This is a genomic window from Klebsiella sp. HN106 (assembly GCF_051209435.1).
Lineage (GTDB): Bacteria > Pseudomonadota > Gammaproteobacteria > Enterobacterales > Enterobacteriaceae > Klebsiella > Klebsiella oxytoca.
In genome coordinates, this window is the sequence record NZ_JBLURD010000012.1 from 1 (window position 1) to 56160 (window position 56160).

Genomic DNA, 56160 nt, shown 5'->3' on the forward strand with positions numbered 1-56160 from the left:
AACATGTCCACATGGCGTCCGTGCGACCAGGTGGAATCCGCCATCGCGTGGAAATACGGCGTAGAGCGTCAGGACGGTCCGACCGCGCTGATCCTCTCCCGTCAGAACCTGGCGCAGCAGGAGCGCACCGAAGAGCAGCTGGCGAACGTCGCCCGCGGCGGCTACGTGCTGAAAGACTGCGCGGGCCAGCCGGAGCTGATCTTCATTGCCACCGGCTCTGAAGTGGAACTGGCGGGAAAAACTGACTGCCGAAGGCGTGAAGGCGCGCGTGGTTTCCATGCCGTCCACCGACGCGTTCGACAAGCAGGATGCGGCTTACCGTGAAACGGTGCTGCCGAAAGCGGTCTCTGCGCGCGTGGCCATCGAAGCGGGTATCGCTGACTACTGGTTCAAATACGTGGGCCTGAACGGCGCGATCGTTGGCATGACCACCTTCGGTGAGTCAGCGCCGGCGGAGCAGCTGTTTGAAGAGTTTGGCTTCACCGTGGACAACGTTGTCGCGAAAGCGAAAGCGCTGCTGTAGTCCTTTCCCCCTTCCCGGGGGGCGGCGCGGTAAAGCCGCGCCTTGCCCGGGCTACGGGGCCAGCGCGGTCGGGTAGTCCGGACCGGTGCGCGGCACCGCCAGCGGGAAAAGAATCTGGCTTCACCGTAGACAACGCGGTTGCCAGAGTAAAAGCACTGTTGTTATTTTCGACCGTTAAAATCCGGCCCCTCATCGCTGTCTGGTGGGAGGGCCGTTATAATGTTGATTGTCTATTTCACATATATGTAACGTTGTGATTAACAAAACAGTATCAGACAGACATTTGTGGCATGTTTCTTAACTCGGACAACAGAGAAGGAATAACACCATGGCCACTGAGTATGTTGACTACCTGATCCTCGGCGACGAGCATCACGGCGAAATCCATCGGGATATTAAAAGCCACTCTCTGCGGGTCCGTTCGAAATACGCCGCCGGTTCCGGCAGGGGAGACGCTTCTGCTGCGCAGCCGAAAATGGCGAACTACAAAGTACATGAATATCCGGCGCAGGATGGACGATTTTATCTGGTGGCGACCAACTATTCGCTGGCCGATTTTGACGTTGAGGAAGCGCTAATAAAGTCGAGAATACATCCGCTGAGAAGCTAGCGGCGGTCCTCCCGAAGAGGCCGGGTAATGCTACCCGGCCTGTGAGATGATTAACGACCCGCTTTTAGCTTCTGATAATACTCTTCATAAAGCGTGCTGGCGCTGCCGACATCGTTCTGCCATTCGCCTTTCTGAATCGTCGCGGCGTCCGGATAGAGTGATTTATCATTGGCGACCTCCGGGCTCAGCATTTTACGCGCGGCCAGGTTTGGCGTCGGGTAACCGATAGTTTCTGCAACCTGTTTGGCCACTTCCGGGCGCAGCAGGAAGTTGATCAGCTTCAGCGCGCCGTCGACGTTTTTGGCATTGGCCGGAATCGACAGGCTATCCATCCAGAAGATGCCGCCTTCTTTTGGCCACACGACTTCCAGCGGCGTACCGGCCTGACGCGCAACCCACGCGGAGCCATTCCACACCATGCCGAGATTTACCTCGCCTTCCATATACGGGTTCGCCGGGTTATCGGAGTTGAACGCCGCGACGTTCGGCATTAGTTTTTTCAGCTCGTTATAGGCCGCTTCAATCTCTTTCGGATCGGTAGTATTGCCGGAGTAGCCCAGTTTACGCAGCGCGACCTGGAACACTTCGCGCGCGTCGTCGGTCAGCAGCAGGCTGCTCTTATACTCTGGCTTCCATAGATCCGCCCAGCTGGTAACGGTTTTCGGATCGATCTCATCGCTATTGATTCCGATGGCCGTCGCGCCCCAGATGTACGGAATAGAGTAATCGTTATTCGGGTCGAACGGTTTATTGAGCATTTCAGGATCGAGATTGCCGAAGTTGCTCAGCTTGCTCTTATCGATCTTCTGCAGCATGCCCTCTTTACGCATTTTGTCGACGAAGTAGGTGGAAGGTACCACCAGGTCATAAGCGCCGTCTTTATAGGTTTTGAGCTTGGCATACATGGTTTCGTTCGACTCGTAGGTCGAATAGATCACCTTGATGCCGGTCTCTTTGGTGAATTGCTCCAGCAGCCCCGGCGGGACATATTCGGTCCAGTTGTAGAAATAGAGCGTTTTGCTATCGTCCGCGTGCGCGGCGCTCATCCCGATTGCCAGAGCGCCCGCAGCGAGCAGGTGGCGTGACCATTTTTTCATTTTAACGTCCCCTGAGTTTTATCACGTGCAATTATCTGGCTGGCAATGACCATCACCAGCGACAGAACCAACAGAATCGTCGCCAGCGCATTGACCTCTGGCGATACCCCAACTTTGACCATCGAATAGATCTTCAGCGGCAGGATCTCATAGCCCGGCCCGGTTACAAACGAAGAGACCACCACATCATCCATCGACAGGGTGAAGCTCAGCAGCCACCCTGCAGCCACGGCGGGCAGCGCCAGCGGCAAAATGATCTTTCGCAGAATCGTCATTTCGCTGGCGCCGAGATCTTTCGCTGCTTCCAGCATCCGCACGTCAAAACCTTTCAGGCGCGAAAACACCGTGACCACCACGAAGGGCAGGCAAAAGGTGATGTGGGAAAACAGCAGCGACCAGAATCCCAGCTGAATACCGATCAGCATAAACAGCACCAGCAGCGAAATCGCCATCACGATATCCGGGGACATCATCACTACAAACAGCATCCCGCTGACGAACGGCTTGCCGCGAAAGCGATAGCGGTACAGCGCGACGGCGGTCAGCGATCCGATAAGCGTAGCGAAAGTCGCCGACAGCACCGCCATGGTCAGTGAGTGCTGTGCTGCCTGCAGCAGACTGTCGTTATTCATCAGCAGGCTATACCAGTTGGTGGTAAAACCCTGCCAGTTAATGCCGAAGCGCGAACTGTTAAACGAGTTAACGATCAGGATAATAATGGGAATGTAGAGATACGCGTAAATAGCGGTCATAAAGCCGCCGCGCAGCAGTCGACCGATCATTCCAGCTCCACCTTTTTATTCAGTAAACGCGCTGCGCGCCAGTAAATCAGCAGCATCAGGCCCATCACCAGCGTTAGCGTAATGCTGGTCGCCGCACCGAACGGCCAGTCGCGGATGTTGAGGAACTGGCTCTTAATGACGTTACCAATCAGTAGGTTTTTCGCGCCGCCCATCAGGTCAGACACGTAGAACAGCCCCATTGCCGGAAGCATCACCAGCAGGCAGCCGGCAATAATGCCCGGCATGGTCAGCGGAATGATGATGCGGATAAAGGTTTGTAGTTTATTGGCGCCGAGATCTTTCGCCGCTTCCAGCAGCGGACGATCGAGCTTTTCGATGCTGGAGTAGAGCGGCATCACCATAAACGGCAGCAGAATATAGACCAGGCCGATAATGACCGCCGATGGCGTATACATGATGCGCAGCGGCGTATCGATGACGCCCAGCCATAATAAAAATTCGTTCAGATAGCCCTTAGTGCTGAGGAAAATTTTCAGTCCGTAGATACGAATCAGCGAATTGGTCCAGAACGGCACAATCAGCAGAAACAGCATCAGCGGGCGTACCTTCTCCGGCAGCCTTGCCAGAAACCAGGCGAAAGGGTAGCCGAGCGCCAGACAGGCCAGGGTTGCCATGAACGCCATATTCAACGAATGCAGCAGCACGTCGTAGTAGAGCGGATCGAGCAGGCGCGCGTAGTTATCCAGCGTAAAGACCAGCTTGACGAAGTTGGTATCGTCGCGGGTCAGAAAGCTGGTGGCGATAATCATCAGGTTGGGCAGAAAGACAAACAGCACAAGCCAACCCACGATGGTGGCAATCACCACATTCTGGAATTTACTGGTGTTCTTCATCGGCCAGCACAACCTCCCAGCTTTCTACCCAGTTAATGGCCATTTTCTGGTCGAGAGAGTGGTCAAAATCAGGGTCGTCTTCATTGAAGAATTCGCTGACCATGACCATTTTGCCGTTTTCCAGTTCGACCACCGATTCCAGCGTCATTCCTTTATAGTTGCGTTCGCGGATATAGCCTATCAGGCCATCGGCTTCATTACTGTGGTGGATCTCATCAACGCGCAGGTCTTCCGGGCGCAGCAGCACGTTGAGCCGCTGGCCTTTTTCAACGGCGAAGTTGACGTAGATATTGCATTCGCGGCCTTCTACGCTGGCACGCACCCGCTGCTCGTCAATCCGCTCAATGACCGTGGCGTTGAAGATGTTGATTTCGCCAATAAAGCTGGCGACAAACAGGTTTTTCGGCTCTTCATAGATTTCGCGTGGCGTGCCGTCCTGCTCGATTTTGCCATCGCGCATCACCACGATACGGTCGGACATGGTCAGCGCCTCTTCCTGATCGTGGGTGACGAAGACGAAGGTGATGCCGAGTTTACGCTGCAGCGCCTTCAGCTCGTTCTGCATCTGTTTACGCAGTTTATAATCGAGCGCTGAGAGGGATTCATCCAGCAGCAGCAGGCGCGGTTTGTTAACCACCGCGCGGGCAATGGCCACGCGCTGCTGCTGTCCGCCGGAAAGCTGATGCGGTTTGCGCTGGGCGAACTCTTCAAGCTGTACCATTCGCAGGGCGTCGTGGACGCGGGGAGCGATTTCCGCCGCCGGGGTTTTCTGCATCCGCAGGCCGAAGGCGACGTTCTCAAACACCGTCATGTGCGGAAAGAGCGCATAGCTTTGAAAGACGGTGTTCACGTGGCGGTTTTCCGCCGGAATATGGGTGATATCTTGATCTTCGAGATGGATTCGGCCGTTATCGACGGTTTCCAGTCCGGCGATAAGACGAAGAACGGTTGTTTTACCGCAGCCAGAGGGGCCAAGCAGGGTGAGAAACTCACCGTTGTTGATGGTCAGATTGAGGCCGGAGATTACCGTTTTACCATCAAAGCTTTTGCGAATTTCCGTCAGCTGAACCAGCGGAGAACGCGAACGCGGTTGTATATTCAATTTTTGACTCTGTCCCATGTAGACGCAGCGGAAAGCTTACCGATGCGGGGTTTGTGGTTAACCACCTTTGGGTTTGCACATAAAATAATAAGGCCGAGCATTCTACGGCAAACGCCTGTAATCGCCAATGATTGATGCGCCATGATGAGCTACCTTTACAACATTATCGTTCGAAATGTATTAAATTCTCATTTGCCGGGCTAAAAATGACCTGACGCAATATTTGTCTTTTCCGGCTTATCAATAATGTTGTCACAAAAGAAGAGGGTGGCTACATGGATAAATTGCTTGAGCGTTTTTTGCAGTACGTTTCTTTGGACACGCAGTCGAAGCCTGGCGTGCGGCAGGTACCGAGCACGGAAGGACAGTGGAAGCTGTTACGGCTGCTTCAGGCGCAGCTTGAAGAAATGGGACTCGTGAACGTGACGCTGAGTGAAAAAGGGACGGTCATGGGCACCCTGCCAGCTAACGTTGCGGGCGATATTCCGGCGATTGGCTTTATTTCCCACGTCGACACGTCGCCTGACTTCAGCGGCAAGAACGTCAATCCGCAGATCGTAGAAAACTATCGCGGCGGTGATATCGCACTCGGTATTGGCGATGAGGTGCTTTCGCCGGTGATGTTCCCGGTACTGCACCAGCTGCTGGGGCAGACGCTGATTACCACCGATGGTAAAACGCTGCTCGGCGCCGATGATAAAGCCGGTATCGCGGAGATCATGACCGCGCTGGCGACGTTGAAGGCGAAGGAGATTCCCCACGGCGATATCCGCGTGGCCTTTACGCCAGACGAAGAGGTGGGCAAAGGGGCGAAGCATTTTGATGTCGCCGCGTTTGATGCCCGCTGGGCCTATACCGTCGACGGGGGCGGTGTGGGCGAACTGGAGTTTGAGAACTTTAACGCCGCGTCGGTTACGATTAAGATCGTGGGCAATAATGTGCATCCTGGCACCGCGAAAGGGGTGATGGTCAATGCCCTGTCGCTGGCGGCGCGTATCCATGCCGAGGTGCCTGCTGACGAAGCGCCGGAAACCACCGAAGGCTATGAGGGCTTCTATCATCTGGCCAGTATCAAAGGCACGGTGGATCGCGCCGACATGCACTACATCATCCGCGACTTTGACCGTAAGCAGTTTGAAGCCCGCAAGCGCAAAATGATGGAGATCGCCAAAAAGGTCGGCAAAGGGCTGCATCCGGATTGTTATATTGAGCTGGTCATCGAAGACAGCTATTACAATATGCATGAGAAGGTGATGGCGCATCCGCACGTGGTGGAGATTGCCCGTCAGGCGATGGTGGATTGCCAAATCGATCCGCAGATGAAGCCGATTCGCGGCGGTACCGACGGCGCCCAGCTCTCCTTTATGGGGCTGCCGTGCCCGAACCTGTTTACCGGCGGCTATAACTACCACGGCAAGCATGAGTTTGTGACGCTCGAAGGCATGGAGAAGGCGGTGCAGGTGATTGTGCGCATCGCCGAGCTAACGGCAAAACGAGGCGCGTAACGTACAGGCCCGGTAAGGCGTTAGCCGCTACCGGGCGAACCGAAGACTTAGTCCTCAAAGAACCAGTAGCCGCTGTTGACCAGCGCGGCCAGCAGGGCCAGGAAGGAGGGATCTTCCAGCGCATCGCCAAGATGCTCTGCATTGAGCGTCAGGTGGGTTGCCAGCGCGTCCAGCGCCGGGCGGTGCGGAGAGTTAATTTTCTCGCCATTGACGAACACCTCACCATCAATTCGCAGCACGCGCAGGCCGCCGAGACGTGTCAGCTTATCCCCCTGCTGCAGGGCATCGTAAATCTCATCCGGCTGGTACGGCGGCTCCGGCGGCGCCACGTCCAGCTCGTGGCGGGACTGAGTAATAAATTCGCCAAACCACTGCTTAAAGTGCTCTGGCTGATTAATTAATCCCAGCATCATATCGCGCAGGCGGTCCAGCTCGACGGGCAGAATATCCGCAGGATGCTCGCGCGACGGCACGTCCGGGTCGGCGTAGCGCTGGCTGCCGAGTTCACGCTGCAGAATATAATCGGCAAAGCCGCTGAACAGCTCGCGGGCGTTAGGCGCGCGATAGCCGACCGAATAGTTGAGCGAGTTTTCCAGCGAGTAGCCTTCGTGCGGGAACCCCGGCGGGATATACAGAATATCGCCGGGCTCCATCTCTTCATCGATAATGGCTTCAAACGGGTCGACCTGCAGCAGGTCCGGGTGCGGACAATGTTGCTTCATCGGCACCTTTTCGCCCACGCGCCAGCGGCGGCGACCGGTACCCTGAATGATAAACACGTCGTATTGGTCGAGATGCGGGCCGACGCCGCCTCCCGGAACGGAAAACGAGATCATCAGATCGTCAATGCGCCAGTCGGGAAGGGCGCGGAACGGGTGCATCAGCGCCGCCGTCGGCTGGTGCCAGTTATTGACCGCCTGTACCAGCAGCGACCAGTTATTTTCGCTCAGATGGTCGTAGCTCTCAAACGGACCGTGGCTGACCTGCCATTTACCGTCCTGATGACTGACCAGGCGACTGTCGACTTCGCTCTCCATCGCCAGTCCGGCCAGCTCGTCCGGGCTTAACGGATCGACGAAATTAGCAAAGCCCCGTTTCAGCACTACCGGGCGTTTTTGCCAGTAGCGTTCGATAAAGTCGGGCCAGTTAAGCGTTAATTGATAATCCATATTTATATTCCACAGCAGGTGTCTGTCAGGGATTATAACGGATGCGGCACCAGCATGATGCAGGCGCCGTTAAAAAACCGACTGTTTTAGCTCTCTTTATCTTCCAGGGCCTGGCGGCCAAAAATAACTTCCATGCAGGCGCCGCCGAGCAGGCTCTCTTCGGCGAGAATTCGACCATCGTACTGGGCAACGATATCTCGCGCGACGGAGAGCCCCACGCCCTGGCCGGGACGCAGCGTGTCGGCGCGCTGGCCGCGATCGAATACCGCGCTGCGCATCGTGTGGGGGATCCCGGGGCCATCATCCTCTACGAGGATGTGTAAATGGTTGTCGTTGGTCTGACGGACGGAGACTTCGACAAACTCCAGACAGTATTTGCAGGCGTTATCAAGCACGTTGCCCATCACTTCCATAAAATCATTCTTTTCGCCGACAAAACTGATTTCCGGCGAAATATCCAGGCTAATATTCACGCCTTTGCGCTGGTAAACTTTATTCAGCGCCGAGGTCAGGCTATCGAGCAGCGGAGCGATGGGATGCAGCTCGCGACTCAGCAGCGACCCGCCGCTGCGCATGCTGGCACGGTGCAGGTAGTAGCCGATCTGCTGCGAGATACGGCTAATCTGCTCCAGCATTACCGGCTCTGCTTCGTTGACGCTGAGCTTCTCGCCGCGCATGGAGCGTAAGGTGCTCTGCATCACTGCGAGAGGCGTTTTCAGGCTATGGGTCAGGTCGGTCAGGGTAGTGCGGTATTTGTCATAACGCTCGCGTTCGCTTTTCAGCAAGCGGTTGAGGTTGCTGACCAGCCGCGTAAGCTCCCGGGTGGTGTTGGGATTGAGCAGTTCACGGTGATGCTCCTCGAGTTCGCGCACCTCTTTGGCCAGCGATTCAATAGGGCGCAAACTCCACCATGCCGCCACCCACAAAAGCGGGATCACCAGCAGCAGGTTGGCCGCCAGTACGTAGATAAACCAGCTCCATACCATATACGAGCGCTTGAGCTCCACCGGTATGGTGTCGACAACCACGATGCTGAGCTGCGGCATGGTGCTGGTGGCCGGATAGATATTGATCGCCACCGAGTGGGTCATTTCGGAGCTGTCGTCCTCTTCCCGAATGGCATTCAGTTGCTGTTGGATCTCATGATTGTTGTGCTGCAGCATGCTGCTGCTGTCCACGTCGGCCTCAATTTCATGAAAGCCGTTGTTTTTGAGCCATTCCGGTTGGATACGCTTCACCAGCCAGGGAACATCGCGCTGCGCCCATAATAACCGACCGTGAGCGTCGTAAATCAGCGTCACCGTCGGACTTTGCATATTGAGGTTGTCGGGAATATCAACGTCGATGGCGTTGTTTTCCCACTTCGCCAGCATATAGAACAGGTTGCTCTCGCCGCGCAGCAGGCGGAAGGTGGTTTTATCAAAGCTCACGCTATAGCCGACCAGCGCGACCATGCCATAAGACAGCGACAGGATCAGCACCACGGCGGCCGTCGCCAGCAGAAAGCGGACGCGTAACGATAGCGGTAAAATATGCCGCAACAGCCCTTTCATCCGCGCAGTTCGAACAGATAGCCCTGGCCGCGCACGGTGGTAATCACATCCTGCGGATACTCAGCCTGGATTTTTTTACGCAATCGTCCCATCAGCACATCGATAGTATGGCTTTCGCGCAGCTCGGCGTCGGGATAGAGCTGCAGCATCAATGAATCTTTGCTGACTACTTTGCCCCGGTTACGGATCAGGGTTTCCATAATGGTGTATTCAAACGCCGTAAGCTTGATGGGCTGGTCATTAACCGACAGCTCGCGACGCGATAAATCTACCTGGAATGGCGGTATTGAGATCACCTGCGATGCGAGGCCGCTGTTGCGCCGCAGAAGCGCCTGCATACGCGCGGCGACCTCTTCGATGTGAAACGGCTTGGTGACGTAGTCATCCGCTCCGGCGCTCAGCACCTCGACTTTATCTTGCCAGCCTTCGCGCGCGGTGAGGACCAGAACCGGTACCGATACGTCGTGGCTGCGCCAGCGGCGAATCAGCGAGAGGCCGTCTTCATCCGGCAGGCCAAGATCGACAATGGCGATGTCCGGAACGTGTTCACCCAGATAGTAATCCGCTTCCTTTGCGTCTTCCGCCGCATCTACCTGATGGCCAAGCTCCTGTAGCTGAACTTTCAGGTGATGGCGCAGCAGAGCGTTATCCTCAACCACGAGTACGCGCATGCCCGTTCTCCATTTTATTTATGATTTGAATAGCTTAGCGCTAATTATACACCTTTAATATAAACAGCTGTTAAATAAAGAATTTTATTTAATTTTTTGTACCTTAGCCTCATGAAAATTCAACGGTAATCCGTCCTCGGCCATCGGCGTCATCACGGGAACCGGGCGCTGCGTACGTTTATCGATCAGTACCGAGTGGCGTTCGCCATCGGCAAAGAGATGCTGCTCTCCCCACTGGCGTAGCGCAACGACGACAGGGAACAAGCGCTGGCCTTTTTCCGTCAGTACGTATTCCTGATAGGCCGTGCCGTCTGAGGCGGATTGGGTAGTGAGAATACCCGAGTTTAGCAATTTGTGCAGACGGTCGGAGAGAATATTACGCGCTATACCAAGGCTTCGCTGGAAATCGCTGAAGCGACTGGTGCCATCAAAGGCATCGCGCACAATCAACAGCGACCAGCGGTCGCCGATAATATCCACACTTCGGGCGACGGGGCAGGTTGTGTTTTCCCTGTTTTCTGATGAGGACACAGGCGCTCCTGAGGAGATGGCAAACTAGTTGCATTTTAAAACTTCATGCTCCAGACTGCAATGAGTTTTGTTTTGAAACCAGAATGCTCCAGGGGGGAAGGATGAAAGCGACATTATTATCGCCATCGCCAGAGGGGCCGCCAACGGTCATGCCGCGTAGTCTGGTGCTGCTGTTTGCTATCGCCAGCGGCCTGAGCGTGGCAAATGTTTATTACGCACAACCGCTCCTTGATGCCCTGGCGCGCGATTTTGCGATCGGCCACGCCGCGATCGGTGGCGCGATCGCGGCAACTCAGCTTGGCTGCGCGCTGGCTTTGTTATTGCTGGTACCGCTGGGAGACAGGCTGAATCGCCGCCGCCTGATGGCGACGCAGGTGATATTACTGATCGCTGCGCTATTTGCCGTCAGTCTGGCAACATCGACAGTAATGCTGTTAGCCAGCATGCTTGCCGTTGGTCTGCTGGGTACCGCCATGACGCAGGGGTTGATTGCTTATGCCGCAAGCGCGGCCGCCCCCTCTGAACAGGGCAGGGTAGTGGGCGCAGCGCAAAGCGGGGTCTTTATTGGATTGCTGCTGGCGCGGGTATTTTCGGGAAGCATCAGCGATCTGTTCGGCTGGCGTGGGGTATATATCTTTGCCGCTTTGCTAATGTTGGGCATCGCGCTTCCCCTGTGGCGTCGTCTGCCGGTACTGGCGGTTGCATCGCGCCCACTGAGCTATCCCCAGCTTCTGATATCCATGCTGGCGCTGCTGCGTCAGGAGAAAAACCTGCAGGTGCGAGGCATGCTGGCATTACTGATGTTTGCCGCGTTCAATATCTTCTGGAGCGCGTTAGTTTTGCCGTTAAGCGCGCCACCCTTTAGCTTTTCTCATACCGAGATTGGCGCCCTCGGCCTGGTGGGCGCGATCGGCGCACTGGCGGCAGGTCGCGCTGGTCAATGGGCCGACCGCGGATATGCCCAGCGCACCAGCGCCGCGGCCCTGGTGATATTGCTGATGGCGTGGTGGCCTTTATCACTGATGGCATGGTCGCCAGCGGCACTGCTGATTGGCATTGTCATGCTGGATCTCGGCGGCCAGGCGCTGCACGTCACTAATCAGAGCATGATTTTCCGTCGCCGTCCTGAGGCGCACAGCAGACTGGTCGGTTTGTATATGCTGTTTTATGCCCTCGGCAGCGCGCTGGGAGCGATAAGTACGACTGCGGTATATGCCAGCGCAGGATGGCAAGGCGTCTGCCTGCTGGGAGCATCAGTTAGCCTGCTGGCGCTGCTATTCTGGTTAATAACCCGGGGGATGACGACGAGCAGATGAGAGGGAGGAAAAATAACCCTCTTTCCCGGCGGAAAGAGGGTCGAAAGGCTTACTTCAGTTCGTCAACCATCGTGGTCGCGCGGCCGATGTAGTTAGCCGGGGTCATGGCTTTGAGGCGAACTTTTTCATCTTCCGGCAGCGCCAGGCTGTCAATAAACTGCTGCATGCCTTCGGCATCGACGCGCTTGCCGCGGGTCAGCTCTTTCAGCTTCTCGTACGGCTTCTCGATGCCGTAGCGACGCATGACGGTCTGGATCGGCTCGGCCAGAACTTCCCAGTTGTGGTCCAGCTCATCCAGCAGACGGTCTTGATTCAGCTCCAGCTTGCTCACGCCTTTCAGGGTTGACTGGTAGGCGATCAGCGCGTAGCCGATGCCCACGCCGAGGTTGCGCAGCACGGTGGAGTCGGTCAGATCACGCTGCCAGCGGGAAACCGGCAGTTTACTTGCCAGATGCTGCATAACCGCGTTGGCCAGACCGAGGTTGCCTTCGGAGTTCTCGAAGTCGATCGGGTTGACTTTATGCGGCATGGTTGAGGAGCCGATTTCGCCAGCAATGGTTTTCTGCTTGAAATGGTTGAGCGCGATGTAGCCCCACACGTCACGGTCGAAATCAATCAGGATGGTATTGAAGCGGGCGACGCAGTCGAACAGCTCGGCGATATAGTCGTGCGGCTCAATCTGGGTGGTGTACGGGTTCCACTGGATGCCCAGAGAAGTCACGAACTCTTCGCTAAACTGATGCCAGTCAACTTCCGGATAGGCAGCGATATGGGCGTTATAGTTACCCACCGCGCCGTTGATTTTGCCAAGGATTTCGATCTGGTTCAGCTGACGATACTGACGCTCCATACGGTAAGCGACGTTGGCCATCTCTTTACCCATGGTGGACGGCGTAGCCGGCTGACCGTGAGTACGGGAAAGCAGTGGGATATCGCGATACTGTACCGCCAGCTCTTTCACCGCGTCGATGAGCTTGCGCCAGTATGGCAGGATCACTTCGTCGCGAGCGGTTTTCAGCATCAGCGCGTGGGACAGATTGTTGATGTCCTCGGAGGTGCAGGCAAAGTGGATAAACTCGGAGACCGCGTGCAGTTCAGCCACGTCGGCGACTTTTTCCTTGAGGAAATACTCAACCGCTTTGACGTCGTGGTTGGTGGTGCGCTCGATAGTTTTGATGCGCTCTGCATCTTCTACGCTAAAATCGGCGACGATTTTATCAAGGTAACCGTTTGCGTGGGCAGCAAAAGCAGGAACTTCCTTGATCGCTGCGTGCGCGGCCAGTTTTTGCAACCAACGCACTTCTACCTGAACGCGGAATTTCAGCAAACCGAATTCGCTGAAGATACCGCGCAGCGCGCTGACTTTGTCGCCGTAGCGGCCGTCGACTGGGGAAACGGCGGTCAGTGAGGATAATTCCATAGATCACAACTCCGGGGTTAAATGAGCAAGAATTTGTTTGGCCTGGTTAACCAGACGATTACGAGAAAACATTAGCTGCAGACGGCCGCCGCCGACCTGGTGCCAGAGCACCGCAGAGCGAATACCCGCCAGCAGGGCAGAGCGAACCTTTGCCTGAACCTGAGGGCTTTGCAGCACGGCTGGAGAGCCGGTGACCTGAATACGCGGGCCCAGCGGGCTAATAACATCCACATAGATGCCCGCCATTGCGCTAAGCAGCGTCTCGGATTGCAGATCGAAATGTTCAAGCTGACGGCGCAGACCGCCGATACGGTTGCCGAGGGTATCCATGGCTCCTTTGCTGGCGGCAAGCTTACGTTCCAGCACCATCAGGCTTAAAGTATAGCGGGTGAGTTCGGCGTTCAGCCCCTGGCGACTGCTGGTATTCAGCACGCCGATGAGGGTTTCCAGCCCGAGGCGAAGATTGGCTTCACTACCACCGAACACCGCCAGCGTAGACTCCGGGTCGAGATCGATGATGCTGTTCAGCGACACATGCAGGGCGTCGCTATCGCAGTGCCCCTGGTGCGCCAGTTCCTGAACCAGACGCGCGGCCTGGCAAACGCCGGCCAGCGCCAGCGTAATGTCATAATAATTCTTCGCCACACATTCTCCTTGTAAACCGCCAAATACCCGGCTGGGGCCTTCAGCGGCTGATATGTCTGTCAGGCCTGCAGCGGCAAGCGCTGTTCGATAATCCCGCCGCCGAGGCATACTTCGCCGTTGTAGAAGACCGCAGACTGGCCCGGCGTGACGGCGGCTACAGGCTCATTAAAGATCACTTCAATGCGGTCATCATCCAGCGCTTTCACGGTGCAGGAGATGTCGGTCTGACGGTAACGGGTTTTTACCGTGCAGCGCAGCGTGCCCGTGAGCGGCTCGCGGTCAACCCAGTGCAGCTGTTGAGCAATCAACCCCACGGACATCAGGCGCGGATGGTCATGGCCCTGAGCGACAATCAAAATATTGTTTTCGACATCTTTGTCGACCACATACCACGGGTCTTCGCCGCCGTCTTTGATACCGCCGATGCCCAGACCTTTACGCTGCCCCAGCGTGTGGTACATCAGACCCTGATGCTCGCCAACTTCGTCGCCGTCAACGCTGATAATTTTACCCGGCTGAGCAGGCAGGTAGCGGCCCAGGAATTCGCGGAATTTGCGTTCGCCGATGAAACAGATACCGGTCGAGTCTTTTTTCTTCGCGGTGATGAGATCCAGCTCTTCGGCGATTTTACGCACCTGCGGCTTTTCCAGCTCCCCCACCGGGAACAGGCTTTGCGCGATCTGTTCGTGGCTCAAGGTATAGAGGAAGTAGCTCTGGTCTTTATTACCGTCGAGGCCGCGCAGCAGCTGGCTCTTGCCGTTGACGTCGGCCCGGCGCACGTAGTGGCCGGTGGCGATGTAATCAGCGCCGAGATCTTCTGCGGCAAATTCGAGGAAGGCTTTAAATTTAATTTCTTTATTGCACAGAATATCCGGGTTGGGCGTGCGTCCGGCTTTATACTCTGCAAGGAACAATTCAAACACGTTGTCCCAGTATTCTGCGGCAAAGTTGACGGTGTGAAGTTCAATCCCGAGCTTATCGCAAACGGCCTGCGCGTCGGCAAGATCCGCCGCTGCGGTGCAGTATTCCTCGCCGTCGTCTTCTTCCCAGTTCTTCATGAACAGGCCTTCCACCTTATACCCTTGCTGGAGCAGCAGGTAGGCGGAAACTGAGGAATCAACCCCGCCGGACATGCCGACGATCACTTTTTTCTGGCTTTCTGACATTGGATTACTCACTACATTGAACTTCGAGGCGGCGTATTCTAGCACGCGTCCTCCGTTGAGGCACCCCCTGTAAACGGCCAGTTAAATTCGCCGATGAGCGCCAGCGGGTAGCGCGGATCCTGCTGATAGCTGCGAATGCTCTCGGCAACCAGCTGCGAACGCAGGTTGCTCGCGCTAAGAATTTCCTCAGCGCTGAGCCACAGGCAGCGGTCGATATCGCTATCGTGGGGCTCGGTGGCGCACGTATCGTTAAGCTCGATGGTAAAGAGGAAACGCAAAAATGGCGTGCGATCCGGGGCTATCCACTGATGCAGGCGGAGAAAGTGCTGCGGCGTCGCGCGAATGCCGGTCTCTTCCCAAAGCTCGCGTTCTGCGGCCTGAACCAGGGTTTCATCGGCTTCGAGATGGCCTGCCGGCTGGTTCCATAACGCTTTACCGTTGATCGTCTCTTCAACAACCAGGAATTTGCCTTTAGCGTGAACCACGCAGGCGACGGTGACGTGCGGCTTAAACATTGTTTTTCCTTAGGCTACTGTTAATCAATTTTACGCCATTCGCCGTTGGCCAGACCATCCAGCGTATAGCCTCCCATCGCATAGCGAATCAGGCGCAGCGTGGGAAAGCCGACGTGGGCGGTCATCCGCCGCACCTGGCGATTGCGCCCTTCATAGAGGGTAATTTTGAGCCAGCTGGTAGGAATGGATTTACGCTCGCGGATCGGGGGATGACGCGGCCAGAGCCACTCTGGCTCCGCTACACGCTCCACTCCCGCTGGCAGAGTGGGGCCGTCATTAAGCGTGACGCCGTCGCGGAGCGCGGTCAGCGCATCCGCCGTGGGTTCACCTTCCACCTGAACGTAATAAACTTTACCGGTGCGCTTACCCGGTTGGGTGAGAGCCGCCTGCAGCGCGCCGTCGTTGGTCAGCACCAGCAGGCCTTCGCTATCGCGGTCCAGTCGACCGGCGGCATAGACGCCGGCAACCGGAATAAAATCTTTTAGCGTGCTGCGCCCGGCTTCATCGGTAAATTGCGGCAATACATCGTATGGTTTATTGAACAAGATCACAGTTTTTGGCTGGCGTTCTTTACGTTGTCTGGTGACTTGTTGCGTGCTGAATCGCTCAACGCGATGTTTTCTAAATGAAGTTTTTTGCATGGTATTTTCAGACTCTATCAATTGCCGCATTATAGCCTAATTACGAATGCCTTTCATGGACGCAAACATTCAGGTAGTATTGACATGCTCATTACAACTTATTAACAAAAAGGTTGCTCAAACCGATTCGCATTACAGGAAGGCGACACGGACGCGAAATCTCCGGTTAGCGGGATATTCCACTGACGGGAGTGGGCGAATAAAGCCAACGCCCGGCTAGCGTGAAGAGGGAAGAGCAGAACCAGAAGCGCTCGAAGGAGAGGTTAATGGAAAGCAAAGTAGTAGTTCCGGCGGAAGGTCAAAAAATCACCCTGCAAAACGGCAAGCTGAACGTCCCTAATAACCCGATTATCCCGTTCATCGAAGGCGATGGTATCGGTGTTGACGTCACTCCGGCGATGCTGAAAGTGGTTGATGCTGCCGTTGAGAAAGCCTATAAGGGCGAGCGTAAAATTTCCTGGATGGAAGTTTACACCGGTGAAAAATCGACCCAGGTTTATGGCCAGGATGTCTGGCTGCCTGCCGAAACTCTTGATCTGATTCGTGAATATCGTGTTGCTATCAAAGGCCCTCTGACTACGCCAGTCGGCGGCGGCATTCGTTCTCTGAACGTTGCCCTGCGTCAGGAACTGGATCTCTACGTTTGCCTGCGTCCGGTTCGATACTACCAGGGGACACCGAGCCCGGTTAAGCATCCTGAACTGACCGATATGGTTATCTTCCGCGAAAACTCCGAAGACATCTACGCCGGTATCGAGTGGAAAGCAGACTCTGCTGAAGCGGATAAAGTCATCAAATTCCTGCGTGATGAAATGGGCGTGAAGAAAATTCGCTTCCCGGAACATTGCGGCATCGGCATCAAGCCGTGCTCTGAAGAAGGCACCAAACGCCTGGTTCGCGCCGCCATCGAATACGCTATCACCAACGATCGCGATTCTCTGACCCTGGTGCACAAAGGCAACATCATGAAATTCACCGAAGGCGCGTTTAAAGACTGGGGCTACCAGCTGGCACGCGAAGAGTTCGGCGGTGAGCTGATTGACGGCGGCCCGTGGATGAAGATCAAAAACCCGAACACCGGGAAAGAGATTGTCGTTAAAGACGTTATCGCCGACGCCTTCCTGCAGCAGATCCTGCTGCGTCCGGCGGAGTACGATGTCATCGCCTGTATGAACCTGAACGGTGACTATATTTCTGACGCCCTGGCGGCGCAGGTTGGCGGTATCGGTATTGCCCCGGGTGCAAACATCGGTGACGAGTGCGCGCTGTTTGAAGCGACTCACGGTACTGCGCCGAAATATGCCGGCCAGGATAAAGTGAACCCAGGTTCCATCATCCTGTCCGCCGAAATGATGCTGCGCCACATGCAGTGGTTCGAAGCCGCAGACCTGATCGTTAAAGGCACCGAAGGCGCAATCGCCGCCAAGACCGTGACCTATGACTTTGAACGTCTGATGGAAGGCGCTAAGCTGCTGAAATGTTCAGAGTTTGGCGACGCGATCATCGCGAACATGTAATCCAGTCTCTGGGTTAAACAAAACGGGAGCCGATGGGTTCCCGTTTTTTTTACTCTGCGGACAACGTCCCGGGTTGGATCGCGTCGCCTACGCAGGGTTAAAAGGAAGGGTATAGCGGTCTTTCATCCAATTTTAAACAGCGGTAAAGCTTCTCTTCGCCGCTGTAGAGATAGCTAAATGCATCTGTTGACACCGAGTGGAAGAGAATATCCCCGTTGGCAAAGGGGATCAGTTCCATATCGCCTGAGCGTTTGTGCCCTGCGCCGGTCTCAAAATTATTCTGCCATTTTTCCTGGGTATGATCGTAAACATGCAAAATGACCTCCACGAGGCCTCTCTGCGGGCAATTGAGCCTTAAAAAGGTTGAAGAGTAATTAAGCGCAAAAGTCTGCAAGGGGATAAAAAGTAGGTAGAACAGCGTAAACCTTAAAAACATGAAAACGACATAGCCTTGTTCAAATCAGGCGATGAATTTTACTCAATGACGGAGTTATGACTTTGCCCTGGATCAAGCGGCTTACTTTTCAAGAGGATAGAAAATCCGGCGCGCCAAAGTTTGCTACGCTGTCCTGATGATTGCACTGGGCAAAAGGAGCGCACGGCTCCTTTTACATAACGGTGCGAATATCGACTCAATCCGCCTTCAACATCCCAAAGCTCACAATTCTTGACCGGCCCAACTCTTTTGCCCGGTAGAGCGCAGCGTCTGCCGCGCGCAGCAGGCTGTCGCTATGCGTATGCTGCGGGTAGCTGGCGATGCCGATGGAGACGTTGATCTGACCAATCTCAGCAAGGCCATAGCGTAAAGTCAGACGCTGAACGCTGTGATAGATCTCGGTCGCGCAGGCCATTGCCGCCTCTTCATGGGTTCCGCCCAGCAGCACCAGGAACTCTTCGCCTCCGTAGCGGAAGGCCATCCCGATATCACGCACCGCACGCTGTATAATTGCGGCGACGTTTTTAATGACCAGATCGCCCGCTTCGTGGCCGTAATTATCGTTAATTGCCTTGAAGTGATCGATATCGATCATCAGGCAGCTCAGCGGCGTACCGTTGCGAACCGCCAGATTCATTTGAGTATGCAGAGCATCATCCAGATGGTGACGGTTGCGCAGGCCGGTTAATGAATCGAACAGCGCCTTTTCCAGCAGCGCGTTGCGTAAACGCTGATTCGCCAGAGCCAGACCCAGCGCTTCGGCCATCAGTTCAAGATAGGCGCGGGAAGGCGCGGTTGCGGCGGTGACGTTGCTGAAGGAGAGCAGGCCAATCGCTTCTCCTTGCGCAATCAGCGGCACGCATAGCGACTGATTGGCCTGTGGTTCCGTCAGGTGGTAACAGGCGATATCCGGCTCGCCGTTAACCGGAGGATGACTCAGCCCGCGCCGAACGGCCCAGCAGTTATCGGGATGAAATACATCCGTTTCCTGCGGCGGAGAAAGCCACTGCGCAACGCAGCGCATCTGCCAGGGATCGGTGTCGAGGATATAGAGTCGGCCGGGGATCTGCGGGGCGATGCTGGGGGCAAAGCGCTCGGCCACCTTGATCACATCCTCGAATGATTCGCAGCCCTGCAGACGCTGGGTCATCCGCGCCAGCAGCTCGCGGACGGCCCAGTCGGCATCGCGCTCTTGTTCCAGCCGCTGCCGCGCCAGCCCGTTCTCGCGAAAGATACGAATCGCCTGGGCCATATCGCCAATTTCATCTATCTGGGTAAACTGCGGCGTCTCGACCGCATAATCCTGCGATGCCAGCCGCTGCACCACATCGCTCAGACGGACGACGGGATAGAGCACCCGCCGCTTAAGGATAAATCCCAGCACAAACAGAAACATCAGGGCGGTGAGGCCAACCATGACTTCAGAGAGCGTACGCCAGATACGTGATTTCTCCGTGGCCTGAGCGATGATTTTATTCACCCGGCCTTCGAGCAGCAGGCGAAAGTGGTCAAGCTGCGTTTGTACCCGCTCAAGCTCCTGTTCGTAGGCCGCGCCGTAAAGCAGGCTTACCGCCGCTTTTTCTTCCCCCCGGGCAACCTGCGCCAGCGCCGCCTGCTGCTCATCCTGGAGTTCATCGGCAATCTGTAAACCCTCCCGCAGCAGCGCCAGTTCTTCAGCGGTTGCGCCATTATCTTTGAGTTTAACCAGCCGGTGTTCAATGGCGGCAATGGTCTGCGCCTGCTGCCGGTATTCGCTTAGCACATCCTGGTTTTTTTGGATGATATAGAGCCGCGCCATATAGGAAAGCGCCCAGGCGCCGCTTTCGACTTCTTCACTGAGCTGGTCGAACACCTGACGTTGTTCGACGGCGCGGCGTTCAGCATTATCCGCACTTGAGGCCATCAGCATTGCCATGCCTGAGGCGAGGGTCAGGGCGACGGTGATCCCGTAGGCCCAATTGGTCATGGTGGCGATTCTCACCGGATATATCCTTGCGTGCAGATGAATTAATTATATTTTTTGTCGCTGCGCTCCGGCTTCACCAGCAGAGAGCCGGCAAATTAAGAGGGCAGCGTGTGAGTAATAATAGCGTGCAGCGCTTCGGCATGCTGATGTAAAACGCGGTAAACGTCTTTATCCAGCGCGCCGTTTGTCACATCACACTCAATCAGCCGTAACGCTTGCTGACGGCTCATTCCGGGGCGATAAGGGCGGTCTTCGGTAAGGGCGGTGAAAATATCCGCGATGGCGATGATACGATCTGCCAGCTGCAGGTAATCGCCACTCAGATGCAGAGGATAACCGCTGCCATCCAGTTTTTCATGATGATTGGCCGCCCAGTTCACGATATCGCCGAGTTCGCTAAATGCGCTAAGAATTTCGCCGGTCATATAGCTGTGTTCCCGAACCTGCAGCAGCTCTTTGTCATTGAGCTCGCCCTGTTTCTCGAGGATGGCCAGCGGTATGTAGACTTTACCGATATCGTGCAAATAGCCGGCAATTTCAATCTTCCGGCACTCCAGCTCCGGCTGATTCATCCAGGCGGCAAGGGCGCGCGAAATTTGTCCAACCTTCAGGCTATGGCTGGCGGTAAAGCTACTGTAGGTATCGACAATGTTGGCGATTAACAGACAGATATCTTTCAGGCCATCAATACCCATATAGACATCGTTAATTGGGCCGATAATTTCCAGCATTCGCTGAATATGTCCTGGATTAAGATGCAGCCAGAAATGCTCTTTTTGTGCGAGCTGGCACAAGGTCTGACACAGCGACGGGTCGATCGCCTGATAGAGCGTACGAAATTGCGTAATAATAATATCGGGTTGATAAGCCGAACCGCCTTTATCACCGGCCAGCAGGCGCTCAAAAACATCGGCAAAATAGACGATATGCTGTTCGAGGCTGCCCCTGTGGTGTGGGCTAAAATGATGATCGCGAATAATCGGCAGGATTGGGGCCAGGGTGGTTAATCCGGCCAGCATTTCTGCTCCCCGATGCTGATGGGGGTCATTGAGATTATCGATAGCGTTCAGCGAGGAGAAAGCCCTTTTGTCACCCAGAACGCCAATATCGTGCAGCAGCGCGGCGCAAAAGACCGTTTGCTGCTGCGGGCGCGAAAGCCCTGATGCCTGCGCCAGCTCCAGTGCGATCAGCGCCGTTCGCTGCATATGCAGCTGCAGTTCAGGATTAATGATTTGTATGACGCGGGTTGTTAGCATCAATGCTGATTTTAAGGCGATACGCATCGTTTTTCTCTCTCGGGTTACCCGCGTCGTTATGGCTTATTTGGTTACTCGCGATGCCATCAAGACAGAACAGATTGCATGAGTTGTTTCTGATTTTGCATTTTATGATGCCCGTTTTTAGCGCATCTGTGCACCAATGTCGCGCTCCTGGCGAAATAAAAATCCTTTTTTGTCCGATAGTTAACCACTTTTGCCCGGCAAAATACATTAAATCCTGGCAAGCCCTTTGCATTATCACCGGGCGAATTTGATTAAAATCTATTTGGGGATAGGTAATTATGAATTTTAGAGCATTACTGACCATTGCGTTACTGTCGATAAGTGCTTTCGCGTTCAGCGACACGCGTCTGCCGCATATTGTGATCCTGGCAACCGGAGGCACCATTGCCGGTTCGGCGGCCAGCAACACCCAGACAACCGGGTATAAAGCCGGCGCGATTGGCGTACAGACGCTGATTAACGCCGTACCTGAAATGAGTAAAGTCGCCCGCGTTGACGGTGAGCAGGTTGCCAATATCGGTAGCGAAAATATGACCAGCGATATTATTCTCAAGCTGGCCAAACGCGTCAATGAACTGCTGGCCCGCGAGGATGTCGACGGCGTAGTCATTACCCACGGTACCGATACCCTCGACGAGACGCCTTATTTCCTCAACCTGACGGTAAAAAGCAATAAGCCGGTGGTCTTCACGGCGGCAATGCGCCCGGCAACGGCCATCAGCGCCGACGGCCCGATGAATCTGCTGGAAGCGGTGACCGTGGCGGCTGACCCGGAAGCGAAAGGCCGTGGGGTGATGGTGGTCCTTAACGATCGCATTGGGGCAGCGCGTTTTGTCACTAAAACCAACGCCACGACGCTGGATACCTTCCGGGCGCCGGAAGAGGGCTACCTCGGCGTGATCGTCAGCGGTAAGCCGCAGTTCGAAACCCGCGTGGACAAAATTCACACCGTGCGTTCGGTTTTCGACGTCCGTAACCTGAATGCGCTGCCGAAAGTGGTCATTATTTATGGCTACCAGGATGACCCTGAATATATGTATGACGCGGCGATCGCTCACCATGCTGACGGGATTATTTACGCAGGTACCGGCGCGGGGTCGGTCTCCGTACGCAGTGCGGCAGGAATTGAAAAAGCGGAAAAAGCCGGCATCGTGGTGGTTCGCGCCTCGCGTACCGGCAGCGGCGTGGTGCCGGTAGATGGCGGCCAGCCGGGACTGGTGGCCGATTCTCTCAATCCGGCAAAAGCGCGCATTTTGCTGATGACCGCGCTGACGCAAACGAAAAATCCGCAGGTGATTCAGCAATATTTCCACACTTACTGATTAACGTCGGGTAGGGCGCAGTACGCCTTACCCGGGTTATTTCACCACGCACATTGGGCGCTGGGACACCGGCTCCGGGTGAATCTCCGCTTCCAGGTGAAAAATCTCCCGCAGCATCTCCGGCGTCAGTACCGTTTCCGCCAGGCCCTGAGCCTGCACCTGTCCCCCTTCAAGCACCACCAGATGGTCGCAGTAGCGGCTGGCCTGATTCAGATCGTGCAGTACGGTGAACACGGTTTTGCCCATCGTCTGTAGCTCGCGCATCAGCTTCATCAGCTCCACCTGATAATTAATATCCAGCCAGGTTGTTGGTTCATCAAGTAGCACCAGCGGGTTATCCTGTGCCAGCAGCGGCCATCCCCAGATAAAAAAAGCGTGCCGGAACGGTTTCATGGCGTGATATCTACCGCCCGGTGATGGACGATTTTAACCATGTCGCTGGCAATACGCTCGGCGGCGTAGATTCCGGCATGGCGACTGCTATCGGCGACGATCGGATCGGGATGCAGCGCGCGGATGGCCTCGAGCGAGGGCTGGGCACGAGTGCCCACCGACTGCCAGGGCTTCAGACGTGCGCGTACGTCCGCCAGAATACGCGACGGATCGTTGTCATCGGCCATGCCTGTTGGGCTAACGTCGACCGCCGCCAGCGCGTCAACAAAGGAGAGTTCAAGCACCACGATGCGCTGCGGCGTTTTATCAAGCGTAAAGCGACCGCGCTCATCCTGTACGGTGGCGGCAAACAGCGGGCTAAAATGCACTGACGAACAAGGCTAAACATGATTTTCCTCCAGCTTGCCGGACAGGGCGCGAATAGCGCTGTCCGGCAACGCTCGATCAATCAGAACTTCATTGATCCTTGCAGGTACAGCGTGCGCGGCTGACCGACGTAAAGCCCTTTGTTGTTATCGTCGTATGAGCGGGTGTAATACGCATGGTCGAAGATGTTTTTCACCCCCAGCGCGAGGTTGAGATTGGCCATTTGTGGGCCAAAGTCATAGGCCACGCGGGCGCCCCACAGCATATAGCCGGGAATACGACCGGTGCTGCCATCGGCGCTTTCGGCAACGGTATTGGCGTTATCGGCAAACTGGCTGGACTGGAAGTCGCCGTTAAGGTTAAACGTCCAGCTGCCGGGGCTGTAATCGACGCCAAGGGTGCCTTTGTGCTTCGGCGAGAAAGGAACCTGGTTACCGTAGGTGTCGCCTTTCTCGCGGATTTCAGCATTAACGTACGCATAGCTGGCGTAGACCGAGAGATTATCAAGCGCGGGTGAGAGTTCGCCGAGGGCGTAACGGGTTTGCGCTTCCAGGCCGCTATGACGCGTTTTACCGCGGGCGGTAACCGTGTCATTGGTCTGGTTGGAATCGTACTGATTGTTGAAGTTAATCAGGAACAGCCCCATTTCGGCGGTCAGCGCGCCGTCGTCGTAGCGGGTGCCGACTTCCCAGGTACGCGCTTTTTCTGGTTCCACATTGCCGCTTTGTACAGCCTTGCCAATCTGGCTGTACTGTACGGTGCCGAATGAGCCTTCTGTGTTGGCATAAAGATTCCAGCTGTCGGTGAGGTGATAAAGAACATTCAGCGCCGGGAGCGGAGCGTTATAGCTGACCCGTTCGCGGGTGCCCAGCAGATTATTGTCCTGATAAGACTCAATGTGCTCAAAGCGCATTCCTGGCGTAATCGTCCAGTTGCCAATATCCATGCGATCGTCGATATACCAGGCGTGGGCTTCGGTACCGGAACGGGTATCGCGATCGTAGGGGCTGGCGGTGCTGGGCAGCTCGCCGCTGGTGGTTGCGGTGTAGTAACGCATCTCGTGGGTCGATTCGTTGACGTAGCGATAGCCGACGCCGACCTCGTGGGCGGATGGGCCGATCATAAAGCTTTGGCTGTAGCGCGGTTCGATGCCGCGGACCCAATATTCGCGCGGGGAGAGGGTAATGCGCTTACCCTGTTCCAGATAGCCGCTGCGCAGGGTATGGGTATAGAACCCCTGAATATTAAATTTATGCTGCGCATCCGGCTGGTACTGGTAGCCGAGGCTGGCGAGCTGGCGGCGCCCCCAAAAACGGTCATAAGGACGCGTGGACTGCCAGCGGTCGGCGTTGTAGTCGGCGCGGGAGAGGCCGCCGGGCATATCGGCTTCTCCGTCATAGTATTGCAGCAGGCTGTTAAAGGTATGGACTTCGTTAGGCGCGTATTTGCTTTTCAGCATCACATCATCAATCCGCGTGGCGCTGTGTTCGCGCCAGTCGCTGCCCCGGGTGCCTGAGTAAAGCAGGGCGGAGCCGAAACCGTTGTCCGCCGTGCCGCCGATCGCGAGGTTATGCGTCTCTTTCGGGTTGTTTTGTGAAGAGGTGGGGCTGAGCTGCCCTTCCATGCCGCCCTGAATGCCAAAATCCTCGGGGATTGCGCGAGTGACGAAGTTCACCACGCCGCCGACGCTCTGCGGCCCGTAGCGCACCGCGCCGCCGCCGCGCACGACATCGATGGCGTCCATATTGCCGACCGAGACCGGCGCCAGCGAAAGCTGCGGCTGGCCGTAGGGGGCAAAGGGAACCGGGATACCGTCCATCAGCACCGTGGAACGGCTGGCAAGCCGCGGGTTGAGGCCACGAATACCGAAGTTCATTGCCAGATCGTGACTGCCGGTACCGGTATTTTCCGGCGCGTTGACGCCGGGGATCCGGTTCAGCACTTCGCGTATCGTGGCGGCTCCGGTTTTGGCGAAATCCTCCCGACGGATAACGTCGCGGGCGCCGGCGTGTTCAAAGACATCATTCTCGCGCGCGTCGCCAAGCCAGTCCCCGACGACGGTGAGGGTGGAGTCTGAACTGTCAGGAGCGGGCTCCAGGGTCCAGGCATTCTTGCCCAGCGGCTTTAGCCGTAATCCGCTGCCGTTCAGCAGCCTGCGTAACCCCTCTTCGGTTTCGAAGCTGCCGTGCAGGCCCGGGCTATGCTTGCCGCGCGTCAGGCTGGCGTCGGCGGAAAGCGTGATACCGCTGCGGGCGGCATATTGGTTCAGGGCGTTGTCTAATCCCCCGGCGGCGATGTCATACTGCGCGGCGGCGTATATCGGCGCGGCAGCCAGCCCTGCTAGCGGCAGCAGCGTTAAACGGATTGCTATTACCAGAGGCATCGGTGTGCGTAAAACGCGTAAAGGCGTCATCTCTTCTCCACGAACGTTTATGGTTATATTCATCTAATAAGTCGAACGAGCCGGGAAAAGGGACAATAGATAATGAGAATTTTTTCGATTTTTCTTCTCAGGCTGGAACGAGCGTCACCCAGTAGCGAGTGACAAACCGTAATGAAATCGGCAGCGTTTGCGCAATAACCTTCAGAATGGCGTCAGGATCCTCCAGCGGAAAGGTGCCGCTCAGGCGTAATTCGGCCACCGCGGGATGGCAGCGCAACACCCCGGAGCGATAGCGGGCGAGGGTTTCGACCACCTCGCTTAGCGGGGCGTCGCGGAAGGTCAGCACGCCTCTGATCCAGCTATCCTCGCCGTCGTTGAACTTAACCAGGGCGAAGAAGCGATTGCGGGTAAACCACAGGCTTTCCCCGGCGTTGACGATTTGGACGCTGCCGGATGGTAAAACCACCTCCACGGCATGCTGCTGTACCGCCAGCCGGGTGCCGCCGGCAAACTGACGGACGGTGAATTCGGTACCGAGCGCGGTGAGCGTGCCTTCCCGCGTTTGCACGCGGAAAGGACGCTGCAGGCTGTCGTGAGCGGTCCTGATGGCGATTTCGCCGTAGCGTAAATGAACCATGCGCTGTCGTCTGTCAAAACGGACGTCGGCGGCACTTTCGCTATTCAGCGTTAGGAGCGAACCGTCGGCAAGCTGCTGCTGGCGAGGTATTTCTTTCGCCGTACGGTAGTCGGCGCCCAGGCCCTCCGCCAGTTCGGAATCCCAGAGCCGCCAGCTGCCTCCGATGACCAGCAAAAGCATCAGACCCTTCAGTACGTGGCGACGCGCCAGTCGGCTATCGTTAAGGGCACGGCTGGCCAGGCCGCCCGGCAGTTGCCCCATCTGCTGTCGCAGGTTTTCTACCTGCTGCCAGGCCCACTGATTTTCTTTGTTTTGCTCATACCACTGCTGCCAGCGGGCCTCCTGCTGCGGACTCACGCATCCATCGCTGAGCACCGCGTACCAGTGCGAGGCGGAGCGCAGCGCCTGACGACGAGATTCGCTCAGCGTCGGTTTCACAGGCCATTCTCCAGACGAAACAGTAGACAGTGCTCGGTGGCTTTCGCGATATATTTCTTAACCGAGCTTACGGAAACCGCCAGGCGGCTGGCGATTTCGGCATAGGTTAGCCCTTCAAGCTGCGAGAGCAAAAACGCTTCCCGGACTTTTGCGTTAAGCCCGTCCAACATGGCATCAATCTGCTGTAACAGTTCGAGCTGGCTCTGCCGTAGCTCCGGTGAGGGAGAGAGCTCTGGGGGAAGCTGCGAAAGCATGTCTAACCATGCACGCTCCAGGGCGTTACGGCGGAACAGGTCGATCATCACCCGTTTAGCAATCGTGCAGAGAAAGGATTTTGGATCGCGAATCGTCAGCAGCGACTCGTTGGCCATAATTCGGACAAAGGTATCCTGCGCTACGTCGTCGGCGTCATAAGCGGATTGCAGCTTACAGGTAAGCCATTTTTTCAGCCAACCATGATGATCGCTATAGAGCGAGGCAAGCGTTAGCGGAGAGGCGATGGCGGAAGAAGAGGGCATAGCCAGGTTCAGGAGAGTTGATCAATACGGCACATGCTAATATGAGAATGGTTATCATTTCAATAAGTCACGCCAGCAATACGGGCCATACAGAACTTTAGTAACGATAAGTAATTGTTAAACATTGAATATATTTTATTCCTCATTGCACCTTTTCTTTAACCTCGTCCTTAATGCAAATAAAATTCATTATCATTATTCCCTCTCTCACTTTAATGTTGTATTTATAATGCATCTTATGAGGTAAGGAGAGTCAGATGAACGCTAGCGAAAAAGCCGGACATACTTTTTTGGCAAGTTTGGGGAAAACCCGCTTACGTCCCGGCGGCATTGAGGCCACTGAGTGGCTATTTAAGCAGGCAGGGTTTAGCGCCGACAATAAAGTCCTGGAGGTGGCCTGTAATATGGGGACAACCTCTATTGAGCTGGCGCAGCGTTTTCACTGTACCGTTTACGCCATCGATATGGATAAAGGCGCGCTGGCGAAAGCCCGGCAAAATATCGTTCGCGAAGGTGTGGATCATCGGGTGATAGTGATGGAGGCGAATGCGGGTCGGCTGCCATTTGCCGACGAGACGTTTGATGTGGTGATAAATGAAGCGATGCTCACCATGTATGCGGATAAAGCCAAAGAAAAACTGGTGGCAGAATATTTTCGCGTTCTCAAGCCCGGTGGCCGTTTGCTGACGCACGATATCATGTATACGCATGATACGCTGGGAGAGGACGCCCGGCGACAGCTGCAGGGGGTCGTGAAATCCAACGTCAGCCCGCTGAGCGCTGCCGCCTGGCGGACCCTTTTCCAACGGAGCGGCTTTGATGCCGTAAGCATTCATCATGGACCGATGTCGCTGATGTCGCCGCGAGGGTTAATGAAAGATGAAGGTTTTATACAGGCGCTAAAAATTGTCTGCAATGGCTTGCTAAAGCGCGAGAATCGTCCGAGATTTTTATCAATGCTGCGCTTTTTTCAACGTCATAAAAAGCATTTAAACTTTATTGCCTGCTGCTCGGTTAAAGCAATTCAGGTAAAAAGTCCGAAATAAGGGTGACGAAATGGATAATTGTCGATAATTATTAATTATTGTCAGGAAAGTAAAATAAGGTGATTCTTATTTCAACTTTGGCTTCGGGAAGCTTTCTTCTATTCTTCTGTTAAATCAAAAAGCGTTAAGAGAGATGAGTGGAGAGCGCAAGCGCTGACGTGGTTAAAAGGATAACGGAAAACCAAAATTATCCCGGTACCATTGCTGCACAGCCCTGTTCTGACGCGGCCTCCGCCGTTGCCTGCAGGGAGCGCAGCGTTCTCCTGCTTCGAGAACAGCCTGCCTTATGATGAATGATTAGCGTGTTAATCATTCTTGTGGTGGATATTTGTAATGATTTATTCATTTTTTGTTTTACATTTTGTTACAGGTGTGCGGGTAATGTGTTTTTTTCTGTTGGCGTAGTTTTTTACTTGCCGCAGTGAATTTAACAGGATTATTATTGTCTGAACTGCTACACGTACCGCCTAATGACAGATGAAGGGACTCGTTTTTTCCTTAAGCGTTACCTCATGTTCTAATGTTTACAGGAAAAAACATGTCTTACGCTTTTAATAAAAGTCTTCTTCACCCTCGTAATTGGGGTACCTGGTTTGGCCTGGGCGTACTCTGGCTGATTGTCCAGCTTCCTTATCCCGTTTTGCATCTTATCGGCACCAGCGCGGGACGCGCCTCCCGGCGCTTCCTTAAACGTCGTGAGCATATCGCCAGACGTAATCTCGAACTCTGCTTCCCCACAATGTCGCCAGCGGCGCGCGAAAAGCTGATCGAGCAAAATTTCATGTCTCTGGGAATGGGGCTGATTGAAACCGGTATGGCATGGTTCTGGAGCGATGAGCGAGTGAAAAAATGGTTTGACGTCGAGGGGATGGTCAACCTCAACAATGCGCTGAGCGAAGGGAAAGGCGTGATGGTTGTCGGCGTCCACTTTATGTCTCTTGAACTGGGTGGCCGCACGATGGGGCTGTGTCGCCCCATGATGGCAACCTACCGTCCGCATAACAGTCCGTTGATGGAGTGGGTGCAGACGCGCGGCCGCCTGCGCTCGAACAAGGCGATGATCGACCGCCGAAATTTATCCGGACTGGTGCATGCGTTAAAGTCGGGCGAAGCGGTGTGGTTCGCGCCGGATCAGGACTACGGCCCGAAGGGGAGCGTATTTGCCCCGTTCTTCTCGGTCCAGCAAGCGGCGACGACTAACGGCACCTACGTGCTTTCTCGTTTGTCGGGCGCAAAAATGCTGACGATCAGCATGGTGCGTAAAGCGGACCGCAAAGGTTATAGCCTGCATATCAGCGATGTGATGCGCGACTATCCTGGAGAAGATAAACAGGATGCGGCGAGCTATATCAACAAGATTATCGAGAAAGAGATCCTGCGCGCCCCTGAACAATATCTGTGGGTTCATCGCCGTTTTAAAACCCGTCCGCTGGGCGAAACTTCGCTCTATTAAGCCCTCCGCACTCGCGGCGCTTTCAAAATGGTCCCGGTTGCGTTAACGTGCGCGGGATCATATTTTTGTTGTAAGCGAAGGAGTGCGTTGTGTTCGCTGAGTTTGGTGTACTGAATTACCTGACCTATCTGGTTGGGGCTATCTTTATCATTCTGGTGCCCGGTCCCAATACCTTTTTTGTCCTCAAGACGGGCGTCGCTCACGGCGTGAAAAAAGGCTATCTGGCGGCAGCGGGCGTGTTTATCGGTGATGCCATTCTGATGTTTCTGGCGTTTGCCGGGGTCGCGACCCTCATCAAGACCACGCCGGTATTATTCAATATCGTCCGCTACCTGGGGGCGATTTATCTACTGTGGATGGGCGGGAAGATGCTCTACGCGGTGTTGACGCAGCGCGATGGGCATTCGTCTTCTGATTCCGAGCCGGGGAGCGCGATTCTTAAGCGTTCGCTGACCCTCAGCCTGACGAATCCGAAAGCGATTCTTTTTTATGTCTCATTCTTCGTGCAGTTTATTGACGTCAATGCCAGAACGCCCGGGCTGGCGTTCTTTATTCTGGCGCTGACCCTGGAGATAATTAGCTTTATTTACATGAGCTTCCTTATCGTCTCCGGCTCTTTCGTCACGCGCTACGTAAAAACGAAAAAGAAACTGGCGAAAATCGGTAATAGCCTGATTGGCCTCGTGTTTGTCGGTTTTGCCGCTCGTCTGGCAACGCTACAGTCGTAATCGTTGGGGCCGGTATATGCCACCGGCCCGCCGCTGACTCTCTGTGCTTTGTAACAAATTCCCTTCAATTTTGATTGCATTGGTGTTACATATACAGCCGATTATCGCTCAGAAAAAAGGGAACCCGGATGATTCTGCAGAAACTCACCAGCAATAAAAACAGCAAGAAGTTCTTTATGTCGATAGCGGCGATATTTGCCATCGCGCTTATCGTGGTAGGACGTGCAACCTTTGGCGGCGTGGTGAGCGAGTACAATATGCCGTACTCAGAGTGGACGACTTCAATGTTTTTCCTGCAAGGGGCGATGGTGACGGTTTATAGCATCGTGTTTACGCTGCTGTTCTCCATTCCGCTGGGATTCCTTTTTTTGGGCTCCGACCGCCGGGACTAATCGTATGCGACAAGGCGAACCGAAGTTCGCCTTGTGATGTTTTGCGCTTTATCGCCAGCCTCTGTCGTCGTGATGATGGTGACGGTGCCCGTGGTGATAGCCTCTGTCGACAATACATCCCGATAATAGCGTGCAAAGCGCGAGCACTAACGGCAACACGATCGATTTTTTCATTTCTCACTTCTCCAGTTAAATCTGTCCGCGAACGGCGACAAGCGCAAACGGCTGATGAAGTGAGTCTATTCTTTTAAGTTATTGAGTAGATAAGAAAATTCCGCAATGTTTGCCAGTCTGAAGGGCGAATATTCCTGGTTTTACCACCAGCCCAGCTGCGTACCCGCCACGGCCACAATTGCGACAATAAGCATAATAATGGTGCTTTTCTTCATTACGCCCCGCCCGGTGCCGCATAGCCGCCGACAAAAAACCAGCCCAGAAAAACAACGGCGACGATAAAAATAGCCACCGGAAATAGAATACCCAGTCTCATTATTGAGCCCCTGTAGGTGCGAATCGTGCTTAATATGATACGGGATTTCACCGTATATTAGTCAATATGAAAAAATGTTCCCTGGCGACGTGACTTTTTATCCTGATACATCGCGTCGTCGGCGCTTCGTAGCGCTTGCTCAACGTCCATTGCCTGTGGGTCGGCTTCAATCACGCCAAAGCTGGCGCCGGGATAGTTAATTCGGTGCGCGCCAAGGAAATAGATCCCCGTTAGCTCTTTACGTAAAGCGGCAATATACTCCTGTTGTTCCTCCGCTTCGGAACATAGGCCAACCAGCAAAAATTCATCGCCGCCCAGGCGGCCAACAATATCGCCGCGGCGGGCGCGGGCCAACAGGCGTTCTCCAACCTGAATCAGAAAGCTGTCACCGCAGGGGTGACCGAATCGGTCGTTGATTGCCTTGAAATCATCGAGATCGATAAAAATGAGCAGTACGCTGCGCTGGCGTTCTCTGGCCTGCGCAAACTGTGCGGCAAGATGCTTGAACAACGAGCGGCGATTCGGCAAACCGGTGAGCTCATCGGTGTACGAGTGCATCTCTAGCGCGACGTTTGCTGCCCGAAGCTGCTGCACCAGGGTCTCTTTCTCAACATAGTGCGAAATGAGGTTGGCAAACAGATTCATCACCTGCTCACCCTCAATGTTATAGGGCTGTCTTTCCCGGCTGGTGGCGCAGAGCGTGCCGAATAATGAGCCATCGGTCAGGCGCACGGGGATGCTGAAAAAGGTTGCGATACCCAAATCCTGGGCGGCGATACACGAACGCCAGCGCTCGGCGACATCGTTGCTGAATATGCAGCGGTCGTCCAGCGCACGTTTACACAGGGAGTCATTCCAGGGAACGGAGAAACCTTCAGGGATCTGCATTTCGCTGCTATTGTGCGCGTACATAATCTGCTGGCGCTGCGCCTCGAAGTCAATACGAGTCAGGTAGGTAGATTCCATTCGGGTAACAAGCTCCAGCATCTCAAGCAGCTGTCGCACCAATGTTTCCAGGGTGTGTTCATTGGCGAGCGTTTGTGAAACGCGAGCGAGGAGAAAATCGGACATGAGGAATACGGCTCCCGAACGCTAATCGTAACTACCGGCAAGCTATGCGAAACGACAATTAGCGCAGAATTAACAGAGATACACAAAATTTAACACATCTGTCGGGAGAATACCTGCATCGAGGGTGGGAAAAAAGCCCCGTCGGGGGCGACGGGGAAAAACTCATTGATTATGGAATGATCTGTTCTCTGGTCAGTTCGAGAACAGGGCTACTCTACGATGCAAAAGTGCAGCTAAAATGGAGAAAAGGTGGAGATTCAGGGCGAAAGTCCGTTTTGATCAATTAAGGAGTAGAAATGAAGTGGATGATAGCTATGTTGCCTCTGGCGATGGCCGGATGTACGCAGACTCAGCCGACGCAACCTGCGCATCCGGTGGGGATGGCTAACCCGGCTTCGGTTTACTGTCAGCAGCTCGGCGGCACGCAGGTTCCCATCCAAAGCCCGCAGGGCGTACGCACTGAATGTAAGCTGCCCAGCGGGGAAACGTTAGATGAATGGGCGCTCTGGCGGCGCGATCACCCGAATAAGCCGTAGCGTTTATTGTAGCGATTTTAGCCAGTCAGCCAGCACCTGCGCATGGTTTTGCCGGGTGTTTTTCGCCGCGTAGAGTAACGTCAGCGGCTGTTGACTGGCCAGGGCAGCCAGGCGTTTGCCTTCCTCCCGTTGAGCCTCAAGCTCCTGGCGATAGAGTTGGCTAAAGTGGGCGAAATCGATGGTCTCGCTGTGAAAAGCCTTGCGTAAATCTGCTGATGGCGTCAGCGTTTTACACCACTCATCGTAGTTCAGCGCTTCTTTTTTTATCCCGCGCGGCCACAGACGGTCTACCAGTATCCGGTAGCCGTCGCTCGTTTCCTGCGGGTCATAAACGCGTTTACACTGAATCATCATTGCCCTCCCTTTGTTCCATCCACGCCAGCAGCTGCGGGAGCTGCTGCTCAGAAAATACCTTAATGCCGTGCTCACGAAGCAGAGCGGCTGCAACACCAGCACCGGGTTTGCGCTGGCCTTTAAAGGTACCATCATAGATAAACTGGCTGCCGCAGGTGGGGCTACCATCGGTAAGCAGAGCCGCAGCGCACCCTTCTTCTTGCGCCGCTTTTAGCGCCAGCCAGGCGGCCAACTGGTAATGAGCAGTGACATCCTTGCCGTCGCTTTCAACAATTTGCCCGCGATTTTGCATCACCTCTGCGCCCTGGGCGTTGAGGATCTCAGCCGGTAGTCGCGGTACAGGCAATCCGGCCGCCAGCTCCGGACAGTGGGTGACCAGCCGTCCCTCACGCTGCCAGCGAGTCAATGCGTCAGTCAAGCGGGCCTTGTGGCTGCCGTTATAGCGAACCTGAAAGCCCATCAGGCAGGCGCTAACCAGAATTTTGCTCTTCATCGTGTATCCATAGCCATTCTTCTGTCCTATACCATACCGCCAGTCGGCGCAAAATGCCCGTCTTCAGGCGCAGAGAAAATAAGGATTGTTTTCTGCATGTGAGATCGCTAATCTGAGGTTCCTTGTGTTGCCTGATAATCGCACTGACATAAGGATCCTGCTATGAACTCCCCCCTGCGTATTGCCCTGGTTGGTGATTACAACCCCGATGTTGTTGCCCACAAAGCGATTCCCCTGGCAATAGATGATGCTGCAGCCGTCCTCGAGCTTTCGTTGCGCTATGACTGGCTGGCAACCAGTGAGATAAAATCTACTGAGGATCTTGCTGACTACGATGCTATTTGGGTGGTACCCGCCAGCCCCTATAAAAACGCCGCGGGCGCATTTATCGCCATTCGCCACGCCCGTGAAAACAGCATACCGTTCCTCGGTACCTGCGGTGGGTTTCAGCACGCCATTATTGAGTATGCGCGCAACGTTATGGGCTGGCAGGATGCCGCACATGCGGAAACCGATACCGAAGGCCGGATGGTCATCGCGCCGCTAAGCTGCTCGCTGGTTGAAAAGACGGATAATATTGAGCTGCGCGCCAATACGCTTATCGCGCGCGCTTACGGTCGCGATAGCATTCAGGAGGGATACCACTGTAATTATGGGATTGCCGACGATTTTGCTCGCGAACTGGAGCAGGGCGATCTGCGGGTGACCGGCTGGGACGATGACGGCGAGATTCGTGCGGTCGAGCTGGTTACGCATCCATTCTTTGTCGCCACGCTGTTCCAGCACGAGCGCAATGCGCTGGAGGGGCGGCCCGCGCCGCTGGTTCACGCGTTTTTACACGCCGCGAGCCGTTAAATAAAAGCCCGGCAGCGTTTGCCGGGCGAGAGTGCCGCTAGCCGTGAATTTCCCGATCGCGGCCAGCCAGCGCGCCGAAGACCGCCATCACGACAGAAATTAGCGCCACGGCGATCAGCGGAATATGCCAGTCGCCCGAGGCGTCATGAATTTTACCCATCACCGGCGGCCCGCAGGCGGCCAGCAGATAGCCCACCGCCTGCGCCATTCCCGACAGCGCAGCGGCCTGATGGGCTGAGCGGGCGCGCAGTCCGATAAAGGTCAGCCCCAGAATCATGGTCGCGCCGGAGCCAAAGCCGAAGATAAGCGTCCACATTACCGCCTGGCCCGGGAGAAACCATAATCCGAGCGCGCTGACCGCGCACATCATGGCAACCAGCACCGCAATACCGCGCTGATCTTTTAACCGATGAAGGATTAAGGGAATCGCCAGTCCCGGCGCGGCGGTCGCCAGCTGCAGCAACCCGTGCAGGGAACCCGCCTGCGCTTCGCTGTAGCCAATACTTTGCAAAATGGCCGGCAGCCAGCCGATGATAACGTAATAGACCAGCGAGTTAATGCCAAGAAACAGCGTCACCTGCCAGGCTAACGCAGAACGCCAGATACCGCGGTTATGGATGGCTCCCGAACCGGTCAGCGGCGCGGTAGCCTGTCTGCGCGACTGCGGCAGCCAGACAAACAGCGCCAGCAGTGGAAAAACCATCAGCGTCAATAGCGCGCCGCGCCAGCCAAGTCCGGCAAGCGCCAGCGGTACCACCATGGCCGAGCCCAATGCCGCCGCGCCACCCATGGTGAGAGAGTAAGCGCCGGTCATTTTGGCGACGTGCTGCGAAAAGTCGCGTTTGATTAACCCCGGCAGCAGTACGTTCCCCAGCGCGATACCGCAGCCGATCACCGCGGTGCCGATAAACAGTAGCGAGACGAAGGGCAGGGAGCGCAGACCAATTCCGAGGCAAATCAGTATCATCGCCAGCAGCAGGCTGCGTTCAATGCCGAAGCGGCGAGCGACTCCCGCAGCCAGCGGTGACACCAGGCCGAAGGCCAGCAGCGGCAGCGTCGTTAACAGCCCGGTTTGTGCGGTAGTGAGGCCATATTCGCTGCGAATGGCGTCGAGCAGCGGCGCGGCGCCGGTAAATGCCACGCGTAAGGTCGTGGCGATAAGCAGAATACCGGCAATCAACAAAAGAGGACGGCGGCCGGCAGAAGGTAAAACAGAATTCATGGCGATCTCAAACAAGAATACGAGGCGTTCACAATAGCTTGTTTGTGGGATGTTTAAATCAAGCTAAAATGACAGATTATCGCTAAAATCGGACAATTTTATGATCGGACTCGGCCTGGACGGCTACGACCCGGACAGCGGCCACGAGGCGGCGCTGGCTTTTCGTATTCAGGTTGTCGCGGATGAACAGTACATTCCGCGCCATCAGCATCGTAAAGGGCAACTCATACTTGCCCTTCACGGGGCGCTAACCTGCGAAGTCGAGAACGCCATGTGGATGGTGCCGCCGCAGTACGCGGTGTGGGTGCCCGGGCAGGTACCGCACAGTAATCGCGCGACGCCGGAGGCGCAAATCTGCTTCTTATTTATCGAACCCGATGCGGCGCCGATGCCGGATTTCTGCTGTACGTTAAAGATTTCGCCGCTGGTGCGCGAGCTGATCCTCGCGATGGCCCAGCGCGGCAGGGCCTGGCTCGGTAAACCGGAGATGGACCGGCTGGTGCAGGTGCTGTTTGATGAGCTACCGCAGCAGCCGCAGGAGCATCTGCAGCTACCGGTCTCCGGACATGCCAAAATTCGTCAAATGGCGGAAATGATGGCCGTCGACCCGGCCCGCTGGCAAACCCTGGCGCAGTGGGCGGCGGAGTTTGCCATGAGTGAACGCAATCTGGCGCGGCTGGTGGTGCGCGAGACGGGGCTGAGCTTTCGGCGCTGGCGGCATCAGCTGCAGCTTATTCTCTCCCTGCAGATGCTGATTCGCGGGCAAACGGTACAGCAGACGGCGCAGAGCCTGGGCTACGACTCCACCACCGCTTTTATTACTATGTTTAAAAAGGGCCTTGGGCAGACGCCGGGACGCTATCTTGCCAGCCTGGCTACGACTTCCCGATAAACAGCGAAATTATCCCGGCGGCGATCAACGGGCCGACCGGTACGCCGCGGAAGAGGGCGACGCCGAGCACGGTGCCGACCAGCAGCCCGGCAACCAGCTGCGGCTGCGAGCCCATCAGCGCCACGCCGCGCCCGCCAAGCCAGGAAACAAAAACGCCTACCGCGATGGCCAGCAGCGATTTCCAGTTAACGAAGGAATGCAGCAGCGTTGAAGGCGGGAGCGTACCGCTGGCGATTGGCGCCATCACGCCAATGGTGAGAATAATTATACCGATGGTCAGCCCCTGCTTTTCTATCCACGGAAAGAAAGCGTTAAGCGGGGTGACGCGAACGATAATTAACACCAGGATAGAAATAGCCACGGTTGTGTTATGGCTAACAAAGCCGAGCGCCGCCAGGCCCAGCAGTATTAACAGGGTGGTGTCGAGCATGTGCAGAGGTCCTTGCCAGAAAACAAAAAAGAGAAGCCCGTTTACTCTACGCATAATTGCGTGACTAAACAGGCTTTTTTATCTCAGAATGATGTTTTCAGGCATCTGCCCGATGGCGATCTTCCCGCCGCGAAGCTCGCAAAAAAGCGGAAACGGGCTGCAGACGGCGGGAGCAGACTCAGGGCTGGCGATGAAAAGCCGCCAATTCCGGCCGAGCAATGCGCAGATAGTCGGCGGTATCCAGGATGATCGATTTATCAAGCTGCCCGGCGTTAAAGGCGATTTCCGGGAAACGCTCGAACAGGACCGGATCGGCAACCAGCCGCAACGCCGGGTGGAAACTAAAGGGGGGAATCGCGCCAAACACGCAGGCGGTCAGGGAGTCCACTTCCGCCGGGCTGGCGAGGGAGGCTTTACTGCCGCCGATATACTCGGCCAGACGGGCTAAGTCCGCCTGCAGGTCGGCGGCAAGAATCGCCAGAACGTGCTGATTTACGCCATGACCTTTAATTTTGCATACCAGCGCTTTGGCTCCCTGACCCAGCGCGGTACCGCGGATCTTCGACACCGCTTCACATTTCCCGACGGCTTCATGTTCCACAACCCGGTAGCGGGCATGGGAGCGGTTAAGCAGCGCGATCAGCTGCTGATGAATGCTGAGTCCTGCAGACGCGTTCATGCTGATGGTTCCTTAAAAATTTAAAGCTAAAGATTAATCCTCTCGCCCTGGATGGACGTGCTTTTTTTGTTTTTTATTTTCGTACAGCCGGGCATCGGCGATTTGCATGGTATCGGCCAGGCTATCTCCCGGCGCCATGCTACAGGCGCCCCATGAGAAGTTAACGCGCTTGTTGACGTCAATCGTTCGCAGATGCTGGCGGATACGCTCGGTAATATTTTTGGCGTCTTCTTCGGCGTAATCAATCAGTATCAGAAAGAACTCATCGCCGCCCAACCGGATACCGTAATCGCTTTTGCGTATGGCGGCGGATATGGACTGAGCAAGCATCACAATTGCGCGGTCGCCTTCGTTATGCCCAAAGGTATCATTAATGTATTTAAGCCGGTCGCAGTCCAGCGCCATAAACACAATATTCACTCCCTGTTCCGTCAGCTTTTGCATACGCGATTCCAGCAGCGAGGAGAGAATTTTACGGTTGTAAAGACCGGTTAATGAATCACTAATATTTTCTTTAAAAACATCGATATACAAACGAAAATGCATGCGAACAAGATGAAGCAGCACGCCGGTAGAAATCAGGTAAAACAGGAAGAGCTTCCAGGAGCTGAGCAGGAAATACATCACGTCCAGCGACAGCGAGATCTGCAGGTTTGTGGCTACCGCATGTTGATAATGGGCATAGCTAAAAAGATGCGTTTTGCTGCGGTGAACAATGATTTCAGAGGTTGAGTCCGAATCCGTTAATGTGATGTCGAGATAACGCCACACCAGCGGGCGGTCAGCGGTATACAGGAGCTCTTCGATATCTTTACGGCTAACATCGACCATGACGACCCCTTTAAGCCCTTCGTGGTGATACACCGGGGACAAAAACGAGAGAATATTTTGCCCGGTTACCGCGTCCACGTAGATGCTGGACATCAGCGTGCGGCCGCGCAGTAAGCTGTTCAGGTTAGTCTGGGTAATACCTAATTTGCCGTCGTGGAGAAAGTTCCAGTTGTCCAGTGCGCGGTTTTTAATCTCGACTTGAGTATGGAAATACACATATTTATTTTTAAAATCAATGAAGTAACGTAATTTGTTGTCGGATTTATAAGGACCGGTTTCCTGGCCATGGTGGGTTCTGTTATGGTCGATAATGGTATCAAAGGCCTGCAGCGCGGGCAGATCGTTAACCCACGCCAGGCAGGAAGACTGATTCGCACTGAGCGTGCCGCTAAGCAGGGGAAAGGTGTACTCCGTAATATTCAGACCGCTAACGCTGCCTTTTGTTTGTACGCTGTCGCATGCCTGTTGAGCAACTTCAGCAGAAGGTAGGGTATCTAACTTGCGGGCGATCTGGGAGATAACCAGCTGATTTTGATATTTATCGTAGAGAAAAGCGTACTCGCCTTTTTCGACAATATAGTGCATATATTCCGACATATCCCGATGGCTGACGACTAACTCATAGACCAGGAATGAAGAGGTCAGGACCACTACCCCAGCCGAAATCAAATGACGAAGTAATTTATTCTTTAATTTCATTACGTTAGTTCACCAGATCGTTAAGGTCAGTTTACCTGCGCACGGTCTATTCATGTCATGAAGGGGAAAAATCAGGATACGCTGTGATAAAACTTAAGCAGTTGTCACCGGTAGATTCTAGCAAAAGCGTGTGCATGTTTAGCCACATTACGTGTTGAATGGAGAAAGAGTTCACTTTGTGTATGGCGATCCCGATAGCGATATGAAAACTGAAACCAGAATTCATGCAAACTATAAGCAGGCTAATTGTAGGCTTTCACACCCCTTTTATCCACATTAACTTCACCTTTCCCTCATTTTGCATGCAATAAGATATGCTGCAATAACGAAACGTATTACTATTCGCCCTGCGCCAAAAACAGGATAATTTTATATAACAAGAGAACTTTTCTTATTTTCATTAGTCATTAGGATGACTAGCAGAGGTGTTGTTGATTGTGGTGACGAGGTTATGATGATGGAAAACGCAGCGGTGCAGGTAGCTCCCCGGAAGTTTAAAAAAATAAGAGAGCTCAACCGGCGCCGCAATTATTTTTTTAAGAAATTACGCAATATTCTGCGGGTTTATATCGCAAAAGCGTTGTGGGATTGTCGCGCGCGTCGCGAAGCAGATTTAACGTCCGCCAAAACGGTACTGCTTATGCGCAATGAAGGCGCGATAGGGGACGTTGTCGTTGATTCTGCGCTGGTTAAATGCCTCCATAAGGCAGGTATGACTGTTGATTTTCTGTTAACGAAATCGAACAGCCAGGTCATGCGTGATAATCCACATATTCGCCATATTTATGAAGCTGAGAATGTCGACTCGGCGGCTTATCTGCGTAAGTTTACCCATAACGTTCCTCAGCCCGTTATTAATGAGCTTGCGAATAATAAGTATGATATTGTTATTGACCCCTCGCTTTTTGATATTCCGGTGCACCGGATGCTGCTGTTACGGCAGATAAAAGCGCGCTCGGTGCTGGGGTTTAATAAATGGCCTTCTATTAATCACTATACCCGCTCTTTTGATTTTGACTGTGCAAACTGGCACGTCAGCAAGACCTTTACGCTCATTGCCGATTATCTCCAGCTGGACAAAAAATATCTGCAGTCTTATGACTTGCATATTCCCGAGAATGTCGAACACGAGGTGCGTGATTATCTGGCGGCTAAAAGTGGACGAAATGTGGTCATTAATATTTTTGCCGGCCATCAGGACCGCAGCATGTCGCAGGAGCAGCTGGCCACGCTTCTCACCCGACTGCGCGAAGAGTATCCCGCTATCAATATTATATTGCTCGACCACCGCAATGAAATTCGTCTTTCTCTGCCGGAGAAGGTCAGCGTGAATCCGTTTAAAACGCTGCACCACTGCATGGCGCTGATTGCGCAGGCCGATTTGGTTATCTCGCCGGATACCTCGGTGGTACATATGGCGGCTGCGTGGAAAAAACCGCTGGTCGCAGTGTATAAGGATGTGCGCATGAATAATCGGCTGTGGGCGCCGGGATATGATAGGGCCCGGCAGATCATCGTTAAGTGCGGTAAGGTGCACCAGCTGGAGAGCTTGCCCGACCTGATCATGGCGGAGATTGACCCTGGCACTCTACAGCAGACCCGGGCCGGATAAAGCGCAAAAAACAGCCAGCTGTGAAGGCTGGCTGTCCGGAAGAGATTAACCGTCCGCTTTTGAGGTTTGCTTGTGAAACAGTTCCCGGAACACCGGATAAATATCTTCCGGGTCGCGAATATGCTGCATGGCAAAGTTTTCAAAGGTCGACTGCAGATGTTCATACTCCCGCCACAGCGTCTGGTGCGCACGGCGGGTTATCTCGATATAGCTGTAGTAGCGGACCACGGGCAGGATTTTCTTCGCCAGCAGCTCGTGACACAGCGGTGAATCGTCCGCCCAGTTATCGCCGTCCGATGCCTGAGCGGCGTAGATATTCCACTGCGCCGGGTCATAGCGCTCTTTAACGACTTCGTCCATCAGCTTCAGAGCGCTGGAGACAATGGTGCCGCCGGTCTCCTGCGAATAAAAGAATTCGTGTTCGTCGACCTCTTTTGCCTGCGTATGGTGGCGGATATAAACCACATCAACGTTTTTATAGGTCCGGCTGAGGAACAGATACAGCAGGATGTAAAAACGTTTTGCCATATCCTTTGTCGCCTGATCCATCGAGCCGGAGACGTCCATCAGGCAAAACATCACCGCCTGACTTGAGGGCTCTGGCCGCTTTTCGTAGTTCTTGTAGCGCAGATCGAAAGTATCGATAAACGGCACGCGGTCGATTTTCGCCCGTAGCTCGGCAATCTCTTTGCGCAGCCGCTCCTCCTCCAGCAGCTGCGCCGGTTCGCTTTTGCTAATACTCTCCAGATCTTCTTCCAGAGCATGCAGCTCCCGGCGCTTACCGGCGGTCATCGCCGTGCGCCGCGCCAGCGAGTTTTGCAGCGAGCGAACGACGCTGATGTTGGCGGGAACCCCGTTAGCGGTGTAGCCTGCGCGATGGGTTTTGAATTCCGTCAGCTGCCGATGCTGATTTCTCTTCAGATTCGGCAGGGCAAGATCTTCGAATAACAGATCCAGATACTCATCTTTCGAGATCTGAAAAACAAACTCATCCTGGCCTTCGCCATCGGCGCTGGCTTGCCCCTGACCGCTTCCTCCACCGCCTCCGCCGCCCTGAGGGCGTTCAATACGGTCATTCTGCACGAAGTGATCGTTACCGGGATGAACGCGATTGCGCAGGCCGCCGCGCCCCTGATGAAACATCGGTTCGTTGATATCGTCCGTTGGGATGGAGACGGACTCTCCGCTCTGAATATCGGTCACCGAGCGCTTGTTTATGGCCTCGGAGATCGACTGCTTTATCTGCGCTTTGTAGCGGCGCAGAAAGCGCTGCCGGTTGACGGCGCTTTTATTTTTCCCGTTCAGGCGTCGGTCTATGAACCAGGTCATATGCCCTCCTGTACTGCATTTGCCAACTATGCCCCGGCCATTCAAGCGCCGGAATGTGCCTGGCGCTGAATGTCATTGGGTCTTCGCAGTTATTATTCGCCCGGCAGCGGTTGCCTGCCGGGCTGGTCTATCAGGATGATTTACGTACCCGCAGATACCATTCGCACAGCAGGCGAACCTGCTTGCGGGTATAGCCTTTCTCCATCATGCGGTCGACAAAGTCATCGTGTTTTTTCTGCTCATCGGTTGACGTTTTGGTGTTGAACGAGATCACCGGCAACAGCTCTTCGGTATTGGAGAACATTTTCTTCTCAATAACCGTGCGCAGTTTCTCGTAGCTGGTCCAGTTTGGATTGCGTCCGCTGTTGTGCGCTCTGGCGCGCAGCACGAAGTTGACAATCTCGTTGCGGAAGTCTTTCGGATTACTGATCCCGGCCGGCTTCTCGATTTTTTCCAGCTCCGCATTCAGCGACTCGCGATCAAACAGCTGGCCGGTATCCGGGTCGCGATACTCCTGATCCTGAATCCAGAAATCGGCGTAGGTCACATAACGGTCAAAAATGTTCTGCCCGTATTCCGAGTAGGACTCAAGGTAGGCGGTCTGGATCTCTTTCCCGATAAACTCGGCGTATTTCGGGATCAGATAACCTTTGAGGAACTCCAGGTAACGTTCGGACTGCTCCTGCGGGAACTGTTCACGCTCAATTTGCTGCTCCAGGACATAGAACAGATGCACCGGGTTCGCGGCGACTTCGGCGTGATCAAAGTTAAATACCCGCGACAGAATTTTGAACGCGAAGCGGGTAGACAAGCCGTTCATCCCTTCATCAACGCCGGCATAATCGCGATACTCCTGATAGGATTTCGCTTTCGGGTCGGTATCTTTCAGGCTTTCACCGTCATAGACGCGCATTTTCGAGTAGATGCTCGAGTTTTCCGGCTCTTTCAGGCGCGACAGAATCGAGAAGCGCGACAGCGTTTCCAGGGTTCCCGGCGCGCAGGGCGCGTGAGTCAGTTCGCTATTATTGAGCAGTTTTTCATAGATGCGGATCTCTTCCGAGATGCGCAGGCAATAAGGCACCTTGACGATGTACACGCGGTCGAGGAAGGCCTCATTGTTCTTGTTATTGCGGAAGGTAACCCATTCCGATTCGTTGGAGTGGGCGAGGATAATCCCGTTAAACGGCAGGGCGGAGATCCCTTCAGTGCCGTTATAGTTTCCTTCCTGCGTCGCGGTCAGCAGCGGATGCAGCACCTTAATAGGCGCTTTAAACATCTCTACAAATTCCATCAGCCCCTGGTTGGCGCGGCACAGGGCGCCGGAATATCCGTAGGCATCCGGATCGTTCTGCGCATAGTGTTCCAGTTTACGGATATCCACTTTACCCACCAGCGCCGAGATATCCTGGTTATTCTCATCGCCGGGCTCGGTTTTGGCGATGGCAATCTGCGCCAGGATTGACGGCCACACTTTCACCACGCGGAACTTAGTAATGTCGCCGCCGAATTCCTGCAGACGCTTGGCCGCCCACGGCGACATAATTGTTCCCAGATAGCGGTTTGGAATGCCGTACTCTTTTTCGAGGATTTGCGCATCCTCTTGCGGGTTAAACAGACATAGCGGATGGTCGTTGACCGGGCTACGCTCTCCGTTTGCGCTAAGCACATAGATAGGCACGCGCTGCATTAAGGACTTAAGGCGTTCGGCAAGCGATGATTTACCGCCGCCCACGGGGCCCAGCAGATACAGAATCTGTTTCTTCTCTTCAAGCCCCTGAGCGGCGTGCTTTAAGTAAGAAACAATTTGCTCGATGGCATCTTCCATACCGTAAAACTCTTCAAATGCCGGATAGCGCGCAACGACCCGGTTTGAAAAGAGACGGGATAGCCTGGGTTCCAGGGCCGTATCGACCATGACCGGCTCACCGATGGCCATCAGCAATCTTTCTGCTGCGTTAGCATAAGCACTGCGATCTTGCCGACAGATGGTAAGAAACTCCTGCAGTGTGAACTCTTCGTCCTTGGCAGCTTCATAGCGCTGGCGATAGTGATCGAATATATTCATGGCATGCCGTCCTTTCGTTTTTAGCACAGGTTGAGAGCCGTTCATATGAATAGTGGGAGCCCCCGGAAGAGGTAAGCTGCACAGCGCTCTCTGATTCTCCAGCAACCCTTATGCCAGGTTGGCGAAGTCTCGGGATAACGTGCCCCGCATTTACTTCTTCTAAATTAAAGCGTAGATGCATTTGGAAAACTTGCATGGCGTGGAAAATCAATTTCAATGACTTATCAACAACTCATCCAGAAAAGCAGCCTCTCATTTCCACTTCTGGTTTCACGCCGTCATGACGCTGTCATTCGGCTGTCAGCGAATGGTCATCTGAGGATGAGAATCTGGTGAATTCAGTGTAATGACTGGTAAAGAATTTGAGGCATGACGTATACAACGTTAAACTGCCTGCGCTAATAATTTGACAACAGGAATATGGATCGTGACTAAAATCAAACTTCTGGCACTTGGTGTGTTGATTGCGACTTCAGCATCCGCCGTACACGCTGAAGGGAAGTTCACTTTAGGGGCGGGTGTAGGCGTCGTTGAACATCCGTACAAGCAGTATGATGCTGATGTTTACCCGGTGCCGGTGATTAATTACGAGAGCGATAACTTCTGGTTTCGTGGTTTAGGCGGTGGTCTTTACCTGTGGAATGATACCAACGATAAGCTTTCCGTGACCGCCTACTGGTCGCCGATGTACTTTAAGCCAGGCGACAGCGATAGCGAGCAGATGCGCCGTCTGGATAAACGTAAATCCACGGTGATGGCAGGACTTGCGTACGAACACTATACGCAGTACGGTTTCCTGCGCACCGCGCTGTCAGGGGACACCCTGGATAACAGCAACGGTATCGTATGGGATCTGGCCTGGCTATATCGCTACACCAACGGCAATCTGACGCTTACGCCGGGTATTGGCGTTGAATGGAATAGCGATAATCAGAACGAGTACTACTATGGTGTTTCGAAGCATGAGTCGAATCGCAGCGGCATGCGCAGCTACGATCCGGACAGCAGCTGGAACCCGTACCTCGAGCTGTCGGCAAACTATCGTTTCCTCGGCGACTGGAGCGTATACGGCGTGGCCCGCTACACTCGCTTGTCTGACGAAATCACCGATAGTCCGATGGTGGACAAATCCTGGAGCGGTCTGATTTCAACCGGGATCACTTACTCCTTCTGATAGTGCTTTATTACAGAGCAATTTGTGCATCAAAACAGGGCGTAATGCCCTGTTTTGCATTACGGTGGTGCAATCAAACGACAGGAGGCAGTCATGGCACAAAGGACAATCAGTTTTGGTGAGCATCCAGCGGTTTCCGTCATAGGGCAGGGGACCTGGTACATGGGCGAAAACCCGGCGCTGCGCGTTCAGGAGTCTGCTGCACTACGCGCGGGCATCGATCTTGGGCTCACGGTGATCGATACGGCGGAAATGTATGCTGACGGCGGCGCCGAAGAGGTTGTCGGCGAAGCCATTCGCGGCCAGCGCGAGCGCGTGGTGCTGGTGTCTAAAGTGTATCCGTGGAACGCTGGCGGTCGCAAAATAGCCAGCGCCTGCGAAGCCAGCCTGCGCCGTCTGAAGACCGACTATCTCGATCTCTACCTTCTGCACTGGCGCGGCGACTACGCATTGCAGGAGACGGTGGCAGGTATGGAAGCGCTCGTTGCGCAGGGCAAAATTCGTCGCTGGGGCGTATCGAATCTTGATTACGCTGATATGCAAGAACTCTGGCAGGTTGACGGCGGCGAGCAGTGCGCAACTGACCAGGTACTCTATCACCTGGCTTCTCGCGGTATTGAACATGATTTGTTGCCATGGTGCCAGCAGCAGCGGCTGCCGGTGATGGCCTACTGTCCGCTGGCCCAGGCCGGCCGTCTACGCAATGGACTTTTAAATCATACCGTTGTGAAAAATATTGCGCAGGCCCGGGGCGTAACCGCCGCGCAGGTGCTTCTGGCGTGGGTTATCAGCCATCAGGGGGTACTGGCGATCCCGAAAGCATCGAGTATCGAACATGTTGAGCAAAATGCTGCGGCGCTGGACATCGAGCTAACCGCTGAAGAGAGGGCGCTGCTGGAAAAAGCTTACCCGGCACCGGGAAGAAAAACACCGCTGGATATGGTCTGAATAGGGTATAAAGAAAAGCCCCGACTCTGCGGGGCTCCGGTCGCGAGCTGCCACCAGGCATGAATACGATCGCAATCAGTGCGTCAGGCCGGGCAAAGCGTCAGCCGCCGCCCGGCAGAAATACGCGCACTAGATTTTAACCCGTATGCGCTCCTTCAGTGCGTTAGCGTTTCACCACGCGAATGGTTTGCGCCAGGCGCGAAGGTTTCTCTTCGCTGGCCTTCTGCGATTCGGTTACGCAGCAAGTTTCTACGCAAACGAAGGTTTTGTAGCCATCATCGGGCATATCGCCCATGCTGACGGAAAGGGCCGGTCCCGGGTTCCAGCCAACCACGTTGCTGTTGTGATGATGGACGACATCGATGTTGCGGCTGAGCGCATCATCGTGAATGACGCTGCAGGTTTCTGCATTCAGATAGACGCGGTCGGTACGATCCGGGAAAGTTTCAGTGCCGTTGCTTAATACGCCTTCTTCGGCATTTTTCACTTTATCAATATAACGGTCGCCCAGACCGCTGACCTTCACTGCCGCAATGTCACCGACGTTGAAATAGGTGTGAAGGGCGGAAGTGGTTTCAAATTCGCCGTGCGCTTCCAGCTCAATTTCGCAGGTTTTACACAGTTTGAAACGCGCTAACAGGGTGAACTCATGCGGCCAGTACTGGCGAGTGGCATCGCTGCTTTTTAGTTCAAAGGTCAGCACCACGCCGTTATCGTCTTCATCGTGGCCTTTCAGGGCCCACGGCAGATTGCGGGCAAAACCGTGCGACGGCAGACCCTGCTGAGCTGATGGGCCAAACCATGGCCAGCAAATCGGCACGCCGCCGCGCAGGGCAACGCCATTTTTGAATGGGGTATTGCCGCTGAGCCACAGGACCTCTTCTTCGCCTGCGGGCTTCCAGGAGAGCAGGTGAGCGCCCTGGAAAGCCACGGAAGCTTTAACCTGCGGATGATCAACCACGATCAGTTCCAGGTCATCAAGCTGGCGACGGGAAAGGACAGGGGTAAGCTGTTCGATAACCGGGAGGGCAAAAATTTTATTAATCATTACGCAATCCTTTTTACCCTAAATAATTCGAGTTGCAGGAAGGTGGCAAGTGAACGACAAATTCGTCAGGAACGAATTTGAACAACCGAAGATGGCCTTCGGTCAGGGACATGGATGTCCCTGATTCATCCCGATGAGCTTACCGTAGTAAGTGATTCGGGTGAGCGAGCGTAGCCAACACATCTGTAACTTGAAGTATGACGGGTATATTTTTAGGCAAAAAAAAGAGCGACCGGAGTCGCTCTTACAGATTACGGTCTCATCTCAACTTATTTGGAGATGTGAGCAATCAGGTCCAGAACCTTGTTGGAGTAACCAGTTTCGTTATCGTACCAGGAAACCAGTTTCACAAAGTTGTCGTTCAGAGCGATACCCGCTTTAGCATCGAATACGGAAGTGCAAACTTCGCCGTTGAAATCGGTAGAGACAACGTCGTCTTCGGTGTAGCCCAGAACGCCTTTCATTGCGCCTTCGGAAGCAGCTTTGATTGCTTTCTTAATTTCTTCATAAGAAGCAGCTTTTTCCAGACGAACGGTCAGGTCAACAACGGATACGTTCGGAGTCGGAACGCGGAACGCCATACCGGTCAGTTTGCCATTCAGTTCTGGCAGTACTTTACCTACAGCTTTAGCAGCGCCGGTAGAGGACGGGATGATGTTCTGAGCTGCGCCGCGGCCGCCGCGCCAGTCTTTATGAGACGGGCCATCAACGGTTTTCTGAGTAGCGGTAGTGGCGTGAACAGTAGTCATCAGACCTTCGATGATGCCGAAGTTGTCGTTGATAACTTTTGCCAGCGGAGCCAGGCAGTTGGTGGTGCAGGAAGCGTTGGAAACGATGTCCTGGCCTTCGTATTTGTCAAAGTTAGCACCTTTAACAAACATCGGAGTGTTGTCTTTGGACGGGCCAGTCAGAACGACTTTTTTCGCGCCAGCGGTGATGTGCTTACGAGCGGTTTCGTCGGTCAGGAAGATACCGGTTGCTTCAGCAACAACGTCAACACCCACTTCGTCCCACTTCAGGTTAGCCGGGTCACGCTCAGCGGTAACACGGATTTTTTTACCGTTAACGATCAGATGACCGTCTTTCACTTCAACGGTACCGTTGAAACGGCCGTGAGTGGAGTCATACTTCAGCATGTAAGCCATGTAGTCAGCGTCTAACAGGTCGTTGATTGCAACGATCTCGATGTCAGAACGTTCCTGAGCAGCACGGAAAACAATGCGACCGATACGGCCAAAACCGTTGATACCTACTTTGATAGTCATATATTCCACCAGCTATTTGTTAGTGAATAAAAGGTTGCCTGTAAAATTACAAAAACCTTACGCAGCGTCAAGCGGAATCGTGTCAATCATTGCGACAAATCAATCCGGAGCATGCCTTTGCGCGGTTGATTTATCCCACTTTCCCTTTGAGCCCAATTCCATATGGGGGCTGCGCCCGGAATTTTAAAGGTCATTTGAGATAAAAATGTGATATTCATCACAATTGTGTGGCTGCCTTTTGGCGTCGCCTAAGTTTAGAACAAAAGTGCACGCTTCATTGTTAATATTTTGTTAGAATTAAGCCAAAAAAGTTGTCCTTTCACAGCGAGAAGCAAGCCAATGTCGAATAAACCCTCTTCGGACGAGCTCAAAAAAAATTTGAGCGAGATGCAGTTTTACGTGACGCAGAATCACGGTACTGAACCGCCGTTCACCGGGCGGCTACTCCACAACAAACGCGATGGCGTCTACCACTGCCTGGTATGCGACGCGCCGCTGTTTAACTCGCAATCCAAGTATGATTCAGGCTGCGGTTGGCCGAGCTTTTATGAGCCGGTAAGCGATGACGCTATTCGCTATCTTAACGATTACTCCCACGGTATGCAGCGCACGGAAATTCGCTGCGGAAACTGCGATGCTCACCTTGGACACGTCTTCCCGGATGGCCCGCAGCCTACCGGTGAGCGTTTTTGTGTTAATTCGGCCTCTTTAAGCTTCACCAATGATGAAAATGGTGAGCAAACCAAGGGTTGAAAAAACGATTCAGCAAATTATTCCAACACGGGGCGGGAGAACGATGGAAATTGAACGGATTATCGACGGCATGACGCCGGAAGTGTATCAGCGTCTGGCGACGGCGGTGGAGCTGGGAAAATGGCCCGACGGCGTGGCGTTAACAGCCGAGCAGAAAGAGAACTGTCTGCAGCTGGTGATGCTCTGGCAGGCCCGATATAACGTAGACGCGCAGCATATGACCATCGACACCAACGGACAGATGGTGATGAAGAGTAAACAGCAGTTGAAAGTGGACTTCGGTATTTCGCCGCAACCTATCGCGACGTTTAAATCCTGAGCCTGAACGGCCCGGCCAATTGAACGCCGGGCTTAGCGTCAGCTGAGCGTTATTTCTTGTTCATCATCGCTTTTAGATCGGCGAAAGGGGTATATTTCGCTTCGCCGACGCTTTTCTGCGCATCTTCGCCGGCCACCACCGTTGAACCATACTGATCGGCCTCGGTGTATTTTGAGTGTTCATGATCGTGGCAGTAGAGGCACAGCATCTCCCAGTTGCTACCATCTTCCGGGTTATTGGAGTGGTCGTGGTCGATATGATGTACCGTCAGTTCACGCAGATTCGAATAGACAAACTCACGCGAGCAGCGTCCGCAGACCCAGGGGAAGAGCTTCAGCGCTTTTTCGCGATATCCGACTTCCAGACGGGCGTAGTTTTTCGGGATATAAGCCATAATACCCATGCCTTCTGTTGCAAATGAAAAGCTGCGCCGGAGCTGGCGCAGCGGAATGTGCTTATCATAACCTATTGTGCAGGCGGTGACATCGCGCAGATCAGCGTTTGATCCCCAGGGATTCGGCCAGCTGTTTCGCTAGCTGGTTTTGATCATCGGCGCCGTACTCCCAAAACATCGCGCCTCCCAGTCCTTTGCTCTTGATATAGTCGGCTTTGATCGCCACCGAACGCGGGTTCTCATAGGAGAGGGCAAAGAGCGCTTTACCGTCGGAGGACGTTACCGACAGCCACGGCACTTTCGCTTCATCATCCCAATGCTGAGTAAAGCGCTTCTGCGGATCGTTGATGAACTTCGCCACGATATCGTTATATTTCACGTAGGTATCTTTTGACAGATCGACGCCTAGCGTTTTGAACAGCTCGACCTGCTGCGGCTCAAAATAAGGCTGCGTTGCCGGATTTTTCTGCGCATCCGGTTTGCTCCAGTCAATGCCCGGCTCGACGGCGCGTTTCGGTACCCGCCCATAGAAACCAATCCCCAGGTTCATCTGGCTGGGCTTCAAACCCGCCGCAAGATAGTTGTTGACCACGAAATCAGCGCTGTACTTATCGGCTTCTGCGACCGTCGGCCATTGAGAGGAGTCGTACAGGTTGGAATTGAAGTACTGGGTGCCGTAAGCCATGTCGTAGGTCATCAGGTTGATGTAGTCGAGCGAGGGGGCTATCGCTTTGACATCCACCCAGCTCTTCGGACTCTCCGCGTTAGCGCCCACGGCGATGGTCACCAGTTTTTTATTGCCCACCGCCGCGCGAAGCTCTTTCAGCAGGGCGGTAAAATTATCGCGATCGGCCGGTTGGCTGTCGACCAGTCCCCATGCGCCGTTGACCGGATACTCCCAGTCCAGATCGATACCATCAAGACCATATTTTTCAATGATCTCCTGCGCCGACTGAATAAACAGCGCTCGGGTTTCTTTTGTCGCCGCCGCGCCGGAGAATCCGCGCGCTCCCCAGCCGCCGACGGAAAGCAAAACTTTCAGGTTCGGATTCTGCTGGCGCAGATGCGGGATTTTCTGCAAATCAGCCTGCACTTTTGGCGACAGCCAGATTTGATGCAGCCTGCCGGGGTCTTTCAGGGCCGCGTTGGTTTCACCTTTTTCGTCGTTATAGATCAGACCAAACGAGTAGTTGAGATGGGTAATCTGCCGGACGTCAAGTTTATCGATATTGCCGCCAGGTCCGGCAGTGACGTCGCCGCCGCCGTTAAAGTAGCCGACGGACATCAGGGTATTAGCAGAAACGACGCTCGCGAAGAGCAGGGGTAAAGCTGCCAGTAAAGGCAAAAGTTTCATAGCAAATCCTCTTTGACAGAAAAGTGACTTAGTAAAACAAACACGCCACGGAAATGGCGTGGCGAAAAAACAGCTCGTACAGGCTAGCATCTTCCATTGCCCAAAACTGCGAAGGGGTTCACGCTGCATCAGCGAAGCCGCGCCATGCCAACGCCATAAGCTTTCCTTCACATCTCTCCCCGCCATCCATTTTGCCGTATTTGTGATCTAAGTTGTGAAATGCAGATCAATATCTGTGTTTTAAAGATTTAATGTTGACCTTAAAGATTTCGTGGTTAAGTATTGCTCCCACTGATGCAAAACCACAAACAAAGGAAGACGCAATGAAAGCACTGGCAAGATTTGGTAAGGCCTTTGGCGGCTATAAGATGATTGATGTTCCGGAACCGGTCTGCGGTCCGGATGATGTGGTGATTGAAATCAAGGCGGCAGCCATTTGCGGCGCGGATATGAAGCACTACAACGTCGATAGCGGATCCGACCAATTCAACTCCATTCGCGGCCACGAATTTGCCGGTGAAATCGTCCGGGTCGGCGAAAAGGTTAAGGACTGGAAAGTGGGCCAGCGGGTGGTTTCTGATAATAGCGGGCACGTCTGCGGCGTGTGTCCGGCCTGCGAACAAGGTGATTTTCTGTGTTGTACAGAAAAAGTTAATTTAGGTCTTGATAACAATACCTGGGGCGGCGGGTTTTCGAAATACTGCCTGGTGCCGGGGGAGATCCTCAAAATTCATCGCCACGCGCTGTGGGAAATCCCGCCGGGCGTTGATTACGAAGAAGCGGCGGTGCTGGATCCTATCTGTAACGCCTATAAATCTATCGCTCAACAATCCAAATTTCTCCCCGGTCAGGACGTGGTGGTTTTCGGTACCGGTCCGCTAGGCCTCTTTGCCGTACAGATGGCGCGCATCATGGGGGCCGTCAATATCGTGATGGTCGGGCTGGAAGAGGACGTCGCGGTGCGTTTCCCCATCGCTAAAGCGTTGGGCGCGACGGCGGTGGTCAACGGTTCGAGCGAAGATGTGGTTGCGCGCTGTCAGGAAATTTGCGGCAAAGATAATCTCGGTCTGGTTATCGAATGTTCAGGCGCCAACATTGCCCTCAAACAGTCTATCGAAATGCTGCGCCCCAACGGTGAAGTGGTCCGCGTGGGGATGGGCTTCAAACCGCTGGACTTCTCCATCAACGACATCACTGCCTGGAACAAAAGCATCATCGGCCATATGGCTTACGACTCCACCTCCTGGCGCAACGCCATTCGCCTGCTCGCCAGCGGCGCGATCAAAGTCAAACCAATGATTACTCATCGCATTGGCCTGTCGCAGTGGCGCGAAGGTTTTGATGCCATGGTCGATAAAACCGCGATTAAGGTCATCATGACTTACGACTTTGATGAATAACCCATTTATTAAAGGAAGGTTCCCGGATGGAACAGATAGCAAAACCGCACTGCGGCGCCAGGCTCGATCGCCTGCCCGACTGCCGCTGGCACGCTTCAATGTTTGCCATGGTCGCTTTCGGATTACTTGTCTGCTGGAGTAATGCCGTAGGCGGGTTAATACTCGCGCAGCTAAAAGACCTGGGCTGGACCGATAATTCCACGACCGCTACGTTTTCTGCCATTACCACGGCGGGAATGTTTCTTGGCGCGCTCGGTGGCGGCATTATCGGCGATAAGATCGGGCGTAAAAATGCGTTCATCCTGTATGAAGCGATTCATATTATTGCCATGGTCATTGGGGCGTTTTCGCCGAATATGATCTTTCTGATTGCCTGTCGTTTTATCATGGGGGTAGGGTTAGGCGCGCTGCTGGTGACCTTATTTGCCGGATTCACCGAATATATGCCTGGCAGAAATCGCGGCACCTGGTCCAGTCGGGTCTCGTTTATCGGCAACTGGTCTTATCCGCTCTGTTCGCTGATTGCGATGGGATTAACGCCGTTAATCAGCGCGGAATGGAACTGGCGCGTACAGCTGCTGATCCCGGCGCTGCTGTCGCTAATTGCTACCGTTATTGCCTGGCGCAGTTTCCCTGAATCGCCCCGCTGGCTGGAGTCTCGTGGACGTTACGCGGAAGCGGAAAAGGTGATGCGGGCCATTGAAGAGAGGGTCGTGCAGCAAACCGGTAAACCATTGCCGCCAGTGGTAATAGAAGATGATGGTAAAGCGCCGCGCGCGGTTCCTTATTCAGCCTTATTAACCGGCGTATTACTCAAGCGGGTTATTTTAGGCTCCTTCGTCCTGATTGCCATGAATGTCGTCCAGTATACTTTAATTAACTGGCTGCCGACGATATTTATGACCCAGGGCATTAATCTGAAAGACTCCATTGTTTTAAACACCATGAGTATGTTCGGCGCGCCGTTTGGCATTTTCATCGCCATGCTGGTGATGGATAAAATACCGCGGAAAACTATGGGTGTGGGCTTATTGGTATTAATCGCCGTGCTGGGATATATCTATTCTCTGCAAACCAGTATGCTGCTCATCACGTTAATTGGCTTCTTCCTGATTACGTTTGTCTATATGTACGTTTGCTACGCCTCAGCGGTCTATGTGCCGGAAATATGGCCGACCGAAGCGAAGCTTCGTGGTTCAGGCCTGGCGAACGCGGTGGGGCGCATCAGCGGTATCGCCGCGCCCTATGCGGTAGCGGTATTACTTAACGGCTATGGCGTAACCGGAGTATTTGTGCTGCTGGGGGCCGTCTCCATTATTGTTGCAGTCGCTATCGCCACAATCGGAATTGAAACTAAAGGCGTCTCTGTCGAAAGTCTCGGTATTGATGCCGTTACCAGCAAATAATATTGACGGAAAATAAAATGAATAATTCAAAAGCGATTTTAAAAACGCCGGGTATGATGAAAATCATCGCTACTGATATTCCGGTACCCAAAGAACATGAAGTGCTGATCAAAATTGAATACGTTGGTATTTGCGGTTCAGATGTTCACGGTTTCGAATCAGGTCCCTTTATTCCGCCGAAAGATCCCCATCAGGAAATTGGTCTGGGGCACGAATGCGCCGGTACGGTGGTCGCGGTGGGAAACCGCGTGAGCAAATTTAAACCCGGCGACCGGGTGAATATTGAACCCGGGGTGCCGTGCGGCCACTGCCGCTACTGTCTGGAGGGGAAATACAATATCTGCCCTGACGTTGATTTCATGGCCACGCAGCCAAATTATCGCGGCGCGTTAACCCACTACCTGTGCCATCCGGAGAGCTTCACCTATAAGCTGCCCGACAATATGGACACGATGGAAGGCGCGCTGGTGGAGCCTGCGGCGGTCGGCATGCATGCCGCAATGCTGGCGGACGTCACGCCTGGCAAGAAAATCGTCATTCTTGGCGCAGGCTGTATTGGTTTAATGACCCTGCAGGCATGCCTTTGCCTGGGGGGTACTGATATCACGGTGGTTGATGTGCTGGAAAAACGCCTGGCCATGGCCGAACAGCTCGGGGCCAAAGTCGTTATCAACGGCGCAAAAGAGGACACCGTCGCGCGCTGCCAGCAGTTATCCGGCGACATGGGGGCTGATATCGTATTCGAAACCGCCGGTTCGGCCATCACCGTTAAGCAGGCACCGTATCTGGTCATGCGTGGAGGGAAAATCATGATCGTCGGTACGGTCCCCGGGGATTCGGCAATTAACTTCCTGAAAATTAACCGCGAAGTATCGATTCAGACCGTTTTCCGCTATGCCAACCGCTACCCGGTGACTATTGAAGCTATCTCCTCCGGCCGTTTCGATGTGAAGTCGATGGTGACGCACATTTACGACTACGAGGATGTTCAGCGCGCGTTTGAGGAATCTGTTAATAACAAACGCGAGATGATTAAAGGCGTTATTAGAGTTAACCATTAATTTATTAAAAAGGGAGAAACAACTATGCTGGCTGATATTAAATATTGGGAAAATGATGCGCAAAATAAACATTATGCCATTGCCCACTTTAACGTGTGGAATGCCGAAATGCTGATGGGCGTTATCGATGCCGCAGAAGAGTCAACATCGCCGGTGATTATCTCTTTCGGCACCGGATTTGTGGGCAATACCTCGTTTGAAGATTTTTCGCATATGATGGTTTCAATGGCCAAAAAGGCCTCGGTACCGGTGATTGCGCACTGGGACCACGGACGCAGCATGGAAATTATCCACAATGCGTGGGCCCATGGCATGAACTCCCTGATGCGCGACGCTTCCGCCTTTGATTTCGAAGAGAATATTCGTCTGACCAAAGAAGCGGTGGACTTCTTCCATCCGCTGGGCATTCCGATCGAAGCGGAGCTGGGACACGTGGGCAATGAAACGGTCTACGAAGAAGCGCTGGCGGGCTATCACTATACCGATCCGGATCAAGCGGCGG

General features: G+C 54.2%; 56 protein-coding genes and 3 pseudogenes (1 of these 59 only partly in view). 22 read left to right on the forward strand and 37 right to left on the reverse strand.

Annotation, left to right across the window (positions count from 1 at the left end):
- Both ACSIPU_RS22210 and ACSIPU_RS22215 read left to right on the forward strand, forming a co-directional pair.
- A pseudogene (locus ACSIPU_RS22210) lies at positions 1-523 on the forward strand (transketolase-like TK C-terminal-containing protein); the annotation flags it as partial.
- A gap of 328 nt (positions 524-851) precedes the next feature.
- Positions 852-1133 (forward strand): hypothetical protein, encoded by a 282-nt coding sequence (locus ACSIPU_RS22215; protein WP_004101168.1) that lies wholly within the window; start codon positions 852-854, stop codon positions 1131-1133.
- Positions 1134-1183: 50 nt separating this feature from the next.
- Here the strand turns inward: ACSIPU_RS22215 and potD are convergent, their stop codons facing one another.
- The 4 genes from potD to potA are packed head-to-tail and all read right to left on the reverse strand — an operon-like array spanning position 1184 to position 4986.
- The gene (potD, locus tag ACSIPU_RS22220) at positions 1184-2230 is read right to left on the reverse strand and encodes a spermidine/putrescine ABC transporter substrate-binding protein PotD (RefSeq protein ID WP_004101169.1); all 1047 of its coding nucleotides are present in this window, start codon (positions 2228-2230) and stop codon (positions 1184-1186) included.
- Complete coding sequence (potC, locus tag ACSIPU_RS22225; protein ID WP_004101171.1) at positions 2227-3012, reverse strand: spermidine/putrescine ABC transporter permease PotC; 786 nt, start codon at positions 3010-3012, stop codon at positions 2227-2229. The genes potD and potC overlap by 4 nt, the downstream gene beginning before the upstream one ends.
- Positions 3009-3866 (reverse strand): spermidine/putrescine ABC transporter permease PotB, encoded by an 858-nt coding sequence (gene potB / locus ACSIPU_RS22230; RefSeq protein ID WP_004101173.1) that lies wholly within the window; start codon positions 3864-3866, stop codon positions 3009-3011. Before potB ends, potC begins: the two co-directional genes overlap by 4 nt.
- Positions 3850-4986: a spermidine/putrescine ABC transporter ATP-binding protein PotA gene (gene potA / locus ACSIPU_RS22235; protein WP_196558140.1), complete on the reverse strand. Its 1137-nt coding sequence runs from the start codon at positions 4984-4986 to the stop codon at positions 3850-3852. The genes potB and potA overlap by 17 nt, the downstream gene beginning before the upstream one ends.
- Positions 4987-5243: 257 nt before the next feature.
- Here potA and pepT point away from each other — a divergent pair, with 257 nt between their 5' ends.
- The gene (gene pepT, locus ACSIPU_RS22240) at positions 5244-6473 is read left to right on the forward strand and encodes a peptidase T (protein ID WP_004101177.1); all 1230 of its coding nucleotides are present in this window, start codon (positions 5244-5246) and stop codon (positions 6471-6473) included.
- Between the two features lie 47 nt (positions 6474-6520).
- On the opposite strand, the gene ACSIPU_RS22245 is transcribed toward pepT, so the two are convergent.
- From ACSIPU_RS22245 to ACSIPU_RS22260, 4 genes are all read right to left on the reverse strand, one after another.
- On the reverse strand, positions 6521-7642 hold the full coding sequence (locus ACSIPU_RS22245) for a ribosomal protein uL16 3-hydroxylase (protein WP_004101179.1): 1122 nt from the start codon (positions 7640-7642) through the stop codon (positions 6521-6523).
- A gap of 86 nt (positions 7643-7728) precedes the next feature.
- Entirely contained in the window at positions 7729-9195 is a 1467-nt protein-coding gene (gene phoQ, locus ACSIPU_RS22250) for a two-component system sensor histidine kinase PhoQ (protein WP_004101180.1), read from the reverse strand.
- Entirely contained in the window at positions 9192-9866 is a 675-nt protein-coding gene (gene phoP / locus ACSIPU_RS22255; protein WP_004101181.1) for a two-component system response regulator PhoP, read from the reverse strand. Before phoP ends, phoQ begins: the two co-directional genes overlap by 4 nt.
- Positions 9867-9950: 84 nt before the next feature.
- Positions 9951-10397 carry a winged helix-turn-helix transcriptional regulator gene (locus ACSIPU_RS22260; RefSeq protein ID WP_017146109.1) on the reverse strand — a complete coding sequence of 149 codons (447 nt, stop codon included), beginning with the start codon at positions 10395-10397 and terminating at the stop codon, positions 9951-9953.
- A gap of 101 nt (positions 10398-10498) precedes the next feature.
- On the opposite strand from ACSIPU_RS22260, the gene ACSIPU_RS22265 reads away from it, so the two are divergent.
- A complete protein-coding gene (locus ACSIPU_RS22265; RefSeq protein ID WP_049593253.1) occupies positions 10499-11713 on the forward strand; it encodes an MFS transporter in 1215 nt (404 codons plus the stop codon).
- Between the two features lie 49 nt (positions 11714-11762).
- Here ACSIPU_RS22265 and purB read toward each other — a convergent pair whose 3' ends face one another.
- The 5 genes from purB to rluE are packed head-to-tail and all read right to left on the reverse strand — an operon-like array spanning position 11763 to position 16130.
- Complete coding sequence (gene purB, locus ACSIPU_RS22270) at positions 11763-13133, reverse strand: adenylosuccinate lyase (protein WP_004101184.1); 1371 nt, start codon at positions 13131-13133, stop codon at positions 11763-11765.
- A 3-nt stretch (positions 13134-13136) separates the two neighbouring features.
- The gene (gene hflD, locus ACSIPU_RS22275) at positions 13137-13778 is read right to left on the reverse strand and encodes a high frequency lysogenization protein HflD (protein ID WP_004101185.1); all 642 of its coding nucleotides are present in this window, start codon (positions 13776-13778) and stop codon (positions 13137-13139) included.
- A gap of 59 nt (positions 13779-13837) precedes the next feature.
- Positions 13838-14944, reverse strand: coding sequence for a tRNA 2-thiouridine(34) synthase MnmA (mnmA, locus tag ACSIPU_RS22280; RefSeq protein WP_017146107.1), 1107 nt, complete (start codon positions 14942-14944; stop codon positions 13838-13840).
- 38 nt (positions 14945-14982) lie between these two features.
- On the reverse strand, positions 14983-15459 hold the full coding sequence (locus tag ACSIPU_RS22285; RefSeq protein WP_004112222.1) for an NUDIX hydrolase: 477 nt from the start codon (positions 15457-15459) through the stop codon (positions 14983-14985).
- 20 nt (positions 15460-15479) lie between these two features.
- Positions 15480-16130 carry a 23S rRNA pseudouridine(2457) synthase RluE gene (rluE, locus tag ACSIPU_RS22290; protein ID WP_023320724.1) on the reverse strand — a complete coding sequence of 217 codons (651 nt, stop codon included), beginning with the start codon at positions 16128-16130 and terminating at the stop codon, positions 15480-15482.
- Between the two features lie 236 nt (positions 16131-16366).
- Between rluE and icd the strand changes: the two genes are divergently transcribed.
- Positions 16367-17617: an NADP-dependent isocitrate dehydrogenase gene (gene icd / locus ACSIPU_RS22295; RefSeq protein WP_004101197.1), complete on the forward strand. Its 1251-nt coding sequence runs from the start codon at positions 16367-16369 to the stop codon at positions 17615-17617.
- A 97-nt stretch (positions 17618-17714) separates the two neighbouring features.
- Here the strand turns inward: icd and ACSIPU_RS22300 are convergent, their stop codons facing one another.
- The 3 genes from ACSIPU_RS22300 to ACSIPU_RS22310 form a co-directional block, all read right to left on the reverse strand.
- Complete coding sequence (locus ACSIPU_RS22300) at positions 17715-18053, reverse strand: hypothetical protein (protein WP_004101200.1); 339 nt, start codon at positions 18051-18053, stop codon at positions 17715-17717.
- Between the two features lie 196 nt (positions 18054-18249).
- Positions 18250-20034, reverse strand: a complete 1785-nt coding sequence (locus ACSIPU_RS22305; RefSeq protein WP_435322271.1) for a diguanylate cyclase — start codon at positions 20032-20034, stop codon at positions 18250-18252.
- A gap of 80 nt (positions 20035-20114) precedes the next feature.
- Complete coding sequence (locus tag ACSIPU_RS22310; RefSeq protein ID WP_196558139.1) at positions 20115-21302, reverse strand: HD-GYP domain-containing protein; 1188 nt, start codon at positions 21300-21302, stop codon at positions 20115-20117.
- A gap of 278 nt (positions 21303-21580) precedes the next feature.
- Between ACSIPU_RS22310 and fraE the strand changes: the two genes are divergently transcribed.
- Positions 21581-22624, forward strand: coding sequence for a fructose-asparagine asparaginase (gene fraE / locus ACSIPU_RS22315; RefSeq protein WP_004101212.1), 1044 nt, complete (start codon positions 21581-21583; stop codon positions 22622-22624).
- A gap of 36 nt (positions 22625-22660) precedes the next feature.
- On the opposite strand, the pseudogene ACSIPU_RS22320 reads toward fraE, so the two are convergent.
- From ACSIPU_RS22320 to fecI, 5 genes and pseudogenes are all read right to left on the reverse strand, one after another.
- Positions 22661-22975: pseudogene (locus ACSIPU_RS22320) on the reverse strand (ferric citrate ABC transporter ATP-binding protein FecE); the annotation flags it as partial.
- 101 nt (positions 22976-23076) lie between these two features.
- Positions 23077-23405 (reverse strand): annotated as a pseudogene (fecB, locus tag ACSIPU_RS22325) (Fe(3+)-dicitrate ABC transporter substrate-binding protein FecB); the annotation flags it as partial.
- Positions 23406-23465: 60 nt separating this feature from the next.
- A complete protein-coding gene (fecA, locus tag ACSIPU_RS22330; protein WP_196558137.1) occupies positions 23466-25796 on the reverse strand; it encodes a TonB-dependent Fe(3+) dicitrate receptor FecA in 2331 nt (776 codons plus the stop codon).
- A gap of 97 nt (positions 25797-25893) precedes the next feature.
- Positions 25894-26841 carry a ferric citrate uptake sigma factor regulator FecR gene (gene fecR / locus ACSIPU_RS22335; protein ID WP_004112240.1) on the reverse strand — a complete coding sequence of 316 codons (948 nt, stop codon included), beginning with the start codon at positions 26839-26841 and terminating at the stop codon, positions 25894-25896.
- On the reverse strand, positions 26838-27359 hold the full coding sequence (fecI, locus tag ACSIPU_RS22340) for a ferric citrate uptake sigma factor FecI (protein ID WP_004101219.1): 522 nt from the start codon (positions 27357-27359) through the stop codon (positions 26838-26840). The genes fecR and fecI overlap by 4 nt, the downstream gene beginning before the upstream one ends.
- 257 nt (positions 27360-27616) lie before the next feature.
- On the opposite strand from fecI, the gene ACSIPU_RS22345 reads away from it, so the two are divergent.
- From ACSIPU_RS22345 to ACSIPU_RS22360, 4 genes are all read left to right on the forward strand, one after another.
- The gene (locus tag ACSIPU_RS22345; protein ID WP_023320730.1) at positions 27617-28405 is read left to right on the forward strand and encodes a class I SAM-dependent methyltransferase; all 789 of its coding nucleotides are present in this window, start codon (positions 27617-27619) and stop codon (positions 28403-28405) included.
- A gap of 538 nt (positions 28406-28943) precedes the next feature.
- Positions 28944-29858 (forward strand): kdo(2)-lipid IV(A) palmitoleoyltransferase, encoded by a 915-nt coding sequence (gene lpxP / locus ACSIPU_RS22350; RefSeq protein WP_004101221.1) that lies wholly within the window; start codon positions 28944-28946, stop codon positions 29856-29858.
- A gap of 89 nt (positions 29859-29947) precedes the next feature.
- A complete protein-coding gene (gene leuE / locus ACSIPU_RS22355) occupies positions 29948-30586 on the forward strand; it encodes a leucine efflux protein LeuE (protein WP_004101229.1) in 639 nt (212 codons plus the stop codon).
- A 128-nt stretch (positions 30587-30714) separates the two neighbouring features.
- Positions 30715-30978: a DUF2534 family protein gene (locus ACSIPU_RS22360; protein WP_004101230.1), complete on the forward strand. Its 264-nt coding sequence runs from the start codon at positions 30715-30717 to the stop codon at positions 30976-30978.
- 48 nt (positions 30979-31026) lie between these two features.
- On the opposite strand, the gene ACSIPU_RS22365 is transcribed toward ACSIPU_RS22360, so the two are convergent.
- The 4 genes from ACSIPU_RS22365 to ACSIPU_RS22380 form a co-directional block, all read right to left on the reverse strand.
- Positions 31027-31152: a hypothetical protein gene (locus ACSIPU_RS22365; protein ID WP_085955747.1), complete on the reverse strand. Its 126-nt coding sequence runs from the start codon at positions 31150-31152 to the stop codon at positions 31027-31029.
- 140 nt (positions 31153-31292) lie between these two features.
- Positions 31293-31367: a protein YoaJ gene (yoaJ, locus tag ACSIPU_RS22370; RefSeq protein WP_100248259.1), complete on the reverse strand. Its 75-nt coding sequence runs from the start codon at positions 31365-31367 to the stop codon at positions 31293-31295.
- Entirely contained in the window at positions 31367-31468 is a 102-nt protein-coding gene (locus tag ACSIPU_RS22375) for a YoaK family small membrane protein (RefSeq protein ID WP_004101234.1), read from the reverse strand. Before ACSIPU_RS22375 ends, yoaJ begins: the two co-directional genes overlap by 1 nt.
- A gap of 57 nt (positions 31469-31525) precedes the next feature.
- Complete coding sequence (locus tag ACSIPU_RS22380) at positions 31526-32539, reverse strand: sensor domain-containing diguanylate cyclase (protein WP_004101236.1); 1014 nt, start codon at positions 32537-32539, stop codon at positions 31526-31528.
- Positions 32540-32835: 296 nt separating this feature from the next.
- Between ACSIPU_RS22380 and ACSIPU_RS22385 the strand changes: the two genes are divergently transcribed.
- Positions 32836-33075 (forward strand): putative hemolysin, encoded by a 240-nt coding sequence (locus tag ACSIPU_RS22385; RefSeq protein ID WP_023320734.1) that lies wholly within the window; start codon positions 32836-32838, stop codon positions 33073-33075.
- Between the two features lie 3 nt (positions 33076-33078).
- On the opposite strand, the gene ACSIPU_RS22390 is transcribed toward ACSIPU_RS22385, so the two are convergent.
- On the reverse strand, positions 33079-33426 hold the full coding sequence (locus ACSIPU_RS22390; protein ID WP_004112251.1) for a DUF488 domain-containing protein: 348 nt from the start codon (positions 33424-33426) through the stop codon (positions 33079-33081).
- On the reverse strand, positions 33413-33922 hold the full coding sequence (locus tag ACSIPU_RS22395; protein ID WP_016808475.1) for a DUF523 domain-containing protein: 510 nt from the start codon (positions 33920-33922) through the stop codon (positions 33413-33415). The genes ACSIPU_RS22390 and ACSIPU_RS22395 overlap by 14 nt, the downstream gene beginning before the upstream one ends.
- A gap of 162 nt (positions 33923-34084) precedes the next feature.
- On the opposite strand from ACSIPU_RS22395, the gene ACSIPU_RS22400 reads away from it, so the two are divergent.
- Positions 34085-34777 (forward strand): CTP synthase C-terminal region-related (seleno)protein, encoded by a 693-nt coding sequence (locus tag ACSIPU_RS22400; RefSeq protein ID WP_004112256.1) that lies wholly within the window; start codon positions 34085-34087, stop codon positions 34775-34777.
- Between the two features lie 37 nt (positions 34778-34814).
- On the opposite strand, the gene ACSIPU_RS22405 is transcribed toward ACSIPU_RS22400, so the two are convergent.
- Positions 34815-35999, reverse strand: coding sequence for a CynX/NimT family MFS transporter (locus ACSIPU_RS22405; protein ID WP_196558136.1), 1185 nt, complete (start codon positions 35997-35999; stop codon positions 34815-34817).
- 100 nt (positions 36000-36099) lie between these two features.
- Here ACSIPU_RS22405 and ACSIPU_RS22410 point away from each other — a divergent pair, with 100 nt between their 5' ends.
- A complete protein-coding gene (locus ACSIPU_RS22410; RefSeq protein ID WP_004101246.1) occupies positions 36100-36891 on the forward strand; it encodes an AraC family transcriptional regulator in 792 nt (263 codons plus the stop codon).
- Here the strand turns inward: ACSIPU_RS22410 and ACSIPU_RS22415 are convergent.
- The 3 genes from ACSIPU_RS22415 to dgcJ form a co-directional block, all read right to left on the reverse strand.
- Entirely contained in the window at positions 36875-37321 is a 447-nt protein-coding gene (locus tag ACSIPU_RS22415) for a DUF441 domain-containing protein (RefSeq protein ID WP_004101248.1), read from the reverse strand. The two genes, ACSIPU_RS22410 and ACSIPU_RS22415, sit on opposite strands and share 17 nt — an antisense overlap.
- A 178-nt stretch (positions 37322-37499) precedes the next feature.
- Positions 37500-38000 carry a YbaK/prolyl-tRNA synthetase associated domain-containing protein gene (locus ACSIPU_RS22420; RefSeq protein WP_023320736.1) on the reverse strand — a complete coding sequence of 167 codons (501 nt, stop codon included), beginning with the start codon at positions 37998-38000 and terminating at the stop codon, positions 37500-37502.
- 33 nt (positions 38001-38033) lie between these two features.
- Positions 38034-39530: a diguanylate cyclase DgcJ gene (gene dgcJ / locus ACSIPU_RS22425; protein ID WP_049592078.1), complete on the reverse strand. Its 1497-nt coding sequence runs from the start codon at positions 39528-39530 to the stop codon at positions 38034-38036.
- A 454-nt stretch (positions 39531-39984) separates the two neighbouring features.
- Between dgcJ and ACSIPU_RS22430 the strand changes: the two genes are divergently transcribed.
- Positions 39985-41142 carry a glycosyltransferase family 9 protein gene (locus ACSIPU_RS22430; RefSeq protein WP_004101253.1) on the forward strand — a complete coding sequence of 386 codons (1158 nt, stop codon included), beginning with the start codon at positions 39985-39987 and terminating at the stop codon, positions 41140-41142.
- 45 nt (positions 41143-41187) lie between these two features.
- Here the strand turns inward: ACSIPU_RS22430 and ACSIPU_RS22435 are convergent, their stop codons facing one another.
- Positions 41188-42471, reverse strand: coding sequence for a YeaH/YhbH family protein (locus tag ACSIPU_RS22435; protein WP_004101255.1), 1284 nt, complete (start codon positions 42469-42471; stop codon positions 41188-41190).
- 130 nt (positions 42472-42601) lie between these two features.
- Positions 42602-44536: a protein kinase YeaG gene (yeaG, locus tag ACSIPU_RS22440; RefSeq protein ID WP_004101257.1), complete on the reverse strand. Its 1935-nt coding sequence runs from the start codon at positions 44534-44536 to the stop codon at positions 42602-42604.
- A gap of 427 nt (positions 44537-44963) precedes the next feature.
- Between yeaG and ACSIPU_RS22445 the strand changes: the two genes are divergently transcribed.
- Positions 44964-45710 (forward strand): MipA/OmpV family protein, encoded by a 747-nt coding sequence (locus ACSIPU_RS22445; RefSeq protein WP_004101263.1) that lies wholly within the window; start codon positions 44964-44966, stop codon positions 45708-45710.
- Positions 45711-45803: 93 nt separating this feature from the next.
- A complete protein-coding gene (locus tag ACSIPU_RS22450; protein ID WP_023320738.1) occupies positions 45804-46658 on the forward strand; it encodes an aldo/keto reductase in 855 nt (284 codons plus the stop codon).
- Between the two features lie 163 nt (positions 46659-46821).
- Here ACSIPU_RS22450 and ACSIPU_RS22455 read toward each other — a convergent pair whose 3' ends face one another.
- Complete coding sequence (locus tag ACSIPU_RS22455; protein WP_133497292.1) at positions 46822-47706, reverse strand: D-hexose-6-phosphate mutarotase; 885 nt, start codon at positions 47704-47706, stop codon at positions 46822-46824.
- A gap of 269 nt (positions 47707-47975) precedes the next feature.
- Positions 47976-48971: a glyceraldehyde-3-phosphate dehydrogenase gene (gene gapA / locus ACSIPU_RS22460; protein WP_004101269.1), complete on the reverse strand. Its 996-nt coding sequence runs from the start codon at positions 48969-48971 to the stop codon at positions 47976-47978.
- A 339-nt stretch (positions 48972-49310) separates the two neighbouring features.
- On the opposite strand from gapA, the gene msrB reads away from it, so the two are divergent.
- Together msrB and ACSIPU_RS22470 are read left to right on the forward strand one after the other, a co-directional pair.
- Entirely contained in the window at positions 49311-49724 is a 414-nt protein-coding gene (msrB, locus tag ACSIPU_RS22465; RefSeq protein ID WP_004101271.1) for a peptide-methionine (R)-S-oxide reductase MsrB, read from the forward strand.
- A 43-nt stretch (positions 49725-49767) separates the two neighbouring features.
- A complete protein-coding gene (locus tag ACSIPU_RS22470; RefSeq protein ID WP_004101272.1) occupies positions 49768-50043 on the forward strand; it encodes a YeaC family protein in 276 nt (91 codons plus the stop codon).
- A gap of 49 nt (positions 50044-50092) precedes the next feature.
- Here the strand turns inward: ACSIPU_RS22470 and yajD are convergent, their stop codons facing one another.
- Together yajD and ACSIPU_RS22480 are read right to left on the reverse strand one after the other, a co-directional pair.
- Positions 50093-50437, reverse strand: a complete 345-nt coding sequence (gene yajD / locus ACSIPU_RS22475) for an HNH nuclease YajD (protein WP_196558134.1) — start codon at positions 50435-50437, stop codon at positions 50093-50095.
- A 100-nt stretch (positions 50438-50537) separates the two neighbouring features.
- A complete protein-coding gene (locus ACSIPU_RS22480; protein ID WP_196558133.1) occupies positions 50538-51791 on the reverse strand; it encodes a glycoside hydrolase family 18 protein in 1254 nt (417 codons plus the stop codon).
- A gap of 323 nt (positions 51792-52114) precedes the next feature.
- Between ACSIPU_RS22480 and ACSIPU_RS22485 the strand changes: the two genes are divergently transcribed.
- The 4 genes in view from ACSIPU_RS22485 to ACSIPU_RS22500 are tightly spaced (at most 26 nt apart) and all read left to right on the forward strand, a layout consistent with a single transcriptional unit that may run on beyond the window.
- Positions 52115-53191, forward strand: coding sequence for a zinc-binding dehydrogenase (locus ACSIPU_RS22485; RefSeq protein WP_023320741.1), 1077 nt, complete (start codon positions 52115-52117; stop codon positions 53189-53191).
- Positions 53192-53217: 26 nt separating this feature from the next.
- Positions 53218-54597, forward strand: coding sequence for an MFS transporter (locus ACSIPU_RS22490; protein WP_004101276.1), 1380 nt, complete (start codon positions 53218-53220; stop codon positions 54595-54597).
- A gap of 17 nt (positions 54598-54614) precedes the next feature.
- Positions 54615-55658: an NAD(P)-dependent alcohol dehydrogenase gene (locus ACSIPU_RS22495; RefSeq protein ID WP_196558132.1), complete on the forward strand. Its 1044-nt coding sequence runs from the start codon at positions 54615-54617 to the stop codon at positions 55656-55658.
- 24 nt (positions 55659-55682) lie between these two features.
- Positions 55683-56160, forward strand: the 5' portion of a protein-coding gene (locus ACSIPU_RS22500; protein ID WP_004101281.1) for a ketose-bisphosphate aldolase. The gene runs 359 nt beyond the window's last position; only the first 478 of its 837 coding nucleotides appear in the window; it begins with the start codon at positions 55683-55685; its stop codon lies beyond the right edge, outside the window.

Coding starts and splice junctions, on each gene's coding strand:
- ACSIPU_RS22215 (WP_004101168.1), top strand. CDS start 852: ATGGCCACTGAGTATGTTGACTACCTGATCCTCGGCGACGAGCATCAC.
- potD (WP_004101169.1), bottom strand. CDS start 2,230: ATGAAAAAATGGTCACGCCACCTGCTCGCTGCGGGCGCTCTGGCAATC.
- potC (WP_004101171.1), bottom strand. CDS start 3,012: ATGATCGGTCGACTGCTGCGCGGCGGCTTTATGACCGCTATTTACGCG.
- potB (WP_004101173.1), bottom strand. CDS start 3,866: ATGAAGAACACCAGTAAATTCCAGAATGTGGTGATTGCCACCATCGTG.
- potA (WP_196558140.1), bottom strand. CDS start 4,986: ATGGGACAGAGTCAAAAATTGAATATACAACCGCGTTCGCGTTCTCCG.
- pepT (WP_004101177.1), top strand. CDS start 5,244: ATGGATAAATTGCTTGAGCGTTTTTTGCAGTACGTTTCTTTGGACACG.
- ACSIPU_RS22245 (WP_004101179.1), bottom strand. CDS start 7,642: ATGGATTATCAATTAACGCTTAACTGGCCCGACTTTATCGAACGCTAC.
- phoQ (WP_004101180.1), bottom strand. CDS start 9,195: ATGAAAGGGCTGTTGCGGCATATTTTACCGCTATCGTTACGCGTCCGC.
- phoP (WP_004101181.1), bottom strand. CDS start 9,866: ATGCGCGTACTCGTGGTTGAGGATAACGCTCTGCTGCGCCATCACCTG.
- ACSIPU_RS22265 (WP_049593253.1), top strand. CDS start 10,499: ATGAAAGCGACATTATTATCGCCATCGCCAGAGGGGCCGCCAACGGTC.
- purB (WP_004101184.1), bottom strand. CDS start 13,133: ATGGAATTATCCTCACTGACCGCCGTTTCCCCAGTCGACGGCCGCTAC.
- mnmA (WP_017146107.1), bottom strand. CDS start 14,944: ATGTCAGAAAGCCAGAAAAAAGTGATCGTCGGCATGTCCGGCGGGGTT.
- ACSIPU_RS22285 (WP_004112222.1), bottom strand. CDS start 15,459: ATGTTTAAGCCGCACGTCACCGTCGCCTGCGTGGTTCACGCTAAAGGC.
- rluE (WP_023320724.1), bottom strand. CDS start 16,130: ATGCGGCAATTGATAGAGTCTGAAAATACCATGCAAAAAACTTCATTT.
- icd (WP_004101197.1), top strand. CDS start 16,367: ATGGAAAGCAAAGTAGTAGTTCCGGCGGAAGGTCAAAAAATCACCCTG.
- ACSIPU_RS22300 (WP_004101200.1), bottom strand. CDS start 18,053: ATGTTTTTAAGGTTTACGCTGTTCTACCTACTTTTTATCCCCTTGCAG.
- ACSIPU_RS22310 (WP_196558139.1), bottom strand. CDS start 21,302: ATGCGTATCGCCTTAAAATCAGCATTGATGCTAACAACCCGCGTCATA.
- fraE (WP_004101212.1), top strand. CDS start 21,581: ATGAATTTTAGAGCATTACTGACCATTGCGTTACTGTCGATAAGTGCT.
- fecA (WP_196558137.1), bottom strand. CDS start 25,796: ATGACGCCTTTACGCGTTTTACGCACACCGATGCCTCTGGTAATAGCA.
- fecI (WP_004101219.1), bottom strand. CDS start 27,359: ATGCCCTCTTCTTCCGCCATCGCCTCTCCGCTAACGCTTGCCTCGCTC.
- ACSIPU_RS22345 (WP_023320730.1), top strand. CDS start 27,617: ATGAACGCTAGCGAAAAAGCCGGACATACTTTTTTGGCAAGTTTGGGG.
- lpxP (WP_004101221.1), top strand. CDS start 28,944: ATGTCTTACGCTTTTAATAAAAGTCTTCTTCACCCTCGTAATTGGGGT.
- ACSIPU_RS22360 (WP_004101230.1), top strand. CDS start 30,715: ATGATTCTGCAGAAACTCACCAGCAATAAAAACAGCAAGAAGTTCTTT.
- ACSIPU_RS22365 (WP_085955747.1), bottom strand. CDS start 31,152: ATGAAAAAATCGATCGTGTTGCCGTTAGTGCTCGCGCTTTGCACGCTA.
- ACSIPU_RS22375 (WP_004101234.1), bottom strand. CDS start 31,468: ATGAGACTGGGTATTCTATTTCCGGTGGCTATTTTTATCGTCGCCGTT.
- ACSIPU_RS22380 (WP_004101236.1), bottom strand. CDS start 32,539: ATGTCCGATTTTCTCCTCGCTCGCGTTTCACAAACGCTCGCCAATGAA.
- ACSIPU_RS22385 (WP_023320734.1), top strand. CDS start 32,836: ATGAAGTGGATGATAGCTATGTTGCCTCTGGCGATGGCCGGATGTACG.
- ACSIPU_RS22390 (WP_004112251.1), bottom strand. CDS start 33,426: ATGATTCAGTGTAAACGCGTTTATGACCCGCAGGAAACGAGCGACGGC.
- ACSIPU_RS22395 (WP_016808475.1), bottom strand. CDS start 33,922: ATGAAGAGCAAAATTCTGGTTAGCGCCTGCCTGATGGGCTTTCAGGTT.
- ACSIPU_RS22400 (WP_004112256.1), top strand. CDS start 34,085: ATGAACTCCCCCCTGCGTATTGCCCTGGTTGGTGATTACAACCCCGAT.
- ACSIPU_RS22405 (WP_196558136.1), bottom strand. CDS start 35,999: ATGAATTCTGTTTTACCTTCTGCCGGCCGCCGTCCTCTTTTGTTGATT.
- ACSIPU_RS22410 (WP_004101246.1), top strand. CDS start 36,100: ATGATCGGACTCGGCCTGGACGGCTACGACCCGGACAGCGGCCACGAG.
- ACSIPU_RS22415 (WP_004101248.1), bottom strand. CDS start 37,321: ATGCTCGACACCACCCTGTTAATACTGCTGGGCCTGGCGGCGCTCGGC.
- ACSIPU_RS22420 (WP_023320736.1), bottom strand. CDS start 38,000: ATGAACGCGTCTGCAGGACTCAGCATTCATCAGCAGCTGATCGCGCTG.
- dgcJ (WP_049592078.1), bottom strand. CDS start 39,530: ATGAAATTAAAGAATAAATTACTTCGTCATTTGATTTCGGCTGGGGTA.
- ACSIPU_RS22430 (WP_004101253.1), top strand. CDS start 39,985: ATGATGGAAAACGCAGCGGTGCAGGTAGCTCCCCGGAAGTTTAAAAAA.
- ACSIPU_RS22435 (WP_004101255.1), bottom strand. CDS start 42,471: ATGACCTGGTTCATAGACCGACGCCTGAACGGGAAAAATAAAAGCGCC.
- yeaG (WP_004101257.1), bottom strand. CDS start 44,536: ATGAATATATTCGATCACTATCGCCAGCGCTATGAAGCTGCCAAGGAC.
- ACSIPU_RS22450 (WP_023320738.1), top strand. CDS start 45,804: ATGGCACAAAGGACAATCAGTTTTGGTGAGCATCCAGCGGTTTCCGTC.
- ACSIPU_RS22455 (WP_133497292.1), bottom strand. CDS start 47,706: ATGATTAATAAAATTTTTGCCCTCCCGGTTATCGAACAGCTTACCCCT.
- gapA (WP_004101269.1), bottom strand. CDS start 48,971: ATGACTATCAAAGTAGGTATCAACGGTTTTGGCCGTATCGGTCGCATT.
- msrB (WP_004101271.1), top strand. CDS start 49,311: ATGTCGAATAAACCCTCTTCGGACGAGCTCAAAAAAAATTTGAGCGAG.
- ACSIPU_RS22470 (WP_004101272.1), top strand. CDS start 49,768: ATGGAAATTGAACGGATTATCGACGGCATGACGCCGGAAGTGTATCAG.
- yajD (WP_196558134.1), bottom strand. CDS start 50,437: ATGGCTTATATCCCGAAAAACTACGCCCGTCTGGAAGTCGGATATCGC.
- ACSIPU_RS22480 (WP_196558133.1), bottom strand. CDS start 51,791: ATGAAACTTTTGCCTTTACTGGCAGCTTTACCCCTGCTCTTCGCGAGC.
- ACSIPU_RS22485 (WP_023320741.1), top strand. CDS start 52,115: ATGAAAGCACTGGCAAGATTTGGTAAGGCCTTTGGCGGCTATAAGATG.
- ACSIPU_RS22490 (WP_004101276.1), top strand. CDS start 53,218: ATGGAACAGATAGCAAAACCGCACTGCGGCGCCAGGCTCGATCGCCTG.
- ACSIPU_RS22495 (WP_196558132.1), top strand. CDS start 54,615: ATGAATAATTCAAAAGCGATTTTAAAAACGCCGGGTATGATGAAAATC.